Consider the following 57671-nt stretch of genomic DNA (forward strand, 5'->3'; position numbering starts at 1 on the left):
CATCATAAATATGTGATAGATCAATAATTTTTTTCATACAACATCTCCCCTTTTAAAAAAAATAGGCCTGAGTATGATCCAAAAGGATATACTCAAGCCTTAAAGCTATCTTTTATATCTATATTCTAACATACAAATATATTTATTTCAAATTTATTTATTTTTAAAGTGTAGAGAATCTCCCCAAGCTCCATATACTATCTCATCACCTATAGATTTTACCTTTTTATCCATATCCTCTTTTGCTTTTTCAACACTATCTTTTATTCCAGGTTTGTTATCATAAAGAAGATATTTTCCCTTATGTTCCAAAGCCGTTGCCGTTGGCATAAGTATATTCGCCCCCGCAAGTAGTCCTTTCTCTCTTCCATTCGGATCAAGACCTTGAAGTGCAGTAGTAGCTGCTATATTAACATCTTTTAAGAGTATTCTCGTAATGGCAATCATCTTTAAGCCCAACTCTACTCTCTTCTCCTCACTTCTAACTACATTTTCCCACTCTTTTCCCAGTGGAGTATCTCTATGTAAAATATATGGTCCCATACCTATCATATCTATATCCATCTCTTTATAGAATAGAATATCATTTACAAGATCCTCTTCTGTTTGATTAGGAAGTCCTATCATAACCCCTGTACCAACTTGATAACCTACCTCTCTCAAATATTCTAAACATCTCTTTCTAACTTCAAAAGTATGTTTGTTATCCATTGGATGTAATTTATTATATATATCTAAGTTAGTAGATTCTATTCTTAATAGATATCTATGTGCTCCAGCATCGAACCATCTTTGATAAGTCTCTTTACTCTGTTCTCCCAACGAAAGAGTTATTCCTAACTTGCCATTAGAAAGAGTTTTTATCTCCTTTATCAAATCTTCGATAAAGTCCACAAACTCCTTATCTTGTCTCTCTCCAGATTGTAGAGCAAGAGAGGCATAATTATTTTCATATATCCATTTTACAGATTTCATTATCTCATCTTTTGACATAGAAAATCTCTCTACCTTTTTATTGTCACGTCTTATTCCACAGTAGTTACAATTTTTTATACATCTATTACTTATTTCAATAAGCCCTCTATAATAGACTTTTCTTCCTACATACTTACTCTTTATTTCATAAGCTTTTTTAAAAAGTAATTCCAAATCCTCTTTATTCTCAATCTTCATCAATTGAATTAAATCAGATTTTGTAAACTCCTCTTGATTTAAAATACTCTCTATTTTTTTTGTCATTTAAACTCCTATCTAATCATCACTTGTTTTCTCTCTTGAAGCCTATACTGCTTAAATCCTACATGAAGATGTCCTCTTCTAGGATAGTATATCAACTGATCAAAACTTTTCAATTTTTTTCTAACTTTTTCAAACTCTTTTCTTCCCAACTTCCCCTTTTTCAAAAGAATGTCTACAGCCATTCCTCTCCTATGCATTGAAGTTGCTGAGCCACCTACTGCTTTGTTCAGCCTCTCTCCTCTATACCAACTGGTAACAATAACAGGACGCCCCAATATCTTTCTTACTGCATCCAATCTTCTAGCAGTGTATCTTATATTAGCCCTCTCTTCCCAATTAGGTATATTTTTTATTCTCTTCTTTTTTGCTATTGAACTATGAATTGCCTCTCCCATTGTAAAGTATTTTGAAATTTTCTCATCTCTATCTATCCTAGTTGAAGTACAACTTGTTAATAAAAGTATTAAAAGAAAAAAACAGGCTACTCTTTTCATAGTATTCCTCTTTTTCTCTTAGCAAATTCCACTCCTATTATACTTTTTCCATCTGATAACTGATCTAAAGACAGATCTTTTAATGCCCTTCTCTCCACCTCTACAAACTCATCTTCATCAAGGTGTTGCTCTGTTTTTATTAAATTTTCAGCATAATAAAGGTAAAACTTACCATCAGATATTCCTGGACTTGAAAAGTATTCACAAATCTTTTCAATTTTTGTAGCTCTATATCCAGTCTCCTCTTCTAGCTCTCTCAATGCAGCTTCCATAGGACACTCTCCACTTTCTAAAAGTCCTGCTGGTATCTCCAAAGTCTCAATTTTAACAGCAGGTCTATACTGTTTTACTAAAAGTATAGAATTATCCTCAAATACTGCTACCACTCCAACAGCATCTCTTCTCCCTGTAAAAGTCCAATCTACAACTCTTTCATTTGGAAGTCTCAATTTTTTTGAATAAACCTGCATATGCTCATTTCTAAAAACCTCTCTGCTCTCTAACTCTTCAAATTTCTTCATATCTTCCCTCTATCTTTTTATTAGCTCTCTCACTTTATAAAGTATAATTCCAGATGCCATAGCCACATTCAAAGACTCTGCACTTCCAAATATTGGAATAATTACAGTTTCATCTGCTGACTCTAACATCTCTTTAGAAACACCATTTCCCTCACTTCCAAAAACAACAACATTTTTCTCCTGTAACTTCATCTGTGTATACTCTATAGAGTTTTTTTCTAAAGCTGTCACATGTAACTTATATCCTCTCTCTTTTAATAGTTTTAAAAGTTCACTCTCTTCCATATACACAATGTTCATATTAAATATAGACCCCATACTACTTCTTACAGATTTCTCATTATATACATCTACGCTTCCCTTTGTTAAAATTATATCTTTAAATCCTGCTGCATCTCCAACTCTTATTATAGTCCCTAAATTTCCAGGATCTTGTACATTATTTAAGACTATTATATTATCCTCTAATTTTTCCAAACTACTTTCACAATATGGATAAACTAAAATCACCCCTTGTGAATTTTCTTGTGATGTCAACTCCTTAAAGATCTTATCTCCCACTATTAACTTTCTACACTTAAATCTATCAAGTTTAGGAGCGATATTCTCTTCATTTTCAACCCCCTCTTTTAATACAATTAGATTTGGCTCATATGAAAAATCTAAGAATTTTCTTCCCTCAGCTATAAACTCTCCATTTAGTTCTCTATACTTTCTCTGTTTCAATTTTTTTATTTTTTTTACTGTATTATTATCTAAACTATTTATATATTCCACGATATCCTCCAAGTTTTATTTCTACTTTTTATTATACCATAAAAACCTTATCATTTACAGATTTTAAAATTTGTACTATAATCTAATCGAATACTTGTATCATTATGGAGGAGATACTAAAATGTTATCATCTAAATTTATAAAATTTATGAAGGCTCTAAATTCAGGTAAGGTAGAAAATCTATCTTGTGTTGTTAATTTAGGGCGGGTAGGACTTAGAATGGCAGAGGAGTACTCTACAAGATTTGATCTTCTTGAGATTGAACAGTGCCTATTTCTCTCTCAATTTCAAACTCCTGCTATTGAGAAATCAGAAAAACATCTTTTACAACTTATAAAAAAACATGATCCAATATTTTCACTGATGGAATACTACGACAACTATCCCTATTCCTATTCAGATATAAACTATTTTTTTAAAGGTTGTCTTAAGAGTGGGGTTGAGATCTCTATAAAAGCTGTTAATCCAGTGACAAAACATAATTATTTCAAGACTCTATTAAAATTGGAGAAATCACTAAAATTTTACAATTTTTTTATGCCTTGGCTAGATAAAAAGTACAAGGTTAATGAAATTTTGAAAGATTTAGAGAAGCACAGTCTTGAAAAATTTAACTTAATAAATGAGATTAGATTTACTAAAAATATGGAAGAGTATCTTTCACAATATAAAAAATTTAGTTTTTTGAAAAGAGTACGTTTCCCTAAGATATACTCATATCTCTCTTCAAATAATACAGTAGTTAGTGAGTTTATCTATGGAGATTATTTCTATGACCTTCTTCATTGTAAGCAATTACAATATAAAGATGTCCTTGATCTCATCAAAATTCAACTATTTTTTATGTTAAAAGTAGGAGTTTTTTACAATAATCTACACTCTGGGAACCTTATAATGAATGATGAGAAAAAAATATATTTCTTAGATTGTAATGCTATCTCAATTTTAATACCAGAATTGAGAGTAAATCTTCTTGCTATCTTAGAGGCTATTACAGAGGGAGATTTTGAAAAGTTAGCTCACTCTTTTAACAATATGTCACAAGAGAAACTTTCAAAGGAGACAATCGATAAATTAATAATCAATCTTAAATATAGTTTTTCAACTGATTTAATTCAATCTAATGGCTATATTATAAAGTTTATGAAACTATTTAAAGTAGCTAGCAATCATGGAGTTATTTTTGATAATGCCATCTTCTCTATTTTTAAATCTTTCATATACTTTAATAAATTAATTGAAAAAACAAAAAGTAAAAATACTTCCTTTGAGAACGATTTTAAAATCATATTAGCAGAATTAAAAGAGATTATTAAAAAGAATAAATAATTGACTTAACTTATTTTTCATATTAGAATATGCTGTAGACAATTAATTTTAGGAGGTTGATAAATGAAAAAATTATTAGCAACTTTAACTCTTGCTTTAGCTTTTATAGGATGTGGAGGAAAGAAAGAAAGTAATGAGAATACTCTATATATCTATGGTTGGGCTAATACTATACCACAGAGTATATATGAGGCTTTTGAAAAAGAGACAGGAATAAAAGTAGTAGAGGATATCTACTCTTCTAATGAAGAGATGTTTACTAAATTAAAAGCTGGTGGAAATGGGTATGATATTGTTATGCCTTCTGCTGACTATGTAGAGATTATGATGAAAGAGGGTATGCTTGAGAAATTAGATAAAAATCTATTACCTAGCTACTCTAATTTAGATCCATTGGTTTTAGAAAAATTACACCATTTTGATCCAGAGAATAACTATGAAGTTCCTTATCTTATCGGTGCTACTATCATAGCTGTAAATAAAAAATATGTTCCTGAGTTTCCTAGAGACTACTCTATCTATGAGATGTCTAATTTAAAAGGAAGAATGACTCTACTTGATGATATGAGAGAGGTTATGACTTCTGCACTTGGTATGTTAGATTACCCTCAAACTACAGAGGATGAACAAGCTATAGCTCAAGCAGCTGATCTTGTTAAATCTTGGAAGAAAAATATTGCAAAATTTGATGCTGAATCTTTTGGAAAAGGTTTTGCTAGTGGTGATTTCTGGGTAGTTCAAGGATATCCTGATAATATTTTCAAAGAGTTAGATGAGAATGAGAGAGCTAATGTAGAACTTGTTATTCCTGAAAAAGGTGGAACTGCTTATGTTGACTCATTTGTTATGTTAAACTCTGCACCTCACAAAGATGCTGCTTACAAATTCTTAGAGTTCACATTGAGACCTGAGATTGCTGCTCAATTTGCTGATCTACTTGAAACACCATCAGTTAATGCCCCAGCAAGAGAGCTTATGACTGTAAAACCTTTATTTGAAATATCAGATTTAAAAAATGTTCAAGTTTTAAGAGATATCCATTCTACTCTTGACTTACAAAATAAATATTGGCAAGAAATCTTAATTGCTGATTAATAATATTGGAGGAAAAAATGAAATTTTCTATTGAAAGAGAAAAATTAATTTCTGTTTTATCTGAATATACAAATATTTTAAAAGATAATCCTATAAAGCCTATTGTATCTGGTCTTAAAATATCAGCTACTCAAGATGGTGTTGTTTTTGTAGGAACTAATCTTGAAATAGAGCATATTAGAAAAATAAAAATTGATGTTGAAGAAGAGGGCGAAGTTATTATAAAACCATTTCTTTTACTAGAGTATATTAAGCTTTTAGATGAGGAAAGAGTGGACTTCTCTTCTGCAAATGGATTTGTTACTGTTCATCAAGCAGAGTTTTCAGTACTTGAAGGAGGAGCATATCCAAATATTATTGAGTTAGAACCTCAAAATTTACTTTCTATTAGTGGTTCTCATTTTGTAAAACTTCTTGATAAATCAAAATTTGCAGCAACACAATCACAAGAAAATATTCAAATTAACTGTGTTAGAGCTGTATTTAAGAAAGATGAATTAAATTTAGTTTCTACTGACTCATATAGATTACTTTTTTTAAGAGAAAAAATTGAGTGCTTAGATACAAGAGAGATCTCTATTCCTATGGAAACAGTTAATACTCTTTGTAAATTACTTAAAGACTATGACAGAGAGATAACTTTGGGATACAATAATGATACTCTTATTGTAACTTGGGAAAATTCATACTTCAGTAGTAAAACAATTGGGCTTCAATATCCCGATTTTAAAACAATTCTTAGAATTTCAGCTTTTGAAAAGAAGATGGAGTTCAACCGTGATGAACTTAGAAGTGCTTTAAAAAGAGTTATTACAGTTGCTAAAACAAGTTTAGATGCAAAATTTGGAGCTATTTTTAACTTCACTGGAAAAACAATGGTTATCAATGCTTTTTCTGGTAGAGCTAAGATCAATCAAAAAGTTAATATGCTTAAAGATGGTGACGATTTTAAAGCTTCTTTAAACTGTAAATTTTTAGCTGAATATATAGATAATGTTTCTAACAATATTATTATTGGTGGAAATAATGCTTCATCAATGTTTGAAATTAAAGAGATAGATAATGATGATTATATATATATACTGATGCCTTTAGCTCTTAGAGACTAAAGATAAAAGAGCAAGTTAACTTGCTCTTTTTTATCTGGCACAATTTTTTGCTGACCCTACCATTATTTCCAACCCATGCTTTAATTCTGAAATTATATAACTAAGTGACTCATCTACAGCCTTTGGACTTCCCGGCATATTTATTATAAGTGTATCTTTTCTTATACCAGCAGTAGCTCTAGATAACATAGCTCTCTTTGTTATTGTTAAAGAGTAATTTCTAATAGCCTCTGGTATTCCTGGAACTCTCTTTTCAATAACCTCTTCTGTTGCCTCTGGTGTTACATCTCTTTTAGAAAATCCTGTTCCCCCTGTTGTTAAGATTAAATCAGCAATATTTTTATCACAGATCTCCTTTAAACTCTCTACTATCATACCAAATTCATCTGGTATCAATATCTTTTTTACAACTTCATAACCATTTTCTACAACTATTCTCTCTATTACTTGAGTGGAAAGATCCTCTCTTTCTCCACTACTTCCCTTATCACTCATACAAACTATTGCTACTCTAAACATCTGATTCCTCCTTTTATTTTTATTATATCATATATATAATTAAACTTGCTATTTTCTAGTAAATTTGTTATCATTAAAGTTAGATAATTTATAAAATATGAGGTGGTCAGATGAAAAAAAATTTAGTTGGAGCATTACTGATGCTTATTTTATTCTCTGTAAGTTCTTTTGCTAGTGAGATCACTATTAGTTGTGCTGCTAGTCTTAAAGAGGTAATTGAGGAGTTAAGTGATAAATTTAACAAGGAAAATAAAAAGATAAAAGTTAATGTGAATCTAGGTGGTTCTGGAGCATTAAAAAATCAGATAATAGCTGGAGCTCCTGTGGATTTAGTTTTCTTTGCTTCTCAAAAAGATCTAACTGATCTGTCTGAAAAAGGATTTGTGGAAAAAGATTATCAAAAAAATATGTTAAAAAACAGATTGGTTATTGCTGGTAGAACTCAGATACAATCTTTGGATAAGTTATTAGGATACAAGACTGCTATTGGTATTCCTGAAACTGTACCAGCAGGAAGATATGCTAAAGAGGTACTTACTAAGAGCAAACTTTGGGATGAGATTCATAAAGATCTTGTTTTTACTAGGGATGTTAGAAGTGCTGCTCAATATGTAGATCTATATGAAGTGGATTTTTCTTTTATATATAAAACAGATGTTACTATGTTAAAAAATAGTGATATTGTTTTCACAGTTCCAGAGGAGTTACACTCTCCAATCATATACAGCTATGGTATTGTAAAGGACAGAGCTAATACTGATGTGGTAAAGTTCTATAACTTTTTAAACTCTGAATATGCTAAAAAGATATATGAAAAATATAATTTTGAATTAGTTGAGTAATCTAGGTATTGAAATGATATATTCGAATATAATAATTTTGACTTTAAAGATAGCATCAATTTCTACTATTCTAGTAGCTTTTTTTTCTATCTTTTTAGTTTGGATATTAAATAATAACACTAGGATTAAACCGATTTTGGAGTTCTTTATAAATACCTCTCTCTTTATCTCACCTACAGTACTTGGGTATATTCTCATTCTGATCTTGGGGAGAAGAGGTATTATTGGAAAACTCCTCTTTGAATACTTTAATATTACAGTTCTATTCTCTTGGTGGGCTGGGATTATTACAACTTTTATTGTTTCACTCCCACTCATGTACAACTCAATAAAAACTGGAATAGCTAGTCTAAACCCAGTATATTTTGAATCAGCAAGAGAAGCTGGAGCATCAGAATTTCAGATATTGAGATTAATTACGATCCCTCTCATTAAGAGAAATATTTTTGCTGGTATGGTTTTATCATTTGGAAGAGCTATGGGGGAGTTCGGAGCTACACTTATGCTCGCTGGAAACATCCCTAACAAAACTCAAACTATATCTATGGCAATCTATTCAGCCTCTGAAAGTGGCGATCGTTTTACAGCTAATTTTCTATTGATTGTAATATTGATTATCAGCTTTTTAGTGATGTTACTTTACAACTACTTATTTTTAAAAGAAAGGGAAAATATATGAAAAAAATTAAAACTGTTGATTCCGTTGGTTGTGTCCTTCAACATGATATAACTCAAATTCTTCCTGGTGAATTTAAAGGAAGAGCTTTTAAAAAGGGACATATAATTAAAGAAGAGGATATTCCTAAACTGTTAAGTTTGGGAAAAGATCATATCTTTGTTTTTGAACTAGGTGATACTGGGTTGCATGAGAATGAAGCTGCCCTTATTTTAGGGGAATTAGGAAGAGGAGAGAATATAAAAACTGATGATGAGATAAAAGAGGGAAAAATAAACTTTAGAGCTAATTGTGATGGTATTTTAAAAGTTGACACTGAAAAACTTTTAGAATTAAATATGCTTGGTGAGATCTCTTTTGCAACTCTTCCAAATAACTATCCTGTTAAATCTGGTGATTTGGTAGGCGGTTCAAGAGTTATTCCGTTAGTTATCAATAAAGCTAAAATGGAGAAAGCTAAGAATATTATACACTCTCCACTACTCAAAGTAGCTCCTTACAAAAAATATAATATTGGTATTATAACTACTGGAAATGAGGTTTTCTATGGGAGAATTGAAGATAAATTTGGAAAAGTTATAAAAGATAAGTTTGCTGAATATAATTGCAATATAGTTGGACAAGAGATCTGTCCTGATGATAAGGAATTGATTAAGTCTGCTGCTCACAAACTTTTAACAGCTGGAGCAGATCTTCTAGTATTTACAGGTGGAATGTCTGTTGATCCTGATGATCTAACACCAACTGCTATTATAGAGATGGGGGGAGAGCTTGTAACTTATGGTGCTCCTGTTCTTCCAGGTGCTATGTTCTTATTATCATACCTAAATGATACTCCTATGATGGGGTTACCTGGTTGTGTTATGTTTGCTAAAAGAACTATCTTTGACTTAGTTCTTTCAAAAGTTATGACTGGAGAAAAATTAACAAAAAAAGATATTATGAGTTATGGAAATGGTGGACTTTGTCAAAGTTGTGAGATCTGCCACTATCCTAATTGCTCATTTGGAAGGTAGTGTTAAATATGGAATTTACTCATTTTAATGAAAATGGACATGCTAAAATGGTAGATGTAAGTGAAAAGAATGAAACTCAAAGAAAAGCTGTTGCTCGTGGTTATATAAAAATGAATCCTGAAACTATTCAGATGATTTTAGATAAAAAGATGAAAAAAGGTGATGTACTCTCTGTTGCTCAAGTTGGTGGCATCTGTGGAGCAAAGAAGACTTGGGATCTTATTCCAATGTGTCACAATATATTGCTTACAGGAGCTGATATCTCTTTTGAAATAGCAGATGATAAGGTATGGATTGAAGCTACTGTAAAAACTACAGGTAAAACAGGAGTTGAAATGGAAGCTCTGACTGCTGTTTCTATCACTGCTCTAACTATCTATGATATGTGTAAAGCTGTGGATAAAAATATGATAATTGGAGATATTAAGCTTTTAGAAAAAAGAGGAGGAAAGTCAGACTTTCTTCTAAAATAGAGAAAACGAAGGGGAAAACTTTACTTATGTAAATTGTTTCTCTTTTGTTTTTTATTGGGAGGGAAAAATGAAAAAAGTTTTAACAATTGCTGGTTCAGATTCTTCTGGGGGAGCTGGTATTCAAGCTGATATCAAAACTATGTCAGCTTTAGGAGTTTATGGAATGAGTGTTATTACAGCAATTACAGCTCAAAATACTCTAGGAGTTCACGCTGTTCAAGAGATTGACTTAGATATTGTTGAAAAACAACTTGACGTGATTTTTAATGATATTGAAGTGGATTCTATAAAGATAGGTATGTTAGCAAGTGGAGATATTGCTCAGCTTATAAAAAATAAGCTTGTAACTTATAAGTGTAAAAATATTGTTATTGATCCTGTTATATCTTCTACAAGTGAGTTTAGACTATTTAAAGATACAGCCTTAACAAAACTAAAAGATCTGATTGGAATTGCTGACTTAGTTACACCTAATATTCCTGAAGCTGAAATACTAACATCTTTAAAAATAGAAAATGAAAATGATATTATTACAGTAGCTAAAAAAATAAAAGAACTGGGAGTAAAAAATGTACTAATCAAAGGGGGACATAGAACTGATAACAGTTGTACAGATACACTTCTTCTTGAGAATGGAGAGATAATTGAGTTTTTAGGAGAAAAAATCTCTACAAAACACACTCATGGAACAGGTTGTACCCTATCTTCAGCTATCGCTTCTTTTCTAGCTAAAGGCTCTTCAATGGAAGAATCTGTCAAACTTGGAAAAGATTATATTACACTAGCTATAAAAAACTCTTTTCCTTTAGGAAAAGGTATAGGTCCTTTAGGACATTTAGTAGAACTTTATGAGAAAGCTTCTATAAAATATTAATAATTACTAGATTTCAACACAAAAATATGCTAGAATATACAAATAATTAAATTATCAAAATATTGTATGTATTTAAATAACTATCCTTTTGAATAAATATACAATATTTTATTTAGGAGGTATTATGTTTTTAGATGAAAATAGCCTTAGAGCACTTATTCTTTCATTCTTTGCAGGAATATCTACAGTGCTTGGAGCTTTTATTCTATTTTTTCTTAAAGATAAAAATGAAAAGATTATCAGTATCTCTTTAGGTTTTTCAGGTGGAGTGATGATAAGTGTTTCCTTTACACATCTTCTTCCTCATGCTAATGAACTTTTAGAGGGGTATTTTGGGCATGATTTAGGAGTGCTTTTGGGTGTTTTATTCTTGGTTCTTGGAGTATTTATGGCTGCATGCTTGGATAAATTTGTTCCCCATATAAATGATGAGTGTAGCAATGATTACAAACATCAAAATCTATTTAGAGTTGGATTTATCTCAATGTTAGCTATTGGATTACACAACTTTCCTGAAGGAGTAGCAACATTTATGGCTGGATATAACAACTTATCTCTAGGAATCTCTGTTGCCATAGCTATAGCACTTCATAATATTCCTGAAGGAGTTTCTGTGGCTATGCCTATCTACTGTGCTACTGGAGATATGAAAAAAGCATTTAAATATACATTTTTATCTGGAATAGTTGAACCTATTGGAGCATTATTGACTTTTTTAGTTCTACGTCCATATATAAACGAATTCTCTTTAGGTGCTATTTTTGCACTAATATCTGGGATAATGCTGTATATTGCTATTGAGGAGTTAATACCTAGTTCTAGACAGTATGAATATATAAAGATAGCTCTAATATCTACTTTTGTTGGTATAATTTTAATGCCATTGACACATTTGACACACTGATAAAAAATAGAGAGAAAACTATTAGTTATCTCTCTATTTTTTATTGAGTACAATGTAAAAACTCAGTTAAATTTCTAGTAAAAGATGAATAAAATATGATATAATGTAGAATAGAAGGATTAAGGTGAAATAATGGCAAAGAAAAAAATAGTAATTGTAACTGGTTTAAGTGGAAGTGGAAAAACAACAGCTTTAAATGTATTAGAAGATTTAGGGTATTATACTGTTGATAATTTACCTTGTGAAATTGGTTTTTCTTTTATCTCATCATCAATTGAAAATATTGCTTTAGGAATGGATATCCGTTCTTTTAGAGAGATAGAGGAGTTTACAAACTTTTTAGATAAGCTTAAAAATACTCCTGATATAATATACTCTATCATATTTTTAGAAGCTTCTAAAGAGGTCATTTTGAATAGGTATAATTTAACTAGAAGAAAACACCCTGTTACTGAGACAACTCTTCTTCAAAGTATAAGAACTGAGAGAAAAACAATGGCTGAAATAAAAGAGTTAGCTACTGGCATTATAGATACTAGCTTTGATAAGCCAAAAGAGTTAACTCAAAAATTAAAAACTCTTCTCGGTTTAGATGTGGATATAAAAGATATAAATGTACATGTTCAATCTTTCGGATTTAAGTATGGTATTCCCATTGATGTAGATTTAGTCTTTGATGTAAGATTTCTTCCAAATCCCTACTACATAAGTGAACTCAAATCAAAAAGTGGTCTGGATAAAGAGGTTTCTGATTATGTTATGAGTTTTGAACTTTCTCAAGAGTTTTATACAAAATTAATGGATATGTTTGATTTTTTAATCCCACACTACATTAAAGAAGGAAAAAAACACCTAACTATTGGTATAGGTTGTAGTGGAGGAAAACACCGTTCAGTTACTTTTGCAGAACTTATATATAAAGAACTCTCTGAAATTGATAATTTAAATGTATATGTTAACCATAGAGAGAAAGAGAGAGGAAATTGGTAAAGATATTCGATATAAAAAAGATAGATATTCCTAATAATCCAGGAGTCTACCTAATGAAAAAAGATGATAAGGTAATCTATGTTGGAAAAGCTAAAAATTTAAAAAATAGAGTTTCATCATATTTTAACAGAGAGCATGAAAGTGAAAAAACAAGAGAACTGGTTAAAAATATTGAAGCTATTGAATTTATCATCTGTAATAGTGAATTAGATGCCCTTGTCCTTGAAAATAATCTTATAAAAAAATATCTCCCTAAATACAATATCCTTTTAAAGGATGAAAAAACTTATCCCTATATTAAGATAAGTAAGGAGAATTTTCCAAATATAAAGATAATTCGAAGTACAAAATCTCTAGATACAAAATCGGGAACATATTTTGGTCCATACCCTTTTGGAGTTTGGAATCTAAAAAAAACATTGATTAGAATCTTTAAAATTAGAGATTGTGATAGAGATATGAATAAAACCTATCCTCGTCCCTGTTTAAAATATTTTATGAAGATGTGTCCAGCACCCTGTACATATAAAGAGATATTTTTAGAGTATAACAATCAAATTGAAAGAGCTAAAAATCTCTTAAAGGGAAAGGGGCGAGATGTTCTTAACACTCTTAAAACATCTATGGATATAGCTGCTGAAAAAATGAATTTTGAAGAGGCTATTCTTTTAAGAGAGCAGATAAAAGAGATTGAAAATGCTGTAGCTAATCAAGTCACTGAGTATGGACAAGATATAGATGAAGATATTTTTGTTTTAAAAAAAGAGGGAGAACATCTTTTTATCTGTGTATTAAATGTGAGAGATGGAAAGATACTTGGTAAAATCTCAACAAATATAGATTTAAAAAATAAGATAGCTGACAATTTAGAGGAGAGTGTTGTTACTTCTTTTTATTCTAAACATCCTACTCCTAGAAATATTGTTTTTCAACAGAGTCTAGAAACTAAGCTATCACTTATCAAAGAGCTTCTACAACTACAAAAAAATAAAACTATTGATATCTATTTTCCAAAAATAAAAAGTAGGAGAAAAGAGTTAGTAGAGATGGCTGAACTAAATCTTGATAAGGATATTGAAAACTATTTTAGGAAAAAGTCTGTGCTCGAAGAGGGGCTATATAAGATCTATACTGAACTTTCCTTAAAAAGATACCCTCGAAAAATTGAGTGCTTTGATATCTCAAATATCCAAGGAAAGGATGCTGTTGCTTCAATGAGTGTATCTGTTGAAGGAAAAGCTTCTAAAAAGGATTATCGAAAATTTAAGATAACTTGTAAGGATACTCCTGATGACTTTGCTATGATGAGGGAAGCTATTACAAGAAGGTACAGTAAACTCCCTGAACATGAGTTTCCAGATGTAGTTTTAATTGATGGAGGACTTGGACAGATAAATGCAGCTGGAGAGGTCTTTAGAGAGATTGGAAAAGATGGAATAGCTGAGCTATTAAGCTTAGCTAAAAGAGATGAAGAGATATATAAATATGGTAACTCTACCCCTTTTTCTTTCCCTAAAGAGTGGGAAGCTTTAAAAATTTTTCAAAGGGTTAGAGATGAAGCCCATAGATTTGGAATTACTTATCACAGAAAACTTAGAAGTAAAAGAGTTATCTCTTCTGAATTAGATAATATTGCAGGAATTGGTCCTAAACGTAAGGAGTTACTACTTAAAAATTTTGGATCTGTTAAAAAAATTGCTCAAGCTGATCTAGATTCATTGAGTAGATTTATTCCTAAAAAAGTTGCTGAAGAACTTTTATTAACTTTAAATCAAAAGAAAAAGTGAATATTAATATCTGGAGGAAAAAATGAAAAAAACATCATTACTCTTAGTTGTACTGTTACTTATATCCACAGGTTGTGGAAATATAGTAGCTAGAAAAGATAAAAGTCAAATAGTACAATTTGAAAATACAAAAATTATACCTGATAAATATGATATCACATTTTACAGGCTTCTCTACCCTAGTACTCCTAATGAAAAGGATAAATTTTATGCTCAACTAGATGTGTTAGCTTCTAAAATATTGGCTCATAAAAAAGATATAAATCTTATCATTCCATTAGAGCTTTACAAAGATCTACACAATCTTCAGCTAAGAGAGGTTAGAGAGAGCGAAAAAGTTTTCTACAAACACTCTTACTCACTTACTGATGAGGAGAGAGAGTTTATTGATAGTAAAATCAAAGTAAATACTCCTGAAAACTCTGGAAGTGTACAAAAATATCTTAACAAACAGATTGCTTATTGGTATAACTACCTAAAAAAACCTGAGTTATACAATGAAAATAAGAATTATACTGAACTAGATAAAGATAGAATTGTAGATGAGGTCTTTGAAAATAGAAAGAGATTCTCCAATACTATTTTTGCTCTTGGAAACAATCTGACTATAGAGGTTACTGTGGATACCCTTGATGAAGGTGCCGAATCAGGTCTACCTATATTTCTAAACACTGACTCTCTACCTGATAATTTAGATCTTCTAAAATCTAAAATTTATGTGGTAAAGGGTGAGATTGAAGATTCTGTTATCCCGAATAAACTTCTACTTATTGCTAACAAAAATGTTAAAAACATAAAGGATTTTGAAATAAATACAAAAATTTTAGATATTACAAATCCTTTAGAGTTAATCCCTATCCTTGATGAGTATCAAGATCTTAAGATAAAAGATATGCAAAACTTTAAAATAAAACTTGTTCCTAACAGCGTCCTTGAAAAAGCAAGTTTGAAAAGAGAAACAAGAGAAAGAAAAACTATTGATTTTGAAAAATCAAATGTAATATGGGGGATAGAGAAATGATCTACTTTATTTTTATCCTTGTTGTTGGTTTATTGTTATATCATTTCAAGAAAAAAGAGGAAGATATGACTGAAGATATGATGACAATCCTCACAAGTATTAGAAATAAAAAGCAATTAGAAGATGTACCTGAAATACTTAAGGAAGAGTATGAGGATACAATTAAAAATGTAATCAAGCAAGATCTAGAGCTTGAAAACTCTATTGAAGAGTTGAGAGAGTATAGAAAAGAGTTGGAGGAAACTTATAACTCATTAGTTCAAAAATCTACTCAATTGGAATACAGTAACCAATTACTTGAGAAAAGGGTAGAAAATTTATCCAATCTTAACTCTATTTCTAGAGCTGTCTTATCTGTTCTAGACTTAGATAATATCATAAACACTATATTAGATGCTTATTTTGTCCTCACAGGAGCTAAAAGAATCTCCCTCTATCTTTGGGAAGAGAATGGACTAATTAATAAAAAGACAAAGGGTGAGTGTAATTTCAAAGAAAATCTTTACTTTTGTGAAGACGATATTAAAAATTTTTCACTAAAAGATTATAAGGCTATCTACTCTGATCTATCTAAGAGATTTATCTTAGCTCCAGATGAAGAGATTGTAATCTCACCTCTTGTTGTTAAAGATAAGCAATTGGGTGTTATATATGTAATAGAGGACAAGCTTAAGATGATAGATCTAGATGAAGAGACTATCTCAGCACTTGTTATACAGGTAGCAATCGCTATAAACAATGCTAAAATCTACTCTGAACTTTTAATTAAAGAGAGAATTTCAAATGAACTAGATGTTGCCTCTCGAATTCAGAAAAAGATCTTACCAGCAGATATTGATGAGATTTTTGGTTTGGAGATAGCTCAATACTTTGAACCTGCTAAAGAGATTGGTGGAGATTACTATGACTACACTGTTTTAGATAACAATATTTTCTCTATCACTATAGCTGATGTCAGTGGAAAAGGAGTTCCTGCTGCGTTTCTTATGGCATTAGGAAGATCAGTTTTAAAAACTCTTACTCTAACTGACGACTTTGCTCCTAATGAAAACTTAAATGAATTAAATAAAATTATATATTCTGATATTACTGAAGATATGTTTATAACTATGATGCATAGTAAGTATGATCCAGAAACAAGAACTCTCTACTACTCTAATGCTGGTCATAATCCTTTAGTTGTATATAAAGCTAATAGTGATAAGATTGAACTTCATACTGTAAAAGGTGTAGCTATCGGTTTCTTAGATAATTACAACTATAAGCAGGGAGAGATCAAGCTAGAAAAAGGTGATATTGTAGTTCTTTATACTGACGGAATCACTGAAGCTGAAAATAAGAATAAAGAGATGTTTGGCTTGGAAAGATTACAAAATATTATCTTTAAAAATAAAAATAAATCACCTAAAGAGTTAAGAGAAGAGATTTTAAAAGAGATTAACAACTTTAGAGAAGATTTTGAACAAACAGATGATTTAACTTTTGTTATACTAAAAAGTATAATTTAGTTTTAGAAAGGAAATAATATGGAAAATAGAATAAGTATTGGAGGTCAAGCAGTTATTGAAGGAGTTATGATGCGTAGCCCCTCTTACATTGCTACTGCTGTTAGAAAGCCCTCTGGTGAGATAGTTTATAAAAAGACAAAAATATCTTCTAATAAGGGAAAACTTGCTGAAATTCCATTTGTTAGAGGTGCTGTTATGCTTTTTGATGCCCTTGTTTTGGGAATAAAAGAGCTTACCTTCTCTGCTAACGAAGCTGAGGAGAAAGAGGAGGAGCAGATTACACAAAAAGAGGCGATCTTAACTACAATCGTATCTCTAGGATTGGGGATTGGCTTATTTATCGTACTTCCCTCTCTTATTGGAAGTTTTTTATTCTTTGATAATAAACTATATTCAAATATATTAGAAGCTGTTTTAAGATTGGTATTTTTTATTCTCTACATATGGTTAATCTCTTTCTCTAAAGAGGTAAAGAGAGTATATCAATATCATGGAGCTGAACATAAATCAATCTATGCCTATGAAAATCAGCTTGAATTAACTCCAGAAAATGCTAAAAAATTTACAACTTTACACCCTAGATGTGGAACAAGTTTTCTATTAATTGTGATGTTTATAGCTATAATAGTTTTTTCTACAATAGATTTTATCTTTCCTACACCTACAACAGTAGTTGGAAAAATATTAGTAAAGGTACTTTTAAGAGTTTTATTGATGCCACTTATTGCTGGAATCTCATATGAGATACAAAGATATAGCTCTAAACATCTAGATAATCCTATTATAAAAGCAATAGCCTTTCCAGGACTTTCTCTACAGAGAATAACTACAAAAGAGCCTGATCTTCAACAATTAGAAGTTGCTATTGTAGCTATCAAAGCTGCTCTTAATGAAAACATCCCTAATGCAAGAGAGATAAAAAAATAAAAGTTGCAACTTTTGGTATACTATGATATAATTAGTCGTATATTAAGGATTAGGGAGTCTATTATGAGAATTAAAAACGAAATTGAATACGTTATAAGAATTTTACTTTACTTAACAAAATATGGACAAGATAGAATAATTTCTTCTAATGAGATTTCTGAAGCTGAAGAAATTCCACATTTGTTTAGTTTAAGAATTCTAAAAAAATTAGAAAAAGCTGGGCTTGTAAATATTTATAAGGGAGCTAGAGGAGGTTATCAGTTAACTAAACCTAGCGAAGAGATCACTCTTAGAGATGCTATAGAGACTATCGAACCAATAATCTCTATAAAAGATTGTGTGAACGATCCAGGATCTTGTAGTTTAAGAAGAGGTGAGTGTGCAGTTCACAGAGCCTTCAATGAGATACAGATGGATTTTATTAAAAAATTAGAAGCTCGTAATTTTAAAGAGCTTGCTGAAGAAACTTATAAAGATTGTAACTGTGGTTGCAATACAACAAAATAACTGTGATTTATTAGAGAGAAATTTAGGTTTCTCTCTATATTTTTTAGGAGAAATATGAAAAAAATATATGAAATTGGAAAAATATTAACCGGAAAATTTATTGATAGACCAAATAGATTTATTGCTGAAGTTGAGCTTAATCAACAGGTAGAGTTATGTCATGTACATGACTCTGGTAGAATAAAGGAACTTCTTTTCAAAGATAATTTGGTCGGAGTTAAAAAAGCAACAAACTTAGAAAAGAGAAGAACTTCATATGACTTTGTATCAGCTAGAACTCCAGAAGGAGATGAAGATGTTTTACTAAACTCTGCATATCACAGATATATTTCAGAAAATCTATTAAATGATTTTGAAATCTCACCTTTTGGTAAAGTGGATACAATTAGAGCAGAAGTTAAAAACGGGGAGAGTAGATTAGATTTTCTTCTAACAAAAGATAGTGAAAAAATTTGGATTGAAGTTAAAGGAGTCTCTCTTGTAGAAAATAAAACAGCTAAATTTCCTGATGCTCCTAGTACTCGTGCACAAAAACATCTCAAGGAGCTTATTAAAATAAAAGAATCTGGAGAGAGAGCTGCTGTAGTTCTATTAATTTTTAGAGATTGTAATAATTTTAGGCCAAAATTTGAAACTGATCCAAAATTTTGTGAACTTTTTTATCTAGCCATAGAAAAAGGTGTTGAAATATACCCTCTTCAATTTAGACTTGAAAATGGTAATATATACTTTATTGATAAAAAAATTGATATTCTTTCACAAATTTCTCTTGATAAGTTTTAACAAAAAAAGTATACTTATATTAGAAATATTTAAGGAGTGATGTCATATGGATAACTACAAATTTATTCATCATAAGGATTGTGAGTATTTTCCATGCCATAAGATGGAGAAGATAGAGGATTTCAACTGTATGTTTTGCTACTGCCCTCTATATATGATGGGAGATAAGTGTGGAGGAAATTTTAAATATACTGCTACTGGAATTAAGGATTGTTCAAGCTGTATTTTACCACATGTTAAAGATGTTGGATATAATCATATCCAGAAAAAAATGATGGAAGTTATTAAAATTGTTCAAGAGGAACATCTTAAAAAAATAAAATAACAGATTATAAAAAGGAAAAAGTTACTATTCAATACAGTAATTTTTTCCTTTTACTTTTTAATTATTTTTTTATTTTCTCAATTGTTATTCCAGTGAAACCATAGAAAGCTGAAATCAATGGTGAGATTATATTAAATAGACAGTATGGAACATAAACCCAAGCTCCTACTCCTAATGCTCCCATCATAAATGCTCCACAAGTATTCCAAGGAATTAGGGCTGATGTCATTGTTCCAGAATCTTCTAAAGCTCTAGAAAGGTTCTTAGGAGCTAATCCACGCTTTTCATAACTCTCTTTAAACATTCTACCAGGGATAACTATTGACAGATACTGATCCCCAGCTACAGAGTTTATGAATACTGGTGTTAATAGTGTTGCCAATATCAATTTACCTGTTGTGTTTGCAAACTTCAAAATCTCTTGAGCTATTCTTCCTAACATTCCAGATTTCTCCATTATTCCACCAAAAGTCATTGCACATAGAATTATTGAAACAGTCCACATCATAGAGTTCAAGCCTCCTCTATTCAATAATTCATCTACCATAGCATTTCCTGTCTGACCATTAAACCCATAATGTAGTGAGTATAAAGCTTGTTTCAATGGCACTCCTTGAACAAATACTGCTGCTAATGCCCCTATTATTGCACCACTAAATAATCCTGGTATTGCTGGGACTTTCATTACAACCATACCTATTACAAATACTGGAATTAATAGAAGAAATGGACTTATTTTAAATGAATTGGATAACGCATTTAAAATATCATTTATTTGAGCAATATCAACCTCTCCTCCTGAACTATGTTTTATTCCTAAAAATACAAATCCTATAAGTGTTATTAAATATGAAGGAATAGTTGTATATAACATATGTTTTATATGGTCAAATAGTGTAGCCCCTGCCATTGCTGGTGCTAATGTTGTGGTATCTGACATTGGGGATAACTTATCTCCAAAGTATGCTCCTGATATTATTGCTCCAGCTATTATTGGCCTTGGTAATCCCAAACCTTCACCTATTCCAACTAAGGCTATTCCAACTGTTGAAGCTGTACTCCACGAACTTCCAGTTGCAAGTGAAACTACTGAACATATTATAACTGTTACTGGTAAAAATACTACTGGATTTATAATTTTTAATCCATAGTATATCATTGATGGAACTATTCCTGATAAAATCCAACTTCCTATAACCATTCCTATTATCATTAGAATCAGAACAGCTCTCATTGACATTTTTATCGTTTCTACGACTCCATCTTCCAACTCATTCCAAGTTGCATATTTACATATTAAAGCTACGAACCCAGCAAATATTGCTGATATAAATATTGGTATATGTACTTCTAGTTGTGCTATCTGTACAGAATAAAAAAGTATTACCACCAAAAATATTATTGGCAATAATGCACAAGAAAGGGATACTTGTCTCTTTTTCATTTCTTCCTTATCAACTCCTTTATCTAAAATTATTTTTTTTAACAATTTAATATACTTTACATTGTTAAAAAAGTCAATATTTTTTTTATTTTTTTGTTCAGAGCAATAAAGAACACATCAATTTACATAATAAATCAATGTGTTCTTTTAAGTTATTTTTTATTCTCTTTTTCTAACTCTTTTTTTAGTAGGGGTAGAATATTATAGTAATCTCTTATACAAGCACTTACAAATTTTTCCTGCATCACATAGTTATTTGGAAAAAGTTCTTTTGCTGACTCTTGATAAACATTTAAAATTTCAGTTGGAACTCTAACTGCATTCAATAGAGTTGTTTTCATCTGTTCCTTAGCTTTTTCATTGACCTCTTCATCTACTATATTACCTTTAGTAGCCTCTTGTACTCTTCTTACCAGCTCTCTATAATCATTCATCTCCTCTGGTAATATTTGAAGCTGTTTTGCATAGTTACTTCCATACATTCTATGAAGTCTATTTTTTATTCTTAAAAATTCATCTTCTGGAATACCTGACTCTTTTCCTAAGCTTTCAATTTTTAAATAAGATCTCTTTTGCCAATTTATAAAGTTCACTCTTTGAGAGCTGTCAAAACTTCTAGCCGAATTGTTGATCTCTTTTTCTACATCAGCTGGAACTTTCAATTGTGCTCCAAAAGATAGAGCACTCATTATAAACATACTCATAATTAGAAATTTTTTCATAATTATCCCCCTATATTAATACTAAATTCTTTTTCTTAACATATCCAATTCATTTAACTCTTCATCTATTTTTATCTTTACAAAAGAGTTTGGATTAGCTGCTTCTACAGACTCAACCTCTTTATCCTTATTCATAAGTATCATTGGTGGTAGAGTTATCTCTCTAGTTCCTATTCCTGGACTAACTACCTCTAACTTCTCTCCAACTAATAATTTATTTCTTATTGCTAAGATATATTCGTTATCAGATAGTTTCTTTTCAACTTTAGCTACTAATTGGTGAGTTTGACTATATGAATTTCTATCGTTGTAGTTTTGAGACTCTATTCCAGCTCTACCTAGATAGAATCCTTTTGTATATGATCTGTTAGATGTTGATTCTAACTCCTCTAACCATTTAGGATTGTATTGGTAATTTCCTGAATAGTAACTATCTATGGCATCTCTATATACTTTTACAGCATTAGCCACATAGTATATTCCCTTCATTCTTCCCTCTATTTTTAATGAGTCTACCCCTAGATCTAATATTTTATCAATTATCTCTATTGTACATAGATCTCTAGAGTTGAATATGTATGTACCATGCTCATCTTCATAAACAGGCATATACTCTCCTGGTCTTGTTTCTTCTACTAGATTGTACTTCCATCTACAAGCTTGAGCACAATCTCCTCTATTAGCATCTCTTCCTGTCATATAGTTACTTAATAAACATCTACCAGAGATAGCCATACACATAGCTCCGTGTACAAAAACTTCCAATTCAATATCTGGTACTTTAGCTCTTATCTCTGCTATGTTATCCAAAGATATCTCTCTAGCTAAAACTACTCTTCTAGCTCCTAAATCTTTCCACATCTTTACTGAACGCCAGTTTGTGTTACTTGCTTGTGTACTTACACTTATTGATAGATTTGAGTTTTCTTTAACTATTTGGAAAACTCCTAAGTCAGCTACAATAACTCCATCTACTCCTACTTTATCCAAGAATTTTACATAATCTGGTAATAGATCTAACTCCTCATTGTGAGGGATTACATTTAAAGTTATGTATACTTTCTTTCCTCTTTCATGTGCATATTTAACTGCATACTCTAACTCTTCGTCAGAAAGGTTATTACTTCCTGCTCTTAGGTTAAACATCTTTCCGCCTAAAAATACAGCGTCTGCACCATAATGAAGAGCCATTTTAAACTTCTCCATATTTCCTACTGGTGCTAATAATTCAACTTTTTTCAACATTATCAATCCTCTCTAAATTATTCATCTGCTTTTGCACTAAAATTTGCAAATTTTGTGTATTCGTGAAAAAATCTCAACTTTACAGTTCCTACAGGTCCATTTCTTTGTTTTCCTATTATTACCTCTGTAAGTCCCTTATCTTCAGATTCCTCATTATAATAGTCATCTCTATACAAGAACAGTACCATATCAGCATCTTGCTCTATAGCTCCTGATTCTCTCAAGTCTGAAAGCATAGGTCTTCTATCAGCTCTTTGCTCCGTTGCTCTGGATAGCTGTGATAGAGCAATTATTGGTATATCCAACTCTCTAGCTATTCCTTTTAAGGCTCTGGAGATCTCAGATATCTCCTGTTGTCTACTATCATTTTTTGCATTACTACCCTTTATCAACTGAAGATAGTCTATCACTATCATATCTAATTTTCCTGCTGCCTTTAATCTTCTAGCAATGGCTCTTATCTCTAGTACATTAACATTTGGTAGGTCAGCAATATTTATCTCTGAATTAGATAATTTCATACTAGCAAGACCTAATTTTCCCCAATCATCTTGATCTAAAAAACCATTTCTTATTTTTTGAAGTCCTATTCCTGCTTCAATAGATAACAATCTCTGTAACAATTGAGAGCTTGACATCTCCAAACTAAATAGTAAAACACCTTTGTTATTTTTCATAGCTGCATTCAAAGCTAAGTTTAGAGCAAAGGCTGTCTTTCCCATAGCTGGTCTAGCAGCTAAGATTACCAAATCTGAAGGGTGGAATCCACTCGTCATCTGGTCAAAATCTGAAAATCCAGAAGATATCCCTGTAGCAACACCCTTATTTTGATAGACTTTTTCTAATCTTATAAACTCCTGTGCTATCACATCTTTTAAACTAACTAAATCTTTGGAATCTACATTCTCAGAGATTTTAAAAATCATTCCTTCGGCCTTATCTAAGATTGTATCGACCTCTTCATATCCCTCATAGGCCAGTTCAACAATTTTTGTTCCCACCTCTCCTAATCTTCTCAAGGTAGACTTCTCTTTTACAATTTTTGCATATTCTATAATATTAGCTGCTGTTGGAACATCAGATATTATCTCATACAGCAACTCTTCTCCAACCAGTTCATCAAATTTATCATTTTTCTTTAATCTATTTACCACTACTATAGGGTCAATCTGTGTTCCCGTATTATACAGATCCCTCATAGCTTCATATATTAATTTATGACCATTTTTATAAAAATCATTGGGATTAAGTATCTCTACAATATCACCAAAAATATCTGGTTTTAAAAGTATTCCACCTAATACAGATTTCTCTGCCTCCATACTACTTGGAATTTTTTTCAAATTTTCTATATCTAGCATTTTTACTCCTAATCTCTATTATTGAGCTTTAGCTACTATTTTTACCTCTGCTTTTACATCTGTGTGAAGTTTTACAATAGCAGTGTGATCCCCTAAGCTCTTTATATTACACTCTATTTTTTTTCTATCTATTTTTAGACCAAAAGTTTGCTCTAAAGCTGCTGCTACCTCTTTATTTGTAATTGCTCCAAATAGTTTACCATTCTCTCCAGTTTTTACTTTTATCTCCACTTTTTTAGCTTCAATAACTTTTTTCAACTCTTCAGATTTTATTTTTTCCTCTTGTTGTTTTTTCTCTTCTTTTTTCTTTCTATTTTCTATTTTTTTTAACTCTTCTGGAGTTGCTATAATACCCTTATTATTTTTTATTAAAAAGTTATGAGCATATCCATCTGAAACTGAAACTATATCCCCTTTTCTTCCTTGTCCTGCTACATCTTGTGTCAATATTACCTGTATTTTTGCCATTTTTTATCCTCCAATTATCTCTTCTTAGTATCTCTATCTATTCTAAATCCTTTTAAAACTCCCAATAGAAAAGTTCCAAATGGAAATAATAGCCCTATCATTACAGCTATTGCATTATCAATTCCTTTATACTTTATCTTTTCATAAAGAGTAGCATATATACTCTTTATTCCATAAAATATAAATATTGTCTCACCTATATTTAAAGCATTTATAACATAAAAATTATCAAATTTCAATAGGTGAATCATAAAATAACTAACTATATATACCAGTAACCACTCAAAAGATATCTCCCACTTATGGTAATCATCTGAATCTAATGATACATATATTACAAATACATTTAGAATACTATATATAAAAGTATAGTATATAAAGTTTTCTTTCATCTCTTCATAAATTTTAATACTTTCAACCTTGCTAATTTGAAAATTCTTTTGATAGAACTCCAACAAGATATCCATATTAGCATCAATCTTATCCCTTAGACAAAATAATAGAAATCCCATTAGAGCAGTTATAACAATTGAAATTATAACTATTCTATCAAATTTTTTTATCTTCGTCATTCCTTTTTCAAAATACTTATACAGTACCTCAATCACAAGGAAAAACCCTACATAAAAATATAATAACATAGGATTTATTACTGCTATTGCTCCCATAACAACTATATTTGCCACTAATTTCTCTCTACAAGAAAAATCCTTCATTTTTTTAATCTTATAGACAGGAAGAGCAAAACTCATCACAGGCATAAGAAGTGAAAGAAGAAATAAAAGAACAATTGTTAACACACTACTTAGTAAAATCATTTTTTCTCCTTACATATTATACCATAATTTCTCCACCAAAGAAATCCACTATTTTTTTTGTAAAATCTTCACTATCTTTTTTATCCTCTCTTTTCTTACCTAAAGACACATATTTTACCTTTATTTTAGGATTTATTAATTTTTTAACAACCTCTAAAAATACATCATTGTACATACTGTTTTCCATCTGCTCTTTACAAAATGTACTCTCTGCATCAAAACCTACATATAGAGTGTCTCCCTCTAATTTATAAGGTTTTGCTGTGACAAGAAATGCTCCTAAAGTTATCTTCTCTTTTTTAGCTTCTTTAAGAATCTCATTCCATCTACCTGAAATATATTCTAGAGTTACCCCTTCTAAAACTCCTTTTTCTTCTGAGTTTGATGAACTCACTGGCATTGGAACTGCTACCTCTTTTTCTATTATTTTTTCAACAATTTTTTCTCTAGGTTGATTTTTCTTGATTAAGTTATCTGCTATTACATAACCTATCAATCTCTTATCCTCTTCATATTTAAATTTATTTAAAGAATCAAAAATACACCCTATAATAGAAACTCCTTGCTCCACAGAAAGCTTTTCTCTACTCATCAGTCCCTTACAATACTTAGCAAAATCTTTAAAAAACAGCTCTATATCCAGTGACTCATTCCAAAATAGATCCAACATCTTTATAAGATTAGTATAATTTTTATTATTTACTTCAGTTAGGAACTCCTCCATCTTTCTTGCTGAAGTTACTCCTAATATCTTTTCACTCTTTTCTAGTGTAATCTCTTCACCAAAACAAGTGATCATAATTCTCTCTAAGATTGAAACTGCATCTCTTACACTTCCACCAGAACTCTCATAGATAAGCTCTGCTACATCATCAGGAAGAGTTATACCCTCTTTCTCTGCAATAAATTGTAACTGCTCTCTCATTGAGCTTAGGGTTAAAGTCTTAAAATCATATCTCTGGCATCTAGATATTATCGTTGCTGGTATCTTATCAACTTCTGTTGTTGCCAATATAAATATAACGTGTTCTGGTGGTTCTTCCAATGTTTTTAGTAAGGCATTAAACGCCTCCTTAGTCAACATATGAACCTCATCTATTATATATATTTTTTTTCTTCCTTTAACAGGTTGATAGTTTATCTTCTCTTTTAATTGTCTTATCTCATCTATTCCTCTATTAGAGGCAGCATCTATCTCAATCATATCTAAAAAAGTTCCATTATTAATGGCGATACAGTTTTCACACTCATTACAAGGCTCACCTGTAATCCCATCTTTTAAACAGTTAACCCCTTTAGCTATAAGTCTTGCTAGTGTAGTTTTTCCAACACCTCTAGGTCCTGTAAACAGATAGGCTTGTGACATTTTCCCATTCTCTAATGAGGTTTTTAATGTCTTTACTATCTCCTTTTGTCCTGCTACCTCTTCAAAATTTTTAGGTCTATATTTTCTATATAATGTTATATGCATCTTTTACTCCAAACCGTAGTTACTCATCTTTGTTCTTAGGGTATTTCTTGTTATTCCTAAGATCTCAGCAGTCTCTACTTTTTTTCCATTAGTTATCTCCAACACTTGACGTATCAATTCTTTCTCTACTTTTGATATGATATTTCCATAGTAGTCTTGTTGATTATTATTCTTAAATTCAACTAATTCAGATCTTATCCACTCTTTCAAATCTGAAATTTGACTCTCTCCCTTTTTCTTTGTAATCTTTGTTCCCAATACATTACTAGGTAGATCCTCTATCAATATAGATGTACCTCTACATAGGGCAACAGCTGATTTTACAGCATTTTTTAACTCATTTACATTTCCTGGCCACTCATATCTCAACATCTTTTTCAAGGCTGGTTTACTAATTCCTTTTACATTTTTGTGTAACTCATCATTACATTCTAATAGATAGTGATCTACTATCAATGGAATATCATCTTTTCTATCTCTCAATGGAGGAATATTTACTTCTAAGACTCTTAATTTTCTATATAATTCATCTATAAATTTTCCTTGATTTATTAATTCCTCTAAATTTTCACAAGTTGTTGCAACAACTCTAATATCTATTTTTATTGGCTCTGCTCCACCCATTCTAAAGAACTCTCCCTCTTCTAAAAAGTAAAGTACTTTAGATTGTAGATCTAGACTTAGAGATTCGATATTCCCTAAATGAAGTGTTCCTCCATTAGCTTTCTCTAATTCTCCTATCTGTGGAAATACAGCCCCTTTAAATGCTCCCTTTTCATAACCAAACATCTTTCTTTCCAAAAGTTCATTTTGAAATGAAGTGCAGTTTATACTGATTAAAGGTTTATTTGACCAATCACTAAATTGGTGAATAGCCTTAGCTACACTTGTTTTTCCTGTTCCCTTCTCTCCTACAACTAAAACAGGAACTCTACTTGTGGCAACCTTTCCTATCATCTTATATAGCTCCACAATCTCTTTTGTCTGTCCTATTAATTTATCTCCAGAACTCTTATGCTTATCTATACGCTCTGCTAAAAGTTTATAATCTTTTACAGACTTCTCTATCACTTTTATTATAGTTGGAGTATCCACAGGTTTTAAAATATAATCATAAGCTCCTGCTTTAACACTTCCAGCTACTACTTTTAAGTTTGAAGTCTCTCCTAAAACAATTATAACACCTTTCTTTTGATACTCTCCAACCTTTTTTATAAGATTTATCAATGCCTCTTCTTGAAGGTTTTTCTCCTCAATAATTATAGCTTCATACTTTTTTGTTTTTAAAAAATCTATAAATTCGCTTATATTTTCAGCAAATGTTAATTCATTTTCAAAATTATTCTCTAGCTCCTCTTTTAAATTTCTCTCCAATCTGAATCCTAAAAGAATCATCCTTTCACCTCTTGTAATATTTAATAATTAGTCAATCTTCCCCTTTAGTATGAAATTATATTCCAAGATTACATTTCCCTCTACACTTAAACCATTTTTATTTAAATATATTTTCCATGTTCTTCCAACCTCTTCAATAGCATTGTTTATCTCAGGAACTCCACTACCTTTTTCTAAATGAAGAGATTTTACATTTCCACTCTCATCTATCTCCATTTTAATTCTTACACTACCGTGTAATCCTTTTAATTGAGCACTTTCTGGATATACTGGCTCTCTATTTGACCCATCCCATTTAGCTATTATATCTCCATCTTCTGTTCCCAATCTATAACCACTTGGAAGTCCCTCTGTCTCTCCTGTAATTTTAAGTATTCTATCAAAAGACTCGTCTTTACCTACTTCAGAGTTAAAAGCTATCTTATCATCCTCTTTTAAATCTAGCTTCTCATTTTCAGTTACGATCTCCTCTTTAGCAAGAACTATATCCTTACTTAGATTACTATTAGACTCCATTCTCTCTTTCTGAGCAAACTCTTTAGTTGGAGCTTTTATCTCTTTTATCTTTCTTACACTTGGATTTGGTTGAAGATTTTTTATAACTTCAATCTTAGGAGCAGAAATATTAGTAACTATGTTATTTAAGCTCTCCATATCTATCTTATCTTTAGATTTATTTGGAGTTTTCTCTTTTTTCTTCTCCTCTACTTTTTTTACTTCATTAATTTTTTTAATCTTTTTCTGTAACTCTTGAGAGCTCTTTTTTTCACTACTATTACTATTTTTCTGTCCATCTAACTTTGTTCTATTCTTATTTTCATAAGCTACTAAACCTATTTTTATCTTTTGGTTTTCCACTCTTTTTGTCGATAAACTTGGAATTAGTATAACTATAATTATATTTATCACTATTGAAAGGAGTATACTTATTCCATCATCTTTTTTCATAAGCCCCTCCTCTATTTTTTATCTGCTGTATCTATGTCTAGTGATGAAGCTCCTGCCTCTTTTGATATAGTCATTATCTCTACTATATACCCATAGTCTATCTTTTTATCTGCACTAATTATCACATTTTTTTCTGTTGAATTAGCTAACTTCTCTGATAGTTTAGCTTTTAAATTCTCTTTATTTACACTTATCTTTTCACTTTTACCCTTCTCTTTATAGTTGAGGACTATTTTTTTATTTCTATCCACTATTACCTGTATCTCTTTTATATCTGATATCTCTCTAATTGTAGATTGTGGCAATTCTATCTTGATTCCACCCTTCATATCATCAAAAGTTGTTGCCACCAAAAAAAAGATTAGTAAAAGAAATACTACGTCTATTAGAGGGGTAAGTTCCAAAATTAACTCTCCTCTTTTTTTATATCTTTCTATTTTCATAATTGGTCTCCTACTTTCTAAAATAGTTTATAAGCTCTGTAGTAGTTATTTCCATATCAGATATTATTCTCTCTATCTTTTTATTAAAATAATTGTAAAACATTAAAGCTGGTATCGCCACTAAAAGTCCTCCTGCTGTTGTAAATAGTGCTTCAGATATCCCTTTAGCTAGTACAGCTGCATCTCCTGTTCCATATAATGCAACAGCTTGGAATGCCTTAATCATTCCTGTAACTGTTCCCAATAATCCAATCAATGGAGTTAGGTGAGCTGCTAAAGATATTAACCACATATTTCTTTCCAGTTGAGTAACTTGATACATAGCTTTCTCTTTACCCTTTTCCTCTAATTTTTGTGTAGTGGCATTTGGATTTTTATAAAGTTCATAAAGCACCTCTTTCAATACCTTTGACACAGAACTTTTCTCTTTGTTCAACATAATTATTAAATCTTTTAAATTTCCACTATCTAAACCCTCTTTTATCTCTTTTGATAAAAAGCCTCTATTCTCTCTCTCGTTTTTAGCAAAATATATAAATCTCTCTATAATAGCACTAACACCTACTATTGACATAATAAGTATCACATACATTAGTATTCCACCATTTGTTAAATAGTACATCTGTCCTCCTAAAAAATAAGTATTTTATTCAATCTATAATGCAATAATTAAAGCTACAACTCCTAAACCACCCAAAATATATTTCCAATATGACTTCTCTTCCACACCTTGAGATAGTTCCTCTTCAAGAGCACTCTTATCCCCTTGTACCACTTTTATCTTTTGAGTTTGATTTTGATAGTTATCATTTGTTACTTTTATAGCTCCTGACTCTATTTTTTGATTCTCTAATATTACCTCTTCTGTAGGAATCTCTCTTATCTCAAGTTGCTCCTTATTAACTCCCTGAACCTGTTTATCTAAGGCTGTTACACCCTCATCTGCTCCCATAGCACAAATAGTAGTTGCTAAAAATAATACTGTTAATAGTTTTTTCATAGTTAAGCCTCCTGGTTAAAAAATTGATTGTATTTTTCTGAAGTTTTTTTATCTATTTTTTGTAATTCTAAATAATATTTTTTTGCTTCAACTTTATTACCTTTTTTTAATGTAAAATATATTAATTTTTCTAATACAAAGCTCTTATATTGGAAATTCTCCAATGCATATAACTCCTTGTACAGTGCCATAGCATCTTTCTCTTTTCCCAGTTTTTCATTGATTTGTGCTGCCTTTAATTTAGATAGATCAGAATACTCCCCTTTATACAATACATATCCCTTTGTATATCCTCTCAAAGCACTCTCATTCTTACCTTCAAGTTCATCTATAGTAGAAAGTTGATACAGAATAAAATCTTTATATGGTGTACTTTCTAATCCATCAACTATTTTATAATACTCTCTAGCTTTTTTATAGTCCTTAGTATCAAAATAGTGATTCCCCAAGTTTATTCCAGCAAACCCTTTATACTTTTCACCTTTTAAAAGGTTATTATACTCTTTTAAAGCTTCCTCTTTTTTACCTTGTTTTTCATATATTAATGAATTATAGTAACTTTTTATCTCAAGATTTTCTAAGTTGGCTATATAGCTCATTGCTTCTTCAAGCTTATCAGTAGCAATATGAATATCTATAATTTTTGTAGCAGTTTCATCTTTTGTCTTAGGATCTGAAGAGCTACTATAAAGCTTTTCATAGTTTGTTAATACTCCCTCTCTATCTCCCTTTTTCTCATATATCTGTCCAGCTAATATATAGATATTTGATCTCATAGTTGAATTAGGATATTTTGCTAAAAACTCCCCTTTACTCTTTTCAAACTCATCTAATTTGCCCTGATTAACCAAAGCATTTAAATACCAATAATTAGCATTTTCAGAGTATTTTCCCTCTGGAAATTCACTAAATAAACTCTTATACTCTGTCTCTGCTAGATCATATTTTCCTTGAGCATAGTACGAATCAGCTATTTGGAATCTTGCATACTCACTATTTTCTGGTAATTCTCTTAATTTTGAATAATACTCTCTACTCTTATCATAATTATCCAGTCTAAAATAACTAATTGCTGTCTTATCCAAAACTTCACCCTTATTAGCTCCCTCTGGATAAGTTTGTAAATACTCTTCTCCAAATTTTATTGCTTCATCATATTTTCCCCATAGAAAAGAGTTTCTCACCCTGTTAAATTTAATCTTTTCTAATAGCTCTGGTGTTGTTGCTGTATCTTGCTCTACTATTGTAAAATATCCACTTGCATCAGAATAATTTCCCATTCCCATTGATGCAATTCCTCTCAAATATACACTATTTGGTGAGCTGTCTGCTCCATCTAAATACTTCATCATCTCAGAATAATTTTGTTTAACTAATAGTACTGATACTAAGTTATTTAAAATATCAAAATCCTGATTCTCATTGAGATACTCTCTATATACCTCTACACTCTCATCTAACATATCCTTTTTGTAATAAAGTTCACCTACAGATATATAGATATTCTTCTTGTATTTTTTATCACTAGCAAATTTACCCTTATACTCTGAAAATCTTCTCTTTATATCCTCTACATCACCCAATCTAGAATCTATTACAATTATTCTATAAAGACTCTCTAAGTTAGGTTTTAATGTATAGTTTCTAGCATAGTAATCTTTTGATATCTTGTAATCTCCAACTTCATAGGCTGAATTGGCTATAATTGTATTTATGCTCTCTGTATCCTTTTGGTTTACTACAACTCTCTTTACTTCATTTCTATTTTTTATTATCTTTTTATAATTTCCTAATTTGTAATCAATAGCAAAAATATAGTATATAGCCTGATTATAAAAGGAACTACTCTTCAAACTTTCAAAATAAGTCTGTGCCTCTTTTAATTTATTTAATTTATAAAGGGAAAAACCATAACTATATAGCAATTTAGGATTAGAGAGATCTTTCACTTGATTGTAGTATTCTACAGCCTTATTATAATCACCTTTAGTAGCATAAGAGTCTCCTAATATTCTCAACCCTTCATCATACTCTTTGCTCCCCTTTAAAATAGCTAACTTACTCTCTGCTTTCTCCAATTCACCCTTATTACTATATATCTCTATTAGATTTAACCCGGCTTTTTTTCCATATGCACTATTTTTATTTTCATTCAATCCATCTTCAAAATATCTTATAGCTAAATCTGCTTGATTTAATTTATAGTAACTAGATCCCAATAGGTAGTTCATAAAAATAATATTTTTCTTTCCCTTTATTTGTGAATATTGATCTAAATAAGCTATACTCCTATTATAATCTCCTTTGTTATAAGATAATAACGCCATACTTAAAACCGAATCATTATAGTACTTCTTATTTAAGTTCATCACTTCTTGAAACTCTTTTTCTGCCATAACATAATTTTCACTGCTTAAATAGGCAGTTCCATTGTCATATATAGCCTTTTCGTAATAATCACTCTTACTATTTATTGTACTCAAATACTCGTCACTTGTTTTTTCGTCTCCAATATCTGCATAAGATCTTACTAAATAGTATCTTATCTCATTTTTATCATCTTCTTTCAGATTATTATTCATCAACAAAATTTTAAAATACTTTATTGCATTGGGATAATCCTTTTGTAAAAAATATACTTTTGCTATCCTATCTTGAATATTTTTATTATATTTAGATGTTGGATATTTATCCAAAAAACTTTTTGATTCCACTATTGCTAGATCAAATTTTTTCTGTTTATATAATTCGTCTACAAAGGCCAAATCCTCTTTTTCTGATGCAAAGGCTGAAACTCCCAATACAAAAATAAGGGCTCCTAAAAAATATCTAATTTTCAAGTTCTACCTCCTGTATATTAATATTAAAATATTTTATTTAAAAATTCTTTCACTTTTGCTATTGAAACAGTTGTATCTATACAAGGTTCATTTACTATTTCATTAAAAATTCCATATACATTTACTGGATAAGCATCATGTATTCCCGATACTAAATCCCTTTTACAAGCTACTGCCATCACTAGATCTGGTCTTATACTCTTTATATGCTTTCTAGCGAGAGTTCCTCCAGTAGCCACTTTTACCTCTATAGGAAACTCTTTCTTTATGTTCAAAAAATCACCTATTACACATTGACCACATCTTTTACAATTTTCTATATCAGATGTCACTTTAAAAACACAAGAATACTTTTGTAAGCAATGAGGAAGTAATATTAAAACTTTGTTTATCTTCTTATTTTCAATACTTTTCATCACTCTTTTATTATTATAATTTAGAAATTTATTAGCTATCTTGTTTGCATCTGTGGGTTTTTTCTTTCTTTCTGTAAGAGCAAACATTAAAAAATAAAACTCATAAATAAGTTTTACAACTAAACTCTTTTTCATTTCATATCCTCATCTTTCATTTTATCCTTTAGTAATTATATCATATTTAATTTATTAGAACAATCAATTTTTAATCATAAAAAAATTTTTTCTTTATCATTTTTTACTAAAAAATAAAAATAGTTGTAGCTTAAATTTTGAAAAAATAGTATACTTAGAACAGATGTTTTATAGGAGGATTTATGAGATATTTTATGCACGATAGGGATTTATCCCCAAAATTAGAAAAAAGAATAAGAGATTATTTTGCTAAGATAGAGAAGATTAAAATGGAGGTAACTTTTTTAAATAAGAACTACTCAGCTATTATTGATGTAAGAAGTTTTGAATGGTTGAGTAATTTCGATTGCTTTAACTGTCTTACCAACTGTTGTGTACAGTTCCCCTATGAGTTTAACTCCAAAGCTCGTGAGATTATCTTGGATAATCTCAAAGAGTACAACAACTTAACTCAAGCTATATCCATTATGAAGGAGGAGGGGATGACTGAAAAAGAGATTTTAACTTCCATTAAAAATGATCAATTTTTAATTCCCGAAAATATGGTTGAAACTGTTTTTGATAGATGTACCTGCTCTTGTGTACACATAGATAGAAGCCTTTGTGCTATTCATAAAATATGTATTGATAACCATATGAGTCTTGGGGAGATAATTGATACAAAACCTCTTTGGTGTTCAATCTATCCACTTGAAATAATATTGGATGGAAATACTCTATATATCTTTGTTCCAACTAAAGGAAACAACTATCTCTCACTCAATGATTCTGATTTCCCATGTATGGATATTGAAAAATCTAAATCTCCCTATTTCAGGAGAGAAAACCCAATCGGTTTCAAAATAGATGAGTACCGTCCCTTTATTCTAAATTACTATGAAGTTTTATCTCATATTTTTGGAAAAGATTTCTGTAACTCTATATTAAGCTATCTAAATATCTCTTTAGAAGATAAAAAAGAGGAGCAATACTCTAAAAAACACTAGGGCATTGCTCTTTTTATATTAGATCTATTTTACAAGAAAATTGAGAACTGTCTCATAAAGAATCTCCTTTACTTTTTCATTCTCCATTGTCACTCCCAATCTTTTTTTCAAGGTATCTATCTTCTCATCATCTAATCCTTCATAGAGTTTACTCTCCTGTTTCACTCTTTCCATATCCTCATCATCATACCTATTAATTACTCTTAAGAACTCTTCTCCATAATTTTTAAACTTTTGATTTCCTATTCCTCTAATTTTTAGCATATCCCATCTATTTTTAGGTTTGTACTCTGCCATCTCTAAAAGTGTCATATCTGAAAATACAATATATGGAGCTACGTCCTCTCTTATAGCTATCTCGTTTCTCAATTGATTTAGCTCCTCAAATAACGGATCTTCAAAGTAATCAAAGGTTATCTTCTCGTCTAACCTTCTAAATACAGAGATCTCATTTTTTAATACACCTCTTGATTTTTTATTCAACTTTAGTACTGGAAAACTTCCTGCACTCTGCTCAAAGTACCCTTCAGAAATCAAAAAATTTATAAACTCCTCTATCCATCTAATATCTCTATCATTCATTATTCCAAAAGTTGAAAGTTTGTTGTACTCCTTTCTATCCATCTTAGTATCACTTCTACCATATAAAATATTTACCAATGTAGATATTCCAATACTCTCTTTTGCTCTTCCTATACAAGATATGACTTTTTGAGCCTCTATTGTAAGATCCTCTATATTTTTTAAAGTTTTACAATTTCCACACTTTCCACAATAATTTTTTATTCTCTTATCTCCAAAATACTTTAAGATATACTCTCTATAACAACTTTCGAGATAGGCGTACTCTATCATTGCATCAAGTTTCTTTACCTTTTCTTTTTTTAGTTCATCTTCACTCTCTTCGTTACTCTCTATTAGAAACATCTGAGTACTTACATCCTCTTCAAAAAACATAAGTATCGCTTCTGAAGGTCCACCATCTCTCCCTGCTCTTCCAGCCTCTTGATAGTAACTCTCCATATCCTTAGGAATATTTCTATGTATTACAAATCTTACATTAGACTTGTCTATTCCCATTCCAAAAGCATTTGTAGCTATCATTATCTGAATCTCATCTTTTAAAAATTTTTCCTGATTCTCTTTTCTTTCATTCTCTCCTAAACCAGCATGGTATTTCCCCACATTTATCTCCCTCAACTTTAAATAGGCATAGAGATTATCTACCTCTTTTCTCGTTGAGGCATAGATTATTCCTGATTTTTTTCCAACCTTTTTCAAATAATCTACTATATATGCCTCTGGAACTACATTTTTTACAACTTTAAAAAAAATATTTTCTCTGTCAAATCCATGAACATATACAAAGGGATTTTTAAGAGCCAGTTTTTCTTCAATATCTCTTCTAACCTCTTTAGTTGCTGTAGCTGTAAGAGCTAAGACCTGTACTCTTTGATCTATCTTGCCTATAAAATTGGGAATCTCTAGATAACTTTTTCTAAAGTCATGTCCCCACTGTGATATACAATGAGCTTCATCTACTGCTATCATTGAAATCCTATATTTTTTTATAAATTCAACAAACCTCTCATTATTCAATCTTTCTGGAGCTACGTAAACTATTTTGGCCTCACCTTGACGTATCTTTCTAAGACTCTCCACATACTCATCTTTAGATAGAGTTGAATTTATATATACACTTTTTATTCCCAAAAGTCTCAACGAATCTACCTGATCTTTCATCAATGATATTAGAGGTGAGATTACTATTGTTAACCCCTTAAATAAGAGTGCTGGTACTTGATAACAGATTGATTTTCCTCCACCTGTACTCATCACTCCCAAAGTATCTCTTCCTGACAATACAGAATTAACTATTATCTCCTGTCCTCTTCTAAAATTGTCATATCCATATATCTCTTTCAATACTCTTCTTGCTTCTTTTTTCATATATTCACCATATTTTATTTTATGTATTTGAACAAAGAGGAGCTTTTTTTAACTCCTCTTTTTATAATATTATATCAATTTTTCTAAAAAAAAGCAAAACTGTTACTCACATTTTGAATATCCACAATTTCTACAAGAGTAACATCCTCCTGTAACTTCCAATTCACTTCCACACTCTGGACAATTTATCTTTCTTTTCTCCAATTCCTCTACCATCTTTTGTTCATTTTTTTCCTCTTTATCCATCAACTGAATAGCTTCTGTATGTCCACTTAATCCCATATTTTTTTCAAACTTTTTCAAAATATTTAAAATTGCCGAAGGACAAGTACTTCCTTGACTCACATCTAAATTTTTACTTCTTGCCACTGCAAAAGAAGTACAACCACTCACACCATCAATAGCATCTTCAAGCATAAATAGATTTCCACCCAGTCTTAAAATTCCTGACATATATATAGCTACTGCTTGAATATTTTTCTCACAACCACCAGTACCACTTCTTATTACATATAGATCTTGAATTGCCCTCTCACTTGGCGAATAACCTATCATGACTTTTAATTTTCCACAACCTATTCTCATCTTATATGGATAGTAAATTGTGTCTTGAGCTATTGGTTTCAAAACTCCTCTTCCTATAGTTTCCATCTTATCTTTCAATGCTTCTTCTGCACTCTTAGCTTTTTTAGTATCTACAGTGAGTATCCCCTCTCTATCACAACCAGCTCTATAAACAGTCATTCCCTTCAATCCACTTTTCCAAGCTTCAATATACAATTGCTTTACCTCTTCAACTGAAACTTTATTTACTAAATTTATAGTAGATGAAATACTAGCATCTATTCTTTTTTGCCACACACTTTGCATCTTTATCCTATTATATGGATTTAAATTTTGAGCAGTGATAAAATAATCTGGTAACTCATCTTCATCTTTAAGAGCATTCTCTTCCATATATCTTTTCACAATTGGAATAAAAACCTTATAATACACATCCTCTCCATGAAGACTCTCTGTTTTTCTTGTATATGAAAAAGCGAAATTTGGCTCTATTCCTGTACTCATTTCAAGCATAGTTCCTATTGATCCTGTAGGTGCAATTGTTAAAAGTTGTGAGTTTCTAAGTCCGTACTTTTTTATTAGTTCCAATGTTTCTGGACTTGCATTCTCTAATAAAAATGGAGATTTCAATATCTTCTCTGCTCTATATTTTGGAAAGCTTCCCTCTTCTTTTGCCAGCATTGCACTAGCTTTTAGAGCACTATCAATTATTGTTTTAGCAACTCTATCACAAAATTCTAAAGATTCATCTGAACCATATTTTAATCCTAATTTTATTAATAGATCTCCAACTCCTAATACTCCTAACCCTATCTGTCTCCAATTTTTTACAGATTCTCTCTGCTCTTCTAACGGATGTAGTGGTAACCCCTCATCTAAAACATCATTCAAAGCTTTTACAGCCTTCTTAACAACTTTTTTTAATCTTTCAAAACAAAACTCTCCATTCTCTACAAAAGTAGGTAAGATAAGCGAACCTAATAGACAACTTCCTCCTGCTGGTAAGGGTTCTTCAGCACAAGGATTTGTTCCACCATATTCAAATTCATCATCTTCACTCAATAAATTCCATTTTGAAATTCTATCCCAAAAAAGTATTCCAGGCTCTGCAAATCTCCAGTTTTGAACTGCTAACTCTGTAAATAATCTATTGGCATCTACGCTCTTTTTTATTATCTCACCTGTATCTATAACATTAAAAGTTGTTTCATAAGTTTTATTCTCTATAACAGCTTTCATAAAATTCTCATCTACTCTTACAGAGATATTTGCTTTTTGCACTCTTGTTAAATCTGATTTTATCTTAATAAACTCCTCTATATCAGGGTGATTGACATCTATTGAGATCATCAAAGCACCTCTTCTTCCCTTTTGTCCAATTATATCAGTAGTCATATTGTATAAATCCATAAATGATATTGAACCTGTTGTATATTTAGCAGAGTTATTGACTTCAGCTCCTCTAGGTCTCAACTTAGAAATATCTACACCACAACCACCTCCATATGAATAGGTTCTTGCTAATTTTTTTGCTGTATCAAATATAGATTCTAAGTTATCTTCTGGAGGAGTTACCACATAGCAATTACTATAAGTTATCTTTCTTCCTAATTTTGCTAATCCTCTATTAGAGAGTATTCTTCCAGCAAAAATAAACTCTTTATTCTCTATCATCTCTTTTAATTCTTTATCTCCACCTGACACCCTATTTAACCAAGTTTCAAATGTTTCACCATCGTATTTATACTTTTTTTCCCAAATATCAATTCCTAATTTATTTTCATCTCCAAGCCACTTTTTAATATCCATTTAATTACCTCTCTTTTTTTATTATTCCCCATAACATTATATCACATTTTCCACAAAATATAGTGTTTATTTTTTATAAGTTTACTATATATTGTATTTATTGGTTGATAGTTTAACTATCAAAAATACTCTCTCTTTTTCTATACTAATTATCACTATTTATTTATTCAAATATCTTCATAATTGTGATATAATACAGAGTAAAATGTTGTCAAAATGTAAGGAGAATAAAATGAATTTAGTCAGTTTTGAAAATTTTTTAAAGGAAAAAAATGCAATTCTTATTGATGTTAGAACTCCAAAAGAATTTGAATTAGATAAAGTTCCTAACTCTGTTAATATCCCTGTCCTTCTTGATGAAGAGAGAGTTTTAGTAGGAACTACTTATGTACAAGAATCTAAAGAGAAGGCAAAAAAATTGGGAGTAGAGTTTATTTCAAAAAGATTACCTGAAATTTTTGAACAGATACAAGAACTTTCAAAAAAACACTCTAAACTTGTTTTTATGTGTGCTAGAGGTGGAATGAGAAGTTCATCTATAACATCACTTTTTGGAAGTCTTGGATATAAAGTTGCAAAACTTGAAGGTGGATATAAAGCTTATAGAGATTTTATAATAGCTAATATTCCACAACTTAATCAAAATTTTAAATATATAGTTGTACATGGTCGTACTGGTGTAGGAAAAACTAAAATTTTAAATAAGATGATCGACCTTGGAGTTTCAGTTTTAGATCTTGAAAGAATAGCTGCTCACAAAGGCTCTTTCTTTGGTGCTTTAGGTGAAAAACTTCCACAGAGTCAAAAAAGATTTGATGGAGAAATCTTCGAATTTCTTAGAACTTGTAAAACAAAATATATAGTTGTTGAGAGTGAAAGTAAAAGAATTGGAAATGTCTATATACCTGAATCAGTTTATTCTAGTATGACTGCAGGACAACATCTATTCATAGATACAAATATTCCAAATAGATTAGATGTTTTATTGGAAGATTACACTAATGTCTCTGAAAATGAGCTTGAAGAGTGTATTATGAAGGTGGCTCGTTATGTATCAAAAGAAAAGACAGCTAACTATCTACAACTTTTACATGAGAAAAAACTTAGAGAGTTAGGAGAGATTCTAATCAAACAATACTATGATCCACTTTATGAGGTGAGTATTGATAAACATAAATTTGAACTCTCATTACACTATACTGATATGGATGAATGTGCCAAACAGCTTAGCAACTACTTCTTTAATTTAGAAAGTTTAGAAAATACAGATAATAACGAAGATTAATTTTTAATATTTTATACTAAAAAGGGAGTTTTCAAAGACATGTTGAAAACTCCTTTATCTATACTCTCATCATATAAAATATCAAAAGGTTCTTCTATTTTCTCAATTTTAGGTTTAGAATTATTTTCTTTAGAAATCAAACTAGCTTTTATTCTATAAAAAGTAACCCTACTTAATCCACTTAATTTAATACAATCTGTCAATTTTATACTTTTACTTAACCAAGTCTTGCTATATCTCTCTTGCTCAGTAGTAAGATTTTCTTGTTTATTGGGTTCTTCCCTATTTTTCTATTTTATGATATACTCTTTTCCCATCAAAAACTAAAGCTATATTGGTTATATCATTTATTCCCTCTCTTTTTAAAAGAGTATCATATCTATTTGTCTTAATTTGATTTAAAGCTTCTTCTAACTCTTTTTCTACTGTTCTATCCTTCAATCTCTTCAATTCTAAGATATAGGCTGGTTTATTTTTTAATATTGGCTTTAATATTATATCTGGTCTTCCATCTCCACTTTCAAAATTAGGAATTGAAAGATATGTTCCCTCTAGTCCATATAAAAATCCTTCTAAAAGAGTTTGATAAGGATTTTCATATCTCTTATCTGTGTCATACATACTCATTACATTTAACACAAGATTTTCAAGACAACTTATTATTTCATCTAAATTTTTAGTTAAAAGTGCCACTTTTAATCTACTAATAGTTCCAAGTCCATTAAAAATAATATCTACGAATAGATTTTTAAAGAATGTCATTATCTCATTATTGGGTATTCTCACAAAATATGTATTCATATCTATCTTTTCTTTTACTGTTAAATATCCTGAGAATAATAGCAATTCCCATAAATCATCAGAGGATAAATTATTTCCTAAAGCTATACTTTGACTTATGTATACCACAGTTTCTTTTCCATTGAATAGGTTGTTCAATGTATCAAATACTGTTTTATCAGAATTTTTAAGCAATTCTTTTATCAAAGCATTTCCAGATGTATTTATCCAATAAGCTCCTAACTCTTGATTACTTAAAAATTTTAATATACTTAATGGATTATATACCTCTGAATCTCCAAATCTATATCCATTATACCAAGACTTTACCTCTTCAAGTTTGTAACTAACATCATAATCTTGGAGAGCTTTTTCTACTTCATCTTCAAGTAGTCCAAAATATTGAGAATATTTCCTGTTAAGGATAGTATAATTTTCTATATTATTTAAGTCAGAAAATATCCCTGCTTGAGCTACTCTAACTATCCCAGTTAAAACTCCCATATGTAAATATTCATTAGTTTTAAGTACATCTCCATAAAAACCTTTGAAAAAATTAATTGCTTCATTATAATATCCATTTTCATAGGCTGATATTATAGGAGAATCATATTCATCTATTAATACTATAACTTTTTCTTTATAAAATTTATATAATACTTCAGTTAAAAATTTCAAAGATTTTTTTGATAATGCTTCATCAAAGTCACTAGTTAAATATTTTTCAAACTCCATTAATGTATATTTATCTAATGAATCTGTTAAAAAAATATACTCTCTAAAAAGCTCTTTTATTTTTGATTTTATGCCATTAAAAGTAACTTCCCAGTTTAGTCCTCCTATACCTTTCATACTAATAAATATAACTGGGTATTTTCCTTGTTCACTTATCATAGGAGAGTTTTCTATGTACAAACTTTTAAATAGCTTTCTATTCTCTTCTCTATTTTCTATATCAAAAAAATATCTAAGAGTAGACATATTAAGAGTTTTTCCAAATCTTCTTGGTCTACAAAATAATTTAATATCAGCGCCATCAAGAAGAATATCTTCTATAAATTTAGTCTTATCTATATAATAATAATCTAGTGTTCTAATTTTTTTAAAATCATCTACTCCAAGTCCTAATTTTTTTTGTTTTAACATAAAAACCTCCTCTCTATTTTTAGAGATATTATAACATAAAATTCTTCTTAACAAAATTATAACTTTTCGTTATCAAAAAATCAATAAAATTAAATAGCATTTAATAAAAAAAGAAGAGACCTTAGTAATTTTTTTAATAAATTACTAAAGCCTCATTGAAATTTTATTTTGTTTTATTTATCAACACCATTTAACAAAGAGCCACTAATAATAAAAAATCATTAATTCACAACAGCCCCTTTATATTAAACTTTTTTTACTATTTAGTATAGTCGAAGAATCCCATTCCAGTTTTTCTTCCAAGTTTTCCACCTCTAACCATTTTTCTTAATAATGGATGAGGTCTATATTTAGAATCTCCAAATTCATTGTATAATACTTCCATAATAGCTAGACATACATCTAATCCTATTAAATCTCCTAAAGCTAATGGTCCCATTGGGTGGTTAGCTCCTAATTTCATAGCATTATCTATTCCTTCAGCTGAAGCTACACCGTCAGCTAAAATTCCTACTGCTTCGTTTATCATTGGAATTAATACTCTATTTACAACAAATCCTGCTGCTTCTTCTACTTGTACAGGAACTTTTCCTATTTCTTCAGATATTTTTTTGATAGTTTCTACTATCTCAACTGGAGTATTTAATCCTGCTATTACTTCTACAAGTTTCATAACAGGTACTGGGTTAAAGAAGTGCATTCCAATTACTGGTCTATTTAATCCTGCTCCTATTTCTGTTATTGATAATGATGATGTGTTAGTTGCAAATATAGCTTCTGGTTTGCAAATAGCATCTAACTCTTTAAAAGTTTGTTTTTTGATCTCCATATTTTCTAAGGCTGCTTCAATTACTAAATCACAATCTCCACAAATTTCTTTAGTTCCAGTTGTAATTTTTGCTAATACAGCATCTACAGTTGCTTGATCCATTTTTCCTTTAGCGATCATTCTTTCAAAACCTTTTGCTATTTTAGCTTTTCCTCTTGCTGCAAACTCCTCATTAATATCACAAAGAACTACTTCATATCCTTCAGTTTGTGCAAATGTTTGTGCAATTCCAGAACCCATAGTTCCAGCACCAATTACTCCTATTTTCATCTCAATGCCTCCTAAGTTTTTATATCTATTTTATCTAAAGAGTTTTTTCCTATCTATTTTTGAATCCTTCAACTTTTCTTTTTTCTAAGAATGCTTTCATTCCCTCTTTTTGATCTTCAGTTTCAAAACAACTTCCAAAAAGTTTCTCTTCAATTACAATTGCATGATCCATATCTGTGTTAAGCCCCTCATTTATAGCTTGTTTACAAGCTCTAACTGCGATTGGAGCATTTTTAGCTATCTTAGCTGCTAACTTTTTAGCTGCTGGCAATAACTCTTCTAATGGATATACTGCATTTACTAATCCTAATCTATATGCTTCATCTGCCTTTATATTTACAGCTGCATATATTATCTCTTTTGCTTTTCCTACTGGAATTAAACGAGCTAATCTCTGTGTTCCACCAAATCCTGGAGTTATTCCTAATCCTACTTCTGGTTGTCCAAATAAAGCTGTATCAGAGCAAAGTCTAATATCACAACTCATTGCTATTTCACAACCTCCACCTAATGCAAATCCATTTACTGCTGCAATTACTGGAATTGGGAAAGTCTCTATTCTTCTAAAAACATCATTTCCTATTTTACCAAAAGCCTCTCCTTCAGCTTTTGTAAGTGTACTCATCTCTCCGATATCTGCACCTGCAACAAAAGATTTTTCTCCAGCACCTGTTAAGATAAGTGCTCTTGTAGCTTCTAAATCAACATTATCTAACACTGTATTTAACTCTTTTAATACCTCGCTATTTAATGCATTTAAAGCTTTTGGACGGTTTATAGTTATTACTCCTACAAATCCTTCTTGTTCGTATGTTATAAAGTTCATTATGAACCTCCTTAGTTATAGGTTATTTTTATAGAAGTTAAGAGCAGAATCCTGCTCTTAACTTTATATAGATTAAGATAAGTGAGTTGTCAACTTACGACTAGTCCTCTCTCTTAACGATAGCAGAACATCCCATTCCTCCACCGATACAAAGAGTTGCTAATCCTGTTTTTGCATTACGTTTTTCCATTTCATGTAATAGAGTTACTAAGATACGACATCCTGAAGCTCCTACTGGGTGTCCTAAAGCGATAGCTCCTCCATTTACGTTTAATTTAGAAGTATCTATTCCTAAATCTCTTCCTACAGCTAATGATTGAGCTGCGAAAGCCTCATTTGCTTCTATTAAATCAAAGTCATTAATTTTCATTCCTGTTCTTTCAAGAACTTTTCTTGTAGATTCAACTGGTCCTATTCCCATTATTGAAGGATCTACTCCTCCTAATGCTCCATCTATCCATGTAGCCATAGGTTTTACTCCCAATTCTTTAGCTTTCTCTTCAGACATAACGATTATTGCAGCTGCTCCATCATTTATACTTGATGCGTTTCCTGCTGTTACCATTCCATCTTTTTTGAATGCTGGTTTTAATTTTCCAATTCCTTCAACTGTTGTTCCAGGTCTAGGTCCCTCATCTGTATCTACAATGATATCTCCTTTTTTACCTTTTATTACAACTGGAACGATCTCATCTTTGAATCTTCCCTCTTCTTGAGCTTTTACTGCTTTTTGTTGACTCTCAGCAGCAAATTTGTCTAACTCTTCACGAGTTAATCCCCATTGATCACAAATGTTCTCAGCAGTGATTCCCATATGATAGTTGTTAAATGCATCCCATAGGGCATCATTTACCATAGAGTCTACTAATTCTGCATTTCCTAAACGATATCCATAACGTCCTTTTCTTAATAGGTATGGAGCTGAAGACATGTTTTCAGTTCCTCCTGCTACTACAATATCTGCCTGTCCTGATTGAATCATTGCTGCTGCCATATTTACTGTATGTAATCCTGATCCACATACTACGTTTAATGTAACTGCTGGAGTTTTTATTGATAATCCTGCTTTTAAAGATACTTGACGAGCAACGTTTTGTCCCAATCCTGCTTGAATAACGCATCCAAATAATACTTGATCTACCTTCTCAGCTGGAATTCCTGCTCTATTTAAAGCTTCCTTTACTACTACAGCTCCTAGATCTGCTGCTGAAACGTTACTTAACGCTCCTCCCATTGTTCCTAAAGCTGTACGACATGCTCCTGCTAAAACTACTTTTTTTGCCATAATCTTCTCCTCCATCCATCTTCAATGTGTGTTATAGATCACTTATGACCTTTTTATTTTTCATTCTTCATAAATAGATATTATCACATTGTCATTTTATTTGCAATAGGGTATTTTATCTTTTTTAATTTATGAGTGTTTTTTTATTTTACTACGAACTAATATTTGTCATATTTTTTTTGTATTTTTAAAATATATACTTCATATATATTTCATAATTCTTTCAAGTTCTCTTATTATTGAATTTTTTGTAAGAATTTAATAATTAATTTTTATATTTTATAGTTTAAAAAATAAATAAAAAAGCTCTGTTCAATAGCTTAGTTTTTGATCGAACAGAGCTTTTAACTCTTTAATTTATTTAATTTTTTTCATAATAAACCTTATATAAAATATGATTTCCATTGGGATTAAACAAGAAACCATTTATATTATTTTGCAACCCAATTGTATAATTTTTGTATGCAATTGGAAACAGTGGAACCTCATCACTGATTATATTTTGAACTTTTTTATAATTCTCTTTTCTCTCAAAAGTAGAGGTAGTTTTTCTTGCTCTATCTAGTAAATTATCAACCTCAACATTTGAATAAAAACTTCTATTTCCAACTGGTCCAGCTGAAGATGAGTGTAGTAATGGATAGAAACCATAGTCAGCATCACCAGTGCTAACATACCAAAGTCCTATCAATAGATCATGTTCTCCCATTCCTGTGTATTGTAAAAAAGAAGATACCTCTAGTACGTTTATCTCCACATCTATTCCCAACTCTTTTAAATTAGCCTGTATTATCTGGGCCATCTGCTGTCTTGAAGGTTCATCATATATCCAAAGGCCCAATTTTAAACTCTCTACTTCTGCCTCTTTCAATAACTCTTTTGCTCTATCTAAATTATACTCTCTGATCTTAGCCTCATCATCATAACCAAAAACATTGGGTGATAATATAGATTTTGGAACAACTCCATAACCTTCATACACTGTATTTATTATTGCCTTTTTATCAATAGCATACTCTATTGCTTGTCTTATACGCTTATCTTTAACTCTTTTAGTATTTATTGTTATAAAGTCACTACCTAAAGATACTTCATTGATCACTTTTAATTTTGGATTTTTTTCAATTCCTTTTATATCATTTGCTGAAATATCATAAGCTATATCTATTTCTCCAGTTTCAAGTGCTATCAGTCTATTTGAAGTTTCGGGGATAGTCTGGAAAACAAGATCCTTCATCTTTGCTTTTTCACCATAAAATTTGTCAAAACCTTTTAATACAACTTTTTCACTTAGGGACCAATCCTCAATTTTATATGGTCCTGTTCCCACTAAATCAATATCCTGTGAGTTTTTTGCAACTTCCTTAACAATAGCAGTTGATGAATGAGCTAAGTTGTGTAACAATATTGAGGGTGAGTTATTTTGGTTAATCTTTAAAGTATAACCATCTATCACTTCCACACTCTCTATTGCTTCTACTAAAACTCTTGAAACAGGGATCTCCAAATTTCTTTCTAGACTCCTTTTTACATCCTCTGCTTTCATCTCATCTTCATTATGAAATAAGACACCTTTTTTCAATCTTAATATTATAGAACTATCCTCTTGTATCTGATAACTTTCAACAAGTTCTGTAACAATATTCCCCTCATTATCTATCGAAAAAAGATTGCTATATATCTGTTTTGTCACTGCTAATGTTGCACTATCAGTATGTCTATGTGGATCAAAAGATCTAGGTTTATAAGCTAAAGCAACCTTCAAACTCCTATTCTCTATCTGTTTCTCCTCAGTTATACCACAACCTACCAATATCAAAAGAAATACTAATGCCAAGTACTTTTTCATTCTTCCCTCCAAAATATTTTATATAAAGACAAATGTATCAAATATATCCATATTTTTATATGGACTTGGTAATTTTTTCTTTACTTTCTCCCACAATTCTGAAAACTCTTCTCTATCCATTCCCACTAATTGAGTAGTTATCTGCTTTCTATACAGAAGACTTACACCACTACTATTTAATCCAGACACTATATACTGTTTAATCTCCTTGAAATTACTATCATCTATTTTTTCGAGAGAAAAATAGTGTGCCAATAGATTTTTATTTAAACAGTATTCCATTGTAAACAATTTTCTGAGAGATGAAGCCATAAAATCTAAATTTAAATTCACTGAAAAATTCCCAGCCTTCTCTCCTGTTGTTTTAATAAAAGGAAAGAAAACATCTTCAAAGTGGTGACTCTGTATAGATTTTGTAAATATTTTAAAATTATTAAATATTGATGCTCTCTGTTTTTTCCTCTTCATAAAGCTCTCATCAACTAAATAAGCTGTTCCAAGATGCCTAAAAAGTGAGAATGTCAAATCTTGTGAATGTCCAAAATTATAGATTTTCTCCTCATAAGCTCTATTATTACTCACTCTATCTATAAATTTTTGTGCCCTATCTAAAAGCTCACCCATATTATCCAATTGAAATATTTTCTCAAAAAGATTCTGTTTTAAAATGAGATCCCTTCTTCTAGACATTGAAAATTTCATCAAACACTTCTCTATTGTTGTAGTTTTTATAAGTTGTTTAATAAAATCCTCATCAATATCAAAATAAACAGTATCATACTTATCTACAAGTGCTGTCTTATTGTCCTTTATCGCTTTTATCTTCTTTAACTCTTTGGCTAAAAACTCTAAATATGGTTCTTCAAACTCTTTAAAGTTTTCAATCTCCTTCTCTGATAGATCTGTATACTCTCCTAATATCTCATTCAACCTTATATAATCTACTATTGAAACTATTCCCTCTCTATTTATTCCAACAGCATTCCATGTATAGGTATATGGAATATAGTTAAAAAACTTATCAATTGTTAAGGCTACATACTGTGCTATACCTCCACCTAAAGAGTGTCCTGTCAAATATATACTCTTGGCATCCAAATTACAGTTCCTTATCAGATGATAGTATACTTCTACCCCTTCATAAAATTGAAGTGGAATCTTTCCTAATCCTATTGCCAAATCTGTCTCTACAAAATCTTTGTATGCATCTTCTAGGGGGTATTTTTCACTTCCTCTATAAGAAACAATATATTTTTCCTCTTTTTCAAATACCACTGCATAAAATCCTGAAGCTTTTCCCCCTATATTTTGAGATGTTCTATTATCTATGTAATATATTTTCCAATCATCTAAAATCTCAGAAAAATAATTCATAAATAACTCTCTGTTTTTAGAGAGAAGTATAGAGAAAGTTCCCACTATAATTCTATTATTTTGTGGATTTTCAAATATCTCTCTCAAAGTTTTGCCATACTCAGCTTCTCCAAAATTACAATAGGATAGTATGCTCAGTAGTATATATTCCTTCATTCTTATCATAGTAACTCTCCTATAAATTTACTATTACTAATATAAGATATGTCACTGCCCAACCTAAAAATGCTCCTACCATTGTTTCAAAAAATGTATGTATTTTCCCCTCTATTCTAGAGTGAATCACTAAAATTGTCAAAACAAGAGTAAGAAAAAATATTTTAGGATTATCTGTTTGAGAAGTTACCAGTGTCAATATTGAAGTTGCCAATGCACTATGACCACTTGGAAATCCCCCTCTCAATGCTGTTCCCTTTCCTGAAATAGCTTTAATGCAGATTACAATTACTATTATTAGTACAAATATAGATAGCACTGTGTGTTGAAATGAGCTTTTTAAAACATAAAACATATCTCTCATATTTATTGCTATCTTCTTCTCAAAGACTATATAACCTACAAATAAAGCGTTTATAGCCGTTACCAAAACAGCTCCAGCTGCAATATCCTTAGCTCTCTTAGCCAAAGGATGATATTTTTCAGTAACCATGTCCACACAACTTTCAATAGCTGTATTAAAAAGTTCGGCTATCCAGATTAGTGAAACACTTATGATTACAGCAAGAGCTTCATTTTTTCCAATATCTAAAAATAAAGATAGGATAAAGATTATAATTGTACAAAAACAATGAAATTTCATATGTCTCTCTGTTCTTATTGTTTCAAAAATCCCTTCAAAAGCAACATTAAACTTTTCTGTTACTCCTATATTTTTCCATTTATTTCTAGAATCTCCCATAGTATCACATCTCTCTAGTATATCCAAAAGTTCCTAATATCTCTTCCTCTTTGGCTCTCATCTCTATTTTATCTTCCTCTTCTATATGATCATATCCTAAAAGGTGTAAAATTCCATGAGTTAAAACATAGTATAGTTCTCTTTTTTCTGAGTGATTATACTCTTTTGCCTGTTCTACTACTCTCTCTAATGAGATAACTATATCCCCTAATGTATCATAAGGTCCTATATCAAAATCTTCAGTCTCATGATAAGCAAATGAGATAACATCAGTAGGCTGATCCTTATCTCTATACTCTCTATTTATTACTTGAATCTCATCATTTCCTGTAAATAAAAGTGACATATATACTGGAGCTTCTGACTCATACTCCTTTGTTAAAACTTTCTCTACATACTCCTTTATCTCATTCTCATTTACTAAATCATCAAATCCCTCTATCTCTAAAGACATCTCTAATATCAATTCCATACTATCTCTCCTTATATTTTATTTTTGTCCTGGATATTTAATTCTAACATGGTGAATACTTACTAAAGTTTTTACAAAAGTTTTTATTATAACCTCTATCTCTTTAAAAGTAAGATTCGCTTCTGATAACTGGTTATCCTCTATTTTTCCATTTATTATCTTTCTAATCATACTCTCCATTGCCATTGGTGATTTCTCATCCAACGATCTTATAGCTGCTTCAATAGAATCTGCTAGCATTATTATTGCTGATTCCTTTGTTTTAGGTTTTGGTCCACTATATCTAAACTCCTCTTTTTCAACATTTGGATCTATATTCTTTGCTGCATTATAAAAGTATGCTAAAAATGTAGTCCCCTGATGTTCATACATAATATCCCTTATCTCTTTAGGGATTTGATACTCTTTTGCTAGCTCTGCTCCATCTTTAGTATGTGAGGTAATTATTAGTGTACTCATAAATGGTGAAATCTTATTATGTGGATTCTCTCCATTTTGTTGATTTTCTACATAAAATTTAGGTCTCTTTGTCTTTCCTAAATCATGGTAATATGAAGCTACACGGCAAAAAACTGCATTTGCTCCTATGGCTGTTGCTGCGTTTTCTGAAAGTGTGGCTACCATCACTGAGTGTTGGAATGTTCCTGGAGCTTCCACTGATATTTTTTTCAAAAGTGGGTGTGATAAATCTCCTAACTCCAACAATCTAAATATAGTTAATATATTAAATGTCTTTTCAAAATATGGTAAGAACGCTATTGTTAACATTCCTGATACAAGCCCAGAAAGTAAAATTGATCCTACTATAATTGCAATAGTAAAGCTCTCCACCTCTGAAAAATATGAGAGCAGTAAGTACAATGTTACTTTTAGTATAGACAATTGTATTCCTGCTGCTATTATTCCTGATCTCGTTGTTATTTTAGAAACAATATGAGCTGCAAAAGCCATTGATATGAAGTATATTGTAAAATACTGTAGATTGTAATTCAATATCGGCATCAGAAAAAATAACATAAATGAAAATAGTGATATTGCATAGGTTTTGTCAACCAAGAGTATCAATAGAAAAAACGCTGTATCAACAGGAATAAAATACATCCAATCGTTGTTTAACACTCTAAAAGTGAGGAGTATCCCTGCTAAAATCAACATTGAAGATCTATAATAATTCTTATTTAAGATTATTTTTTTATAATTATTGAAAAACAAGCTATAAAACAGTGATGAGATTATCCCTAAATAAAGAATATTAGCAAAGATCAAGGAAAAACTCTTCTTATAAGAGTAGATACCACAAGCTTCTAATATCTTTATCCTTCTCTCATTCAATACTTCTCCTGTTTTAGCTATGAGTGTTCCAGCTTTTATCTCAACATATTGATCACTTATCTGAGAAACTTTTTCCTGAATATTTTTCTTTGTTTTTACCTCATCATAGATATAGTTTGGTGAAACAAAAATATCCACAATTTTTTTCTCTAAATCATTTAATTTTTCATATTTTTTATCCACTGGTGTCCTATAAAAAACACCGTTTTTCTCTTGAACTATCCCCTCTTTATAAGCTTCTACTAAGAATTTTCTACTTCCTCTCTCTATTCTATCGATCTCTTTTTCTTTGAGAGATACAAGTTCCTCTATCAAGTTTTGTGGAATCTTCTTATTTGTATTTCTCTCTAGGAGATTAGCCTCTAACTCGGTTACTATACCATTTTTCAATTGATTGATACTCTTGAAAAAGTCATCAAAATAATCTAGGTATAATTTTTCTACATCTGAAGAGTAAATATACTCTTTCCCTGATTCTTTGATTATCCCCTCTATTATCTTCTCCTTAGCACCTTGATCCTTAAAGATAATAGTGTTTGGTGCATATAGATCAGCCTTAACTATATCTCCCACCTTGTAGTTATTTTGATTGGATAACAAAGAGATTTTTGAGGAAAATGCTATGATAAACATAACCAAAATTATATATATCAATTTCTCTCTCAAGGAGTACTCTTTGGAGTAAATATTTTCATCACTATATCTATTTCTCTTTACTTCAAACTGTAGTTTCAATCCAAAGAGATTTATAGTTTTCATTTTTTACCACCTTTCAATTCTTTTATAATATCTTTTAAAATCTCTGATTTTGAAAGAACATTTATATTTTTTGTTGGAATAGAATCTATAAAAAATCTTCCATATCTCTTGGTAACAACTCTATTATCTAATATAGTTATTGTTCCTGAATCAGTTTTACTTCTTATCAATCTTCCTATTCCCTGCTTAAATTTAATTACAGCCTCTGGAACCTGATATTCTGTAAATGAATTTTTTCCCTGTGCAGTAATATGCTCAATTATCGCTTCTGTAACAGGATCACTTGGAACTTTAAATGGAAGTTTTACAATTATTACATTACTTAGTTGATTTCCTTTTATGTCAACACCTTCCCAAAAGGAATCTGTTCCAAATAAAACAGGATTTTTTCCTGCAGTATACATATTTACTAAATGTGTTCTTGAAGTCATTCCCTGAATAAATAGCTGTATACCATTTCTCTCTAACTCCTCTCTTATCATATAGTAAACATAGTTTAACATCTGATAAGAGGTAAACAATACAAAGGCCTTTCCCTTTGATGCTATGAGTTGTGCCTTCAAAAACTCTGAAACATCATCTATAAAATTTTTCTCTGAAGGATTTGGTATATCATTAGGAATATAAACCTTCATCTGTCTATCATAATCAAAAGGAGAGTGTATCACCTTTTCCAAAGTATTTTTATCCAGACCTATAGATTCCTTAAAATAACTAAAATCACTTCCTATTGCTATTGTTGCTGAAGTGAAAATTATCTGTTTCAAATTCAAATATAGATTTTTTTGCAACTCTCCATCTATCTTTAGAGGTGTAGCCACAAGTTTTGAATTACTTTTTCTACTATTTACCTCAATCCAATAGATGAATTCATCATCTGAAAAATCATGGATAAATCTGAAATTATTTATAAACCCATCTAATCTATCTACATATTTAGAAAAATCATTGATATGACCAGCTGTATCCTCTTCATCTTTCAACTCTTTTATAAGTTCTCTAACCTTTCTAATATAGGAGTTGTAATCACTTAAAAAAGTATCTTTATAATCCGTCAATGTATTTAAAAATGGAGAGTTTTCCATCTCCTCTTTCTTTGCTCTAAAAGTAAAAGTACCCATTTCTCCCTTTGAAAATACATCTATAATATGGTTAAAATACTCTCTTCCAGAAATATAAAGAGACTTATGTTTGAGTTTAATCTCTTCAATCTCTCTCTCTAATATACCTCTACTATCTATTTCAGCACTTTTTATATATTTAAGTATAAAATCTAAAGCTCCTGTATTTTTTTTCTTCCCTTCAGTTGTAAATATCTGATTCATAGTCTTGGTAAAGCTATACTTAGAAGCTTCATAAGAGAAGTAATCTCTTGCTACTTTTTCTATATTGTGTGCCTCATCAAATACGACAAGTCCATACTCTGGCAATATAGAGTACTCTGTATTAAAACCTATCTCCTTTCTAATAGCTAAATCAGAGAAATACATATGATGATTTGTTATCAATATATCAGCTTTCTTCTTCTCCTCTCTAGACTTCAAAAAGAAACACTCTGCTTTATACGGGCACTTATTTCCTGAGCACATATCTGTCTCACTCTGAAATAGCTCCCAAACACTGTTATCAACTTCAAAAGGTAATTCTCCCTTATCTCCTATCTCAGTTTGATTTCCCCATTTTATGATCTCTACAAACTGATTTTTTTGTGAAGGTGAAAAATCCTCAATAATTGAGGTATCTCCCATAGCTAAATTATGGTATTTTCTATTGCATAGATAGTTCCCACGACCTTTTACAAGAATATATTTAAAATCTCCCTGTATCACTCTTTTGGCTATTGGAATATCCTTATTTAGCAGTTGCTCTTGTAAATTTATAGTATTAGTTGAAATAACAACTCTTTTTCTATTTTTTATTGCCCACTCTATACTTGGTATCAAATAAGCCAAAGTTTTTCCTGTTCCTGTTCCAGCCTCTACTATTACAGGTATCTCTGAATTTAATCCCTTCTCTATATGCTTTGCCATATGTAGTTGTTCATCTCTATATTCAAAACCTTTAAAAGTCTGAGATAATAATCCTGTTTTTTCAAAGTATGGAGCTATATCTATCTTTACATTCTCATCTTTAAATAGTTCTATTATAACATAGACATCTGATACATCATTATTAACTATATATGAAGCCCCATCCATTCTATTGGAATATATTGACGCAACCTCTATATCAGCATCTGATGGATAAAGAAATCCAGAAGGGTGATTGTGTATAATTACCTCACCTTTTCTCATAGCCTTTAGAATAGCAGGAACAGAATAACTATTTCCCCTAGCCAATACTTGGACCTCTTGAACTACTCCATTTTCATCTGGGATTCCTCTAAAAAACACTTCATTTCCTTGAGCTTCAGCTATTTCTATTCTCATAACTTCCCTAGCTGCAGATGAAATCTTATCTTTTATATCCATAAATTTCCTTTCTTTATATTTTTTTATTACTATTATAATACATCTTTTTTGAAAAAATAGCAAGTTAAGAAAATTCTTATCTTCTAAAAAAAACTTTATTTTTTTTAGAAAGTATGGTATAATAAATTTGGTCCATTGTACAAGAAAAGGTGTCTCTTTTGTAGCTTAACTTAAACAAATTAAAAAGAACTTCTGTCAATTTCAGATTGACATTTTGTTTAAATTATGTTATCATCTTATGGAAAAAATAAAAAAATTGTTTTTTAAAACTTAGGAGGTTTTTAATTTGGCACATTCAAGATCAGCTAAAAAGAGAGTATTAGTAGCAGAAAGAAACAGAGAGAGAAATCAAGCAGTTAAATCTAGAGTTAAAACTATGGTTAAAAAAGTTTTATCAGCTGTAGAAGTTAAAGAAGTAGAAGCAGCTAACGCAGCTTTATCAGTAGCTTACAAAGAGTTAGATAAAGCAGTTTCTAAAGGAATCATGAAGAAAAATACAGCTTCTAGAAAGAAAGCTAGATTAGCAGCTAAAGTAAACGCACTTTAATTTGTACCTAAGGATATCCGTTAAAGGATATCCTTTTTTCATATCTAAATTTTGAAGGGGGTTATATGATAAAACTTATAATACTAGATGTTGATGGAACTTTAACTGATGGGAAATTATATATGGATGATAAAGACAATTGCCTCAAAGCTTTTGATGTTAAAGATGGTTTTGCAATAGTCCAATGGATTAAATTGGGTGGTATAGTAGCTATAATAACTGGAAAGTCTTCTGAGATTGTCAGAAGAAGAAAAGATGAGTTGGGAATACAAGAGTTGGCTCAAGGTGTTAGTAATAAAGTAGTCGAACTTAACAAACTCATTGAAAAGTATGGTATCACTAAAGAGGAAATCGCCTATATTGGAGATGATATTAATGATCTAGGTGTAATGAAGGAAGTTGTTTTTTCAGCTTGTCCAAAAGACGCTGTATCTGAAGTCTTAGAAAGAGTTGATTACATCTCTAGTAAAAATGGTGGAAATGGTGCTGTAAGAGAGATCTTTGAAAAGATTATGAAAGAAAATGGTATGTGGCAAAAAGTTTTAGATAGATATCTAAATGAAAAATAAAACAATAAATTTTATACAAAAAAAGAGCAAGTACAACTTAGTTATCTTGCTCTTTTAAATTATTAGAATACCACTTCATCTCTTGAAATTATAAACTCTACTCTTCTATTTCTAGATCTTCCAGCCTCTGTTTTATTTGAAGCTATTGGATTTTGTTTTCCATATCCCTCCACTGAGATATTATTAGCCATTGCTCCTCTTCCTATCAAGTAACTTTTTATAGAGTTGGCTCTCTTCAATGAAAGATTGAAATTATACTGATCACTACCAATAAAGTCAGTATGTCCATCTATCTTTAATTTTATATCCTTATGTTCCACCAAAGCTTTTGTCAATCCATTTAAACTATTCTTTACACTTCCTTTTACTGAATAGCTATCAAAGTCAAATAATATCTCCTCTGGCATAGAGAGTATAAGATTTCCATTCTCTTTTCTTATTATTACACCCTTCTCATCAAATACAATAATATCTTCAAGTGGTTTTTTCTCACTACTTACATCTTCTAAAACATACTCTGTTTCACCCTCTACTATTGTCATCTCTTTTAAATTTTCATTTGAAGATGTACAACCAGTCATTGCAAGGGACAAAATACTCAACGCTAACAAAAATTTTTTCATAGTCAGTCTCCTTTTAAAAAATTATAAACATTACATTTTCAGTAAGTCTTTGTTCGTTTTGCTTTTTATTAGGTGTTTTCATTACCCAATCAAATAAAAACTTAGCATGTTCCTCTGTTGTTCTTATACATTTTCTAGTTCCTGTAAATGTTCCCAATGTTTTCTCTTTTTGTTTCATAAAAAACTCTTTATTTATCTCTTCATCATAGTTGATAGGAGTTCCGTGTAGATATCCACCACCTGAAAATCTCATAGCATATCTTGCATACCCTTGCTTATCTCCTGCCTCTCCATTATATGGCATCACATATTTTACCATTGGAGCTGTAAAGAATCCCTTTGGAGTTTCAAATCCCAATTGACTTTCAATACCTGTTTTACTATATACATATGAGATAACTTCCCACTCTTTACTTCTATTCTTTTCAAAAACCATCATATTTTGGTTAGATACATCTATTGCTACTACTTTTGAAAAATCCTCTTGAATTACTGGATTTTTTGTCATTGTAGAGTTAGATATTATTAACTCTTCAGGTATATTAGCTACTTTTACTCTTGAAGTTGTTTTTCCTCTTTGAACTACCGATAAAATTGATCTATCTGGAATATATATCTCTTCAT

At 30.5% G+C, this 57671-nt stretch carries 54 protein-coding genes (1 of these 54 only partly in view); 21 read left to right on the forward strand and 33 right to left on the reverse strand.

Translation table 11 applies throughout. From position 1 onward, the window contains the following. Positions 1-153: 153 nt before the first annotated feature. The 4 genes from hydE to ABNK64_RS01795 are packed head-to-tail and all read right to left on the reverse strand — an operon-like array spanning position 154 to position 3031. Positions 154-1239, reverse strand: a complete 1086-nt coding sequence (gene hydE / locus ABNK64_RS01780; protein WP_349763291.1) for a [FeFe] hydrogenase H-cluster radical SAM maturase HydE — start codon at positions 1237-1239, stop codon at positions 154-156. An 8-nt stretch (positions 1240-1247) separates the two neighbouring features. Beyond that, the gene (locus ABNK64_RS01785) at positions 1248-1733 is read right to left on the reverse strand and encodes a D-Ala-D-Ala carboxypeptidase family metallohydrolase (RefSeq protein ID WP_349763292.1); all 486 of its coding nucleotides are present in this window, start codon (positions 1731-1733) and stop codon (positions 1248-1250) included. Beyond that, the gene (locus ABNK64_RS01790) at positions 1730-2254 is read right to left on the reverse strand and encodes an NUDIX hydrolase (RefSeq protein ID WP_300340869.1); all 525 of its coding nucleotides are present in this window, start codon (positions 2252-2254) and stop codon (positions 1730-1732) included. The genes ABNK64_RS01785 and ABNK64_RS01790 overlap by 4 nt, the downstream gene beginning before the upstream one ends. 9 nt (positions 2255-2263) lie before the next feature. Next, positions 2264-3031 (reverse strand): TrmH family RNA methyltransferase, encoded by a 768-nt coding sequence (locus ABNK64_RS01795; protein WP_349763293.1) that lies wholly within the window; start codon positions 3029-3031, stop codon positions 2264-2266. A gap of 121 nt (positions 3032-3152) precedes the next feature. Between ABNK64_RS01795 and ABNK64_RS01800 the strand changes: the two genes are divergently transcribed. From ABNK64_RS01800 to dnaN, 3 genes are all read left to right on the forward strand, one after another. Further along, entirely contained in the window at positions 3153-4361 is a 1209-nt protein-coding gene (locus ABNK64_RS01800) for an AarF/UbiB family protein (RefSeq protein ID WP_300340874.1), read from the forward strand. 63 nt (positions 4362-4424) lie between these two features. Beyond that, positions 4425-5456 carry an extracellular solute-binding protein gene (locus tag ABNK64_RS01805; protein ID WP_300340877.1) on the forward strand — a complete coding sequence of 344 codons (1032 nt, stop codon included), beginning with the start codon at positions 4425-4427 and terminating at the stop codon, positions 5454-5456. Positions 5457-5473: 17 nt separating this feature from the next. Further along, positions 5474-6565 (forward strand): DNA polymerase III subunit beta, encoded by a 1092-nt coding sequence (gene dnaN, locus ABNK64_RS01810; protein ID WP_349763294.1) that lies wholly within the window; start codon positions 5474-5476, stop codon positions 6563-6565. A gap of 30 nt (positions 6566-6595) precedes the next feature. Here the strand turns inward: dnaN and ABNK64_RS01815 are convergent, their stop codons facing one another. Continuing rightward, positions 6596-7084, reverse strand: a complete 489-nt coding sequence (locus ABNK64_RS01815; RefSeq protein ID WP_349763295.1) for a MogA/MoaB family molybdenum cofactor biosynthesis protein — start codon at positions 7082-7084, stop codon at positions 6596-6598. A gap of 110 nt (positions 7085-7194) precedes the next feature. Here ABNK64_RS01815 and modA point away from each other — a divergent pair, with 110 nt between their 5' ends. The 14 genes from modA to ABNK64_RS01885 all read left to right on the forward strand — a co-directional run bounded on the left by modA (position 7195) and on the right by ABNK64_RS01885 (position 19717). Beyond that, positions 7195-7926: a molybdate ABC transporter substrate-binding protein gene (gene modA / locus ABNK64_RS01820; protein ID WP_300390882.1), complete on the forward strand. Its 732-nt coding sequence runs from the start codon at positions 7195-7197 to the stop codon at positions 7924-7926. 13 nt (positions 7927-7939) lie between these two features. Further along, positions 7940-8605, forward strand: a complete 666-nt coding sequence (gene modB / locus ABNK64_RS01825; RefSeq protein WP_300341134.1) for a molybdate ABC transporter permease subunit — start codon at positions 7940-7942, stop codon at positions 8603-8605. Continuing rightward, positions 8602-9618: a molybdopterin-binding protein gene (locus tag ABNK64_RS01830; RefSeq protein ID WP_349763297.1), complete on the forward strand. Its 1017-nt coding sequence runs from the start codon at positions 8602-8604 to the stop codon at positions 9616-9618. Before modB ends, ABNK64_RS01830 begins: the two co-directional genes overlap by 4 nt. 8 nt (positions 9619-9626) lie before the next feature. Beyond that, the gene (gene moaC / locus ABNK64_RS01835; protein WP_349763299.1) at positions 9627-10091 is read left to right on the forward strand and encodes a cyclic pyranopterin monophosphate synthase MoaC; all 465 of its coding nucleotides are present in this window, start codon (positions 9627-9629) and stop codon (positions 10089-10091) included. A 67-nt stretch (positions 10092-10158) separates the two neighbouring features. Then, positions 10159-10965: a bifunctional hydroxymethylpyrimidine kinase/phosphomethylpyrimidine kinase gene (gene thiD / locus ABNK64_RS01840; RefSeq protein ID WP_349763300.1), complete on the forward strand. Its 807-nt coding sequence runs from the start codon at positions 10159-10161 to the stop codon at positions 10963-10965. Positions 10966-11089: 124 nt separating this feature from the next. Further along, on the forward strand, positions 11090-11869 hold the full coding sequence (gene zupT, locus ABNK64_RS01845) for a zinc transporter ZupT (RefSeq protein WP_349763301.1): 780 nt from the start codon (positions 11090-11092) through the stop codon (positions 11867-11869). A gap of 132 nt (positions 11870-12001) precedes the next feature. Then, a complete protein-coding gene (gene rapZ, locus ABNK64_RS01850) occupies positions 12002-12859 on the forward strand; it encodes an RNase adapter RapZ (protein WP_291255828.1) in 858 nt (285 codons plus the stop codon). Next, the gene (gene uvrC / locus ABNK64_RS01855; protein ID WP_349763302.1) at positions 12853-14646 is read left to right on the forward strand and encodes an excinuclease ABC subunit UvrC; all 1794 of its coding nucleotides are present in this window, start codon (positions 12853-12855) and stop codon (positions 14644-14646) included. The genes rapZ and uvrC overlap by 7 nt, the downstream gene beginning before the upstream one ends. Before the next feature lie 22 nt (positions 14647-14668). After that, positions 14669-15667 (forward strand): hypothetical protein, encoded by a 999-nt coding sequence (locus ABNK64_RS01860; RefSeq protein ID WP_349763303.1) that lies wholly within the window; start codon positions 14669-14671, stop codon positions 15665-15667. Further along, positions 15664-17175 carry a PP2C family protein-serine/threonine phosphatase gene (locus ABNK64_RS01865; RefSeq protein WP_349763304.1) on the forward strand — a complete coding sequence of 504 codons (1512 nt, stop codon included), beginning with the start codon at positions 15664-15666 and terminating at the stop codon, positions 17173-17175. Before ABNK64_RS01860 ends, ABNK64_RS01865 begins: the two co-directional genes overlap by 4 nt. Positions 17176-17193: 18 nt before the next feature. Then, positions 17194-18102, forward strand: a complete 909-nt coding sequence (locus ABNK64_RS01870; RefSeq protein ID WP_349763305.1) for a DUF1385 domain-containing protein — start codon at positions 17194-17196, stop codon at positions 18100-18102. A 63-nt stretch (positions 18103-18165) separates the two neighbouring features. Next, on the forward strand, positions 18166-18609 hold the full coding sequence (locus tag ABNK64_RS01875; RefSeq protein ID WP_291255823.1) for an RrF2 family transcriptional regulator: 444 nt from the start codon (positions 18166-18168) through the stop codon (positions 18607-18609). A gap of 54 nt (positions 18610-18663) precedes the next feature. Further along, on the forward strand, positions 18664-19392 hold the full coding sequence (sfsA, locus tag ABNK64_RS01880; RefSeq protein ID WP_349763306.1) for a DNA/RNA nuclease SfsA: 729 nt from the start codon (positions 18664-18666) through the stop codon (positions 19390-19392). A gap of 46 nt (positions 19393-19438) precedes the next feature. Further along, on the forward strand, positions 19439-19717 hold the full coding sequence (locus ABNK64_RS01885) for a cysteine-rich small domain-containing protein (protein WP_300340924.1): 279 nt from the start codon (positions 19439-19441) through the stop codon (positions 19715-19717). A 61-nt stretch (positions 19718-19778) separates the two neighbouring features. Here ABNK64_RS01885 and nhaC read toward each other — a convergent pair whose 3' ends face one another. From nhaC to ABNK64_RS01955, 14 genes are all read right to left on the reverse strand, one after another. Continuing rightward, complete coding sequence (nhaC, locus tag ABNK64_RS01890; RefSeq protein WP_300390909.1) at positions 19779-21161, reverse strand: Na+/H+ antiporter NhaC; 1383 nt, start codon at positions 21159-21161, stop codon at positions 19779-19781. 152 nt (positions 21162-21313) lie between these two features. Then, complete coding sequence (locus ABNK64_RS01895) at positions 21314-21883, reverse strand: hypothetical protein (protein ID WP_349763307.1); 570 nt, start codon at positions 21881-21883, stop codon at positions 21314-21316. Between the two features lie 21 nt (positions 21884-21904). Beyond that, positions 21905-23125 carry a peptidase U32 family protein gene (locus ABNK64_RS01900; protein ID WP_291255035.1) on the reverse strand — a complete coding sequence of 407 codons (1221 nt, stop codon included), beginning with the start codon at positions 23123-23125 and terminating at the stop codon, positions 21905-21907. Positions 23126-23145: 20 nt separating this feature from the next. Then, entirely contained in the window at positions 23146-24489 is a 1344-nt protein-coding gene (dnaB, locus tag ABNK64_RS01905) for a replicative DNA helicase (protein ID WP_291255021.1), read from the reverse strand. A gap of 18 nt (positions 24490-24507) precedes the next feature. Continuing rightward, entirely contained in the window at positions 24508-24957 is a 450-nt protein-coding gene (gene rplI / locus ABNK64_RS01910; RefSeq protein WP_291259237.1) for a 50S ribosomal protein L9, read from the reverse strand. A gap of 14 nt (positions 24958-24971) precedes the next feature. Next, positions 24972-25775: a hypothetical protein gene (locus ABNK64_RS01915; RefSeq protein ID WP_349763308.1), complete on the reverse strand. Its 804-nt coding sequence runs from the start codon at positions 25773-25775 to the stop codon at positions 24972-24974. 16 nt (positions 25776-25791) lie between these two features. Beyond that, entirely contained in the window at positions 25792-27246 is a 1455-nt protein-coding gene (gene dnaX / locus ABNK64_RS01920; RefSeq protein WP_349763309.1) for a DNA polymerase III subunit gamma/tau, read from the reverse strand. Between the two features lie 3 nt (positions 27247-27249). Then, positions 27250-28641 carry a sigma-54-dependent transcriptional regulator gene (locus tag ABNK64_RS01925; RefSeq protein ID WP_291255025.1) on the reverse strand — a complete coding sequence of 464 codons (1392 nt, stop codon included), beginning with the start codon at positions 28639-28641 and terminating at the stop codon, positions 27250-27252. Between the two features lie 27 nt (positions 28642-28668). Continuing rightward, positions 28669-29589 carry an energy transducer TonB gene (locus ABNK64_RS01930; RefSeq protein ID WP_349763310.1) on the reverse strand — a complete coding sequence of 307 codons (921 nt, stop codon included), beginning with the start codon at positions 29587-29589 and terminating at the stop codon, positions 28669-28671. An 11-nt stretch (positions 29590-29600) separates the two neighbouring features. Then, positions 29601-30032, reverse strand: coding sequence for an ExbD/TolR family protein (locus ABNK64_RS01935; protein ID WP_300340947.1), 432 nt, complete (start codon positions 30030-30032; stop codon positions 29601-29603). 10 nt (positions 30033-30042) lie between these two features. After that, complete coding sequence (locus tag ABNK64_RS01940) at positions 30043-30654, reverse strand: MotA/TolQ/ExbB proton channel family protein (RefSeq protein WP_291255028.1); 612 nt, start codon at positions 30652-30654, stop codon at positions 30043-30045. Between the two features lie 33 nt (positions 30655-30687). After that, entirely contained in the window at positions 30688-31032 is a 345-nt protein-coding gene (locus tag ABNK64_RS01945) for a hypothetical protein (protein WP_291255029.1), read from the reverse strand. A gap of 2 nt (positions 31033-31034) precedes the next feature. Beyond that, on the reverse strand, positions 31035-33872 hold the full coding sequence (locus ABNK64_RS01950; RefSeq protein ID WP_349763311.1) for a tetratricopeptide repeat protein: 2838 nt from the start codon (positions 33870-33872) through the stop codon (positions 31035-31037). 23 nt (positions 33873-33895) lie between these two features. Beyond that, positions 33896-34423 carry a DUF116 domain-containing protein gene (locus tag ABNK64_RS01955; protein WP_291255031.1) on the reverse strand — a complete coding sequence of 176 codons (528 nt, stop codon included), beginning with the start codon at positions 34421-34423 and terminating at the stop codon, positions 33896-33898. A gap of 182 nt (positions 34424-34605) precedes the next feature. On the opposite strand from ABNK64_RS01955, the gene ABNK64_RS01960 reads away from it, so the two are divergent. Beyond that, complete coding sequence (locus ABNK64_RS01960) at positions 34606-35409, forward strand: hypothetical protein (RefSeq protein WP_349763312.1); 804 nt, start codon at positions 34606-34608, stop codon at positions 35407-35409. A 24-nt stretch (positions 35410-35433) separates the two neighbouring features. Here the strand turns inward: ABNK64_RS01960 and recQ are convergent, their stop codons facing one another. Further along, positions 35434-37359, reverse strand: coding sequence for a DNA helicase RecQ (recQ, locus tag ABNK64_RS01965; RefSeq protein ID WP_291259228.1), 1926 nt, complete (start codon positions 37357-37359; stop codon positions 35434-35436). Positions 37360-37461: 102 nt separating this feature from the next. Continuing rightward, positions 37462-39732, reverse strand: a complete 2271-nt coding sequence (locus ABNK64_RS01970) for an adenosylcobalamin-dependent ribonucleoside-diphosphate reductase (protein ID WP_349763313.1) — start codon at positions 39730-39732, stop codon at positions 37462-37464. Positions 39733-39964: 232 nt separating this feature from the next. Between ABNK64_RS01970 and mnmH the strand changes: the two genes are divergently transcribed. Further along, on the forward strand, positions 39965-41017 hold the full coding sequence (mnmH, locus tag ABNK64_RS01975) for a tRNA 2-selenouridine(34) synthase MnmH (RefSeq protein WP_349763314.1): 1053 nt from the start codon (positions 39965-39967) through the stop codon (positions 41015-41017). 282 nt (positions 41018-41299) lie between these two features. Here the strand turns inward: mnmH and ABNK64_RS01980 are convergent, their stop codons facing one another. The 10 genes from ABNK64_RS01980 to ABNK64_RS02025 all read right to left on the reverse strand — a co-directional run bounded on the left by ABNK64_RS01980 (position 41300) and on the right by ABNK64_RS02025 (position 55308). Beyond that, positions 41300-42943, reverse strand: a complete 1644-nt coding sequence (locus ABNK64_RS01980) for an AAA family ATPase (protein WP_349763315.1) — start codon at positions 42941-42943, stop codon at positions 41300-41302. Between the two features lie 259 nt (positions 42944-43202). After that, entirely contained in the window at positions 43203-44042 is an 840-nt protein-coding gene (locus ABNK64_RS01985) for a 3-hydroxybutyryl-CoA dehydrogenase (RefSeq protein WP_291256652.1), read from the reverse strand. A gap of 49 nt (positions 44043-44091) precedes the next feature. Then, positions 44092-44868, reverse strand: a complete 777-nt coding sequence (locus ABNK64_RS01990; protein WP_291256651.1) for an enoyl-CoA hydratase-related protein — start codon at positions 44866-44868, stop codon at positions 44092-44094. Positions 44869-44968: 100 nt separating this feature from the next. Continuing rightward, positions 44969-46153: an acetyl-CoA C-acetyltransferase gene (locus ABNK64_RS01995; protein ID WP_291256650.1), complete on the reverse strand. Its 1185-nt coding sequence runs from the start codon at positions 46151-46153 to the stop codon at positions 44969-44971. A 361-nt stretch (positions 46154-46514) separates the two neighbouring features. After that, positions 46515-48002: an ABC transporter substrate-binding protein gene (locus tag ABNK64_RS02000; RefSeq protein WP_349763316.1), complete on the reverse strand. Its 1488-nt coding sequence runs from the start codon at positions 48000-48002 to the stop codon at positions 46515-46517. 18 nt (positions 48003-48020) lie between these two features. After that, entirely contained in the window at positions 48021-49541 is a 1521-nt protein-coding gene (locus tag ABNK64_RS02005) for a Tle-like phospholipase domain-containing protein (RefSeq protein WP_349763317.1), read from the reverse strand. 10 nt (positions 49542-49551) lie between these two features. Further along, complete coding sequence (locus ABNK64_RS02010) at positions 49552-50301, reverse strand: diacylglycerol kinase (protein WP_300389885.1); 750 nt, start codon at positions 50299-50301, stop codon at positions 49552-49554. Continuing rightward, the gene (gene ybeY / locus ABNK64_RS02015) at positions 50279-50746 is read right to left on the reverse strand and encodes an rRNA maturation RNase YbeY (RefSeq protein WP_291256646.1); all 468 of its coding nucleotides are present in this window, start codon (positions 50744-50746) and stop codon (positions 50279-50281) included. Before ybeY ends, ABNK64_RS02010 begins: the two co-directional genes overlap by 23 nt. An 18-nt stretch (positions 50747-50764) precedes the next feature. After that, positions 50765-52837 (reverse strand): HD family phosphohydrolase, encoded by a 2073-nt coding sequence (locus ABNK64_RS02020; protein ID WP_300340984.1) that lies wholly within the window; start codon positions 52835-52837, stop codon positions 50765-50767. Further along, complete coding sequence (locus ABNK64_RS02025) at positions 52834-55308, reverse strand: helicase C-terminal domain-containing protein (RefSeq protein WP_349763318.1); 2475 nt, start codon at positions 55306-55308, stop codon at positions 52834-52836. Before ABNK64_RS02025 ends, ABNK64_RS02020 begins: the two co-directional genes overlap by 4 nt. Positions 55309-55594: 286 nt before the next feature. Between ABNK64_RS02025 and rpsT the strand changes: the two genes are divergently transcribed. Together rpsT and ABNK64_RS02035 are read left to right on the forward strand one after the other, a co-directional pair. Further along, positions 55595-55855, forward strand: a complete 261-nt coding sequence (gene rpsT / locus ABNK64_RS02030; RefSeq protein WP_291256643.1) for a 30S ribosomal protein S20 — start codon at positions 55595-55597, stop codon at positions 55853-55855. 65 nt (positions 55856-55920) lie between these two features. After that, on the forward strand, positions 55921-56424 hold the full coding sequence (locus tag ABNK64_RS02035) for a KdsC family phosphatase (RefSeq protein ID WP_349763319.1): 504 nt from the start codon (positions 55921-55923) through the stop codon (positions 56422-56424). Positions 56425-56486: 62 nt separating this feature from the next. Here the strand turns inward: ABNK64_RS02035 and ABNK64_RS02040 are convergent, their stop codons facing one another. Then, entirely contained in the window at positions 56487-57047 is a 561-nt protein-coding gene (locus ABNK64_RS02040; protein ID WP_349763320.1) for an OmpA family protein, read from the reverse strand. Between the two features lie 13 nt (positions 57048-57060). Then, positions 57061-57671, reverse strand: partial view of a L,D-transpeptidase family protein gene (locus ABNK64_RS02045; protein ID WP_291256119.1) — the 3' portion only. 556 nt of this gene lie beyond the right edge of the window; only the last 611 of its 1167 coding nucleotides appear in the window; its start codon lies off the right edge, out of view; it ends in the stop codon at positions 57061-57063.

It is taken from the genome of Fusobacterium sp. SYSU M8D902 (assembly GCF_040199715.1).
In the GTDB taxonomy this organism is placed as follows: domain Bacteria; phylum Fusobacteriota; class Fusobacteriia; order Fusobacteriales; family Fusobacteriaceae; genus Fusobacterium_A.

Excerpts from the sequence above, each read along its gene's own strand:
- hydE (WP_349763291.1), bottom strand. The coding sequence starts at position 1,239 with ATGACAAAAAAAATAGAGAGTATTTTAAATCAAGAGGAGTTTACAAAA.
- ABNK64_RS01785 (WP_349763292.1), bottom strand. The coding sequence starts at position 1,733 with ATGAAAAGAGTAGCCTGTTTTTTTCTTTTAATACTTTTATTAACAAGT.
- ABNK64_RS01790 (WP_300340869.1), bottom strand. The coding sequence starts at position 2,254 with ATGAAGAAATTTGAAGAGTTAGAGAGCAGAGAGGTTTTTAGAAATGAG.
- ABNK64_RS01800 (WP_300340874.1), top strand. The coding sequence starts at position 3,153 with ATGTTATCATCTAAATTTATAAAATTTATGAAGGCTCTAAATTCAGGT.
- ABNK64_RS01805 (WP_300340877.1), top strand. The coding sequence starts at position 4,425 with ATGAAAAAATTATTAGCAACTTTAACTCTTGCTTTAGCTTTTATAGGA.
- dnaN (WP_349763294.1), top strand. The coding sequence starts at position 5,474 with ATGAAATTTTCTATTGAAAGAGAAAAATTAATTTCTGTTTTATCTGAA.
- ABNK64_RS01815 (WP_349763295.1), bottom strand. The coding sequence starts at position 7,084 with ATGTTTAGAGTAGCAATAGTTTGTATGAGTGATAAGGGAAGTAGTGGA.
- modA (WP_300390882.1), top strand. The coding sequence starts at position 7,195 with ATGAAAAAAAATTTAGTTGGAGCATTACTGATGCTTATTTTATTCTCT.
- modB (WP_300341134.1), top strand. The coding sequence starts at position 7,940 with ATGATATATTCGAATATAATAATTTTGACTTTAAAGATAGCATCAATT.
- ABNK64_RS01830 (WP_349763297.1), top strand. The coding sequence starts at position 8,602 with ATGAAAAAAATTAAAACTGTTGATTCCGTTGGTTGTGTCCTTCAACAT.
- moaC (WP_349763299.1), top strand. The coding sequence starts at position 9,627 with ATGGAATTTACTCATTTTAATGAAAATGGACATGCTAAAATGGTAGAT.
- thiD (WP_349763300.1), top strand. The coding sequence starts at position 10,159 with ATGAAAAAAGTTTTAACAATTGCTGGTTCAGATTCTTCTGGGGGAGCT.
- zupT (WP_349763301.1), top strand. The coding sequence starts at position 11,090 with ATGTTTTTAGATGAAAATAGCCTTAGAGCACTTATTCTTTCATTCTTT.
- rapZ (WP_291255828.1), top strand. The coding sequence starts at position 12,002 with ATGGCAAAGAAAAAAATAGTAATTGTAACTGGTTTAAGTGGAAGTGGA.
- ABNK64_RS01860 (WP_349763303.1), top strand. The coding sequence starts at position 14,669 with ATGAAAAAAACATCATTACTCTTAGTTGTACTGTTACTTATATCCACA.
- ABNK64_RS01865 (WP_349763304.1), top strand. The coding sequence starts at position 15,664 with ATGATCTACTTTATTTTTATCCTTGTTGTTGGTTTATTGTTATATCAT.
- ABNK64_RS01870 (WP_349763305.1), top strand. The coding sequence starts at position 17,194 with ATGGAAAATAGAATAAGTATTGGAGGTCAAGCAGTTATTGAAGGAGTT.
- ABNK64_RS01875 (WP_291255823.1), top strand. The coding sequence starts at position 18,166 with ATGAGAATTAAAAACGAAATTGAATACGTTATAAGAATTTTACTTTAC.
- sfsA (WP_349763306.1), top strand. The coding sequence starts at position 18,664 with ATGAAAAAAATATATGAAATTGGAAAAATATTAACCGGAAAATTTATT.
- ABNK64_RS01885 (WP_300340924.1), top strand. The coding sequence starts at position 19,439 with ATGGATAACTACAAATTTATTCATCATAAGGATTGTGAGTATTTTCCA.
- nhaC (WP_300390909.1), bottom strand. The coding sequence starts at position 21,161 with ATGAAAAAGAGACAAGTATCCCTTTCTTGTGCATTATTGCCAATAATA.
- ABNK64_RS01895 (WP_349763307.1), bottom strand. The coding sequence starts at position 21,883 with ATGAAAAAATTTCTAATTATGAGTATGTTTATAATGAGTGCTCTATCT.
- dnaB (WP_291255021.1), bottom strand. The coding sequence starts at position 24,489 with ATGCTAGATATAGAAAATTTGAAAAAAATTCCAAGTAGTATGGAGGCA.
- rplI (WP_291259237.1), bottom strand. The coding sequence starts at position 24,957 with ATGGCAAAAATACAGGTAATATTGACACAAGATGTAGCAGGACAAGGA.
- ABNK64_RS01915 (WP_349763308.1), bottom strand. The coding sequence starts at position 25,775 with ATGATTTTACTAAGTAGTGTGTTAACAATTGTTCTTTTATTTCTTCTT.
- dnaX (WP_349763309.1), bottom strand. The coding sequence starts at position 27,246 with ATGCATATAACATTATATAGAAAATATAGACCTAAAAATTTTGAAGAG.
- ABNK64_RS01925 (WP_291255025.1), bottom strand. The coding sequence starts at position 28,641 with ATGATTCTTTTAGGATTCAGATTGGAGAGAAATTTAAAAGAGGAGCTA.
- ABNK64_RS01930 (WP_349763310.1), bottom strand. The coding sequence starts at position 29,589 with ATGAAAAAAGATGATGGAATAAGTATACTCCTTTCAATAGTGATAAAT.
- ABNK64_RS01935 (WP_300340947.1), bottom strand. The coding sequence starts at position 30,032 with ATGAAAATAGAAAGATATAAAAAAAGAGGAGAGTTAATTTTGGAACTT.
- ABNK64_RS01940 (WP_291255028.1), bottom strand. The coding sequence starts at position 30,654 with ATGTACTATTTAACAAATGGTGGAATACTAATGTATGTGATACTTATT.
- ABNK64_RS01945 (WP_291255029.1), bottom strand. The coding sequence starts at position 31,032 with ATGAAAAAACTATTAACAGTATTATTTTTAGCAACTACTATTTGTGCT.
- ABNK64_RS01955 (WP_291255031.1), bottom strand. The coding sequence starts at position 34,423 with ATGAAAAAGAGTTTAGTTGTAAAACTTATTTATGAGTTTTATTTTTTA.
- ABNK64_RS01960 (WP_349763312.1), top strand. The coding sequence starts at position 34,606 with ATGAGATATTTTATGCACGATAGGGATTTATCCCCAAAATTAGAAAAA.
- recQ (WP_291259228.1), bottom strand. The coding sequence starts at position 37,359 with ATGAAAAAAGAAGCAAGAAGAGTATTGAAAGAGATATATGGATATGAC.
- ABNK64_RS01970 (WP_349763313.1), bottom strand. The coding sequence starts at position 39,732 with ATGGATATTAAAAAGTGGCTTGGAGATGAAAATAAATTAGGAATTGAT.
- mnmH (WP_349763314.1), top strand. The coding sequence starts at position 39,965 with ATGAATTTAGTCAGTTTTGAAAATTTTTTAAAGGAAAAAAATGCAATT.
- ABNK64_RS01980 (WP_349763315.1), bottom strand. The coding sequence starts at position 42,943 with ATGTTAAAACAAAAAAAATTAGGACTTGGAGTAGATGATTTTAAAAAA.
- ABNK64_RS01985 (WP_291256652.1), bottom strand. The coding sequence starts at position 44,042 with ATGAAAATAGGAGTAATTGGTGCTGGAACTATGGGTTCTGGAATTGCA.
- ABNK64_RS01990 (WP_291256651.1), bottom strand. The coding sequence starts at position 44,868 with ATGAACTTTATAACATACGAACAAGAAGGATTTGTAGGAGTAATAACT.
- ABNK64_RS01995 (WP_291256650.1), bottom strand. The coding sequence starts at position 46,153 with ATGGCAAAAAAAGTAGTTTTAGCAGGAGCATGTCGTACAGCTTTAGGA.
- ABNK64_RS02000 (WP_349763316.1), bottom strand. The coding sequence starts at position 48,002 with ATGAAAAAGTACTTGGCATTAGTATTTCTTTTGATATTGGTAGGTTGT.
- ABNK64_RS02005 (WP_349763317.1), bottom strand. The coding sequence starts at position 49,541 with ATGATAAGAATGAAGGAATATATACTACTGAGCATACTATCCTATTGT.
- ybeY (WP_291256646.1), bottom strand. The coding sequence starts at position 50,746 with ATGGAATTGATATTAGAGATGTCTTTAGAGATAGAGGGATTTGATGAT.
- ABNK64_RS02020 (WP_300340984.1), bottom strand. The coding sequence starts at position 52,837 with ATGAAAACTATAAATCTCTTTGGATTGAAACTACAGTTTGAAGTAAAG.
- ABNK64_RS02025 (WP_349763318.1), bottom strand. The coding sequence starts at position 55,308 with ATGGATATAAAAGATAAGATTTCATCTGCAGCTAGGGAAGTTATGAGA.
- ABNK64_RS02035 (WP_349763319.1), top strand. The coding sequence starts at position 55,921 with ATGATAAAACTTATAATACTAGATGTTGATGGAACTTTAACTGATGGG.
- ABNK64_RS02040 (WP_349763320.1), bottom strand. The coding sequence starts at position 57,047 with ATGAAAAAATTTTTGTTAGCGTTGAGTATTTTGTCCCTTGCAATGACT.